The sequence below is a fragment of the Pedobacter nutrimenti genome, assembly GCF_032678445.1.
Lineage (GTDB): Bacteria > Bacteroidota > Bacteroidia > Sphingobacteriales > Sphingobacteriaceae > Pedobacter > Pedobacter nutrimenti_A.
This window is the reverse complement of the sequence record NZ_JAVTSQ010000016.1, coordinates 57,672-115,342: the sequence shown is the minus strand read 5'-3', so window position 1 is coordinate 115,342 and position 57,671 is coordinate 57,672. Positions and strand designations below refer to the sequence as shown.

Annotated in this window: 44 protein-coding genes and 2 tRNA genes; 25 read left to right on the top strand and 21 right to left on the bottom strand. The window is 40.7% G+C overall.

Annotated features, from left to right (window positions below; translation table 11 throughout):
* Positions 1 to 492: 492 nt before the first annotated feature.
* The 5 genes from R2S08_RS25190 to R2S08_RS25170 all read left to right on the top strand — a co-directional run bounded on the left by R2S08_RS25190 (position 493) and on the right by R2S08_RS25170 (position 7,902).
* The gene (locus tag R2S08_RS25190) at positions 493 to 1,791 is read left to right on the top strand and encodes a DASH family cryptochrome (RefSeq protein ID WP_316837708.1); all 1,299 of its coding nucleotides are present in this window, start codon (positions 493 to 495) and stop codon (positions 1,789 to 1,791) included.
* A gap of 104 nt (positions 1,792 to 1,895) precedes the next feature.
* Complete coding sequence (locus R2S08_RS25185) at positions 1,896 to 2,774, top strand: MerR family transcriptional regulator (RefSeq protein WP_133782321.1); 879 nt, start codon at positions 1,896 to 1,898, stop codon at positions 2,772 to 2,774.
* Between the two features lie 65 nt (positions 2,775 to 2,839).
* Positions 2,840 to 5,635, top strand: a complete 2,796-nt coding sequence (locus tag R2S08_RS25180; protein WP_316837732.1) for a 2-oxoglutarate dehydrogenase E1 component — start codon at positions 2,840 to 2,842, stop codon at positions 5,633 to 5,635.
* Positions 5,636 to 5,655: 20 nt separating this feature from the next.
* Positions 5,656 to 6,885, top strand: coding sequence for a 2-oxoglutarate dehydrogenase complex dihydrolipoyllysine-residue succinyltransferase (odhB, locus tag R2S08_RS25175; protein ID WP_316837707.1), 1,230 nt, complete (start codon positions 5,656 to 5,658; stop codon positions 6,883 to 6,885).
* A 126-nt stretch (positions 6,886 to 7,011) separates the two neighbouring features.
* Positions 7,012 to 7,902, top strand: coding sequence for a hypothetical protein (locus R2S08_RS25170; RefSeq protein ID WP_316837706.1), 891 nt, complete (start codon positions 7,012 to 7,014; stop codon positions 7,900 to 7,902).
* A gap of 63 nt (positions 7,903 to 7,965) precedes the next feature.
* Here R2S08_RS25170 and R2S08_RS25165 read toward each other — a convergent pair whose 3' ends face one another.
* From R2S08_RS25165 to R2S08_RS25155, 3 genes are read right to left on the bottom strand one after another with little or no spacing between them, the layout of a single operon-like run.
* Positions 7,966 to 8,694, bottom strand: a complete 729-nt coding sequence (locus R2S08_RS25165; RefSeq protein WP_316837705.1) for a head GIN domain-containing protein — start codon at positions 8,692 to 8,694, stop codon at positions 7,966 to 7,968.
* Between the two features lie 56 nt (positions 8,695 to 8,750).
* A complete protein-coding gene (locus R2S08_RS25160; protein WP_316837731.1) occupies positions 8,751 to 10,409 on the bottom strand; it encodes a M1 family metallopeptidase in 1,659 nt (552 codons plus the stop codon).
* 11 nt (positions 10,410 to 10,420) lie between these two features.
* A complete protein-coding gene (locus R2S08_RS25155) occupies positions 10,421 to 12,298 on the bottom strand; it encodes a CocE/NonD family hydrolase (protein WP_316837704.1) in 1,878 nt (625 codons plus the stop codon).
* A gap of 158 nt (positions 12,299 to 12,456) precedes the next feature.
* On the opposite strand from R2S08_RS25155, the gene R2S08_RS25150 reads away from it, so the two are divergent.
* Genes R2S08_RS25150 through lpdA form a run of 3 tightly spaced genes read left to right on the top strand, consistent with a single transcriptional unit; the run spans position 12,457 to position 16,048 of the window.
* Positions 12,457 to 12,888, top strand: coding sequence for a GtrA family protein (locus tag R2S08_RS25150; RefSeq protein ID WP_133782333.1), 432 nt, complete (start codon positions 12,457 to 12,459; stop codon positions 12,886 to 12,888).
* A 9-nt stretch (positions 12,889 to 12,897) separates the two neighbouring features.
* On the top strand, positions 12,898 to 14,568 hold the full coding sequence (locus R2S08_RS25145) for an ArnT family glycosyltransferase (RefSeq protein WP_316837703.1): 1,671 nt from the start codon (positions 12,898 to 12,900) through the stop codon (positions 14,566 to 14,568).
* Between the two features lie 46 nt (positions 14,569 to 14,614).
* The gene (lpdA, locus tag R2S08_RS25140; protein WP_316837702.1) at positions 14,615 to 16,048 is read left to right on the top strand and encodes a dihydrolipoyl dehydrogenase; all 1,434 of its coding nucleotides are present in this window, start codon (positions 14,615 to 14,617) and stop codon (positions 16,046 to 16,048) included.
* Between the two features lie 71 nt (positions 16,049 to 16,119).
* Here the strand turns inward: lpdA and R2S08_RS25135 are convergent, their stop codons facing one another.
* From R2S08_RS25135 to R2S08_RS25115, 5 genes are all read right to left on the bottom strand, one after another.
* Positions 16,120 to 19,305, bottom strand: coding sequence for an efflux RND transporter permease subunit (locus tag R2S08_RS25135; protein WP_316837701.1), 3,186 nt, complete (start codon positions 19,303 to 19,305; stop codon positions 16,120 to 16,122).
* Positions 19,306 to 19,312: 7 nt separating this feature from the next.
* Positions 19,313 to 20,374 carry an efflux RND transporter periplasmic adaptor subunit gene (locus R2S08_RS25130; RefSeq protein ID WP_133782341.1) on the bottom strand — a complete coding sequence of 354 codons (1,062 nt, stop codon included), beginning with the start codon at positions 20,372 to 20,374 and terminating at the stop codon, positions 19,313 to 19,315.
* Positions 20,371 to 21,714, bottom strand: coding sequence for a TolC family protein (locus R2S08_RS25125; RefSeq protein ID WP_133782343.1), 1,344 nt, complete (start codon positions 21,712 to 21,714; stop codon positions 20,371 to 20,373). The genes R2S08_RS25130 and R2S08_RS25125 overlap by 4 nt, the downstream gene beginning before the upstream one ends.
* Before the next feature lie 20 nt (positions 21,715 to 21,734).
* Positions 21,735 to 22,343 carry a TetR/AcrR family transcriptional regulator gene (locus R2S08_RS25120; protein ID WP_316837700.1) on the bottom strand — a complete coding sequence of 203 codons (609 nt, stop codon included), beginning with the start codon at positions 22,341 to 22,343 and terminating at the stop codon, positions 21,735 to 21,737.
* A 108-nt stretch (positions 22,344 to 22,451) separates the two neighbouring features.
* Complete coding sequence (locus R2S08_RS25115) at positions 22,452 to 23,060, bottom strand: TetR/AcrR family transcriptional regulator (protein ID WP_316837699.1); 609 nt, start codon at positions 23,058 to 23,060, stop codon at positions 22,452 to 22,454.
* A gap of 151 nt (positions 23,061 to 23,211) precedes the next feature.
* On the opposite strand from R2S08_RS25115, the gene murB reads away from it, so the two are divergent.
* The 3 genes from murB to R2S08_RS25100 all read left to right on the top strand — a co-directional run bounded on the left by murB (position 23,212) and on the right by R2S08_RS25100 (position 25,314).
* Positions 23,212 to 24,228, top strand: coding sequence for a UDP-N-acetylmuramate dehydrogenase (gene murB / locus R2S08_RS25110; protein ID WP_316837730.1), 1,017 nt, complete (start codon positions 23,212 to 23,214; stop codon positions 24,226 to 24,228).
* Positions 24,229 to 24,399: 171 nt separating this feature from the next.
* A complete protein-coding gene (locus tag R2S08_RS25105; RefSeq protein WP_133782351.1) occupies positions 24,400 to 24,930 on the top strand; it encodes an RNA polymerase sigma factor in 531 nt (176 codons plus the stop codon).
* A 147-nt stretch (positions 24,931 to 25,077) separates the two neighbouring features.
* The gene (locus tag R2S08_RS25100; RefSeq protein ID WP_316837698.1) at positions 25,078 to 25,314 is read left to right on the top strand and encodes a cytochrome b5 domain-containing protein; all 237 of its coding nucleotides are present in this window, start codon (positions 25,078 to 25,080) and stop codon (positions 25,312 to 25,314) included.
* Between the two features lie 52 nt (positions 25,315 to 25,366).
* On the opposite strand, the gene R2S08_RS25095 is transcribed toward R2S08_RS25100, so the two are convergent.
* Positions 25,367 to 26,281: a PfkB family carbohydrate kinase gene (locus tag R2S08_RS25095; protein WP_316837697.1), complete on the bottom strand. Its 915-nt coding sequence runs from the start codon at positions 26,279 to 26,281 to the stop codon at positions 25,367 to 25,369.
* A gap of 144 nt (positions 26,282 to 26,425) precedes the next feature.
* On the opposite strand from R2S08_RS25095, the gene R2S08_RS25090 reads away from it, so the two are divergent.
* Positions 26,426 to 26,499, top strand: a tRNA-Asn gene (locus R2S08_RS25090).
* A 52-nt stretch (positions 26,500 to 26,551) separates the two neighbouring features.
* A tRNA-Asn gene (locus tag R2S08_RS25085) sits at positions 26,552 to 26,628 on the top strand.
* A 312-nt stretch (positions 26,629 to 26,940) separates the two neighbouring features.
* On the opposite strand, the gene R2S08_RS25080 is transcribed toward R2S08_RS25085, so the two are convergent.
* Positions 26,941 to 28,101: an acyltransferase gene (locus R2S08_RS25080; RefSeq protein ID WP_316837696.1), complete on the bottom strand. Its 1,161-nt coding sequence runs from the start codon at positions 28,099 to 28,101 to the stop codon at positions 26,941 to 26,943.
* 347 nt (positions 28,102 to 28,448) lie between these two features.
* Between R2S08_RS25080 and R2S08_RS25075 the strand changes: the two genes are divergently transcribed.
* The 9 genes from R2S08_RS25075 (at position 28,449) to R2S08_RS25035 (ending at position 42,740) form a co-directional block, all read left to right on the top strand.
* A complete protein-coding gene (locus R2S08_RS25075; protein ID WP_316837695.1) occupies positions 28,449 to 30,923 on the top strand; it encodes a glutaminase family protein in 2,475 nt (824 codons plus the stop codon).
* On the top strand, positions 30,913 to 32,022 hold the full coding sequence (locus tag R2S08_RS25070) for an acyltransferase (RefSeq protein WP_316837694.1): 1,110 nt from the start codon (positions 30,913 to 30,915) through the stop codon (positions 32,020 to 32,022). The genes R2S08_RS25075 and R2S08_RS25070 overlap by 11 nt, the downstream gene beginning before the upstream one ends.
* 58 nt (positions 32,023 to 32,080) lie before the next feature.
* The gene (locus R2S08_RS25065) at positions 32,081 to 32,800 is read left to right on the top strand and encodes a DUF1028 domain-containing protein (protein ID WP_316837693.1); all 720 of its coding nucleotides are present in this window, start codon (positions 32,081 to 32,083) and stop codon (positions 32,798 to 32,800) included.
* 141 nt (positions 32,801 to 32,941) lie between these two features.
* Positions 32,942 to 33,715 carry a hypothetical protein gene (locus tag R2S08_RS25060; protein ID WP_316837692.1) on the top strand — a complete coding sequence of 258 codons (774 nt, stop codon included), beginning with the start codon at positions 32,942 to 32,944 and terminating at the stop codon, positions 33,713 to 33,715.
* A 540-nt stretch (positions 33,716 to 34,255) separates the two neighbouring features.
* Positions 34,256 to 38,617 (top strand): CusA/CzcA family heavy metal efflux RND transporter, encoded by a 4,362-nt coding sequence (locus R2S08_RS25055; RefSeq protein WP_316837691.1) that lies wholly within the window; start codon positions 34,256 to 34,258, stop codon positions 38,615 to 38,617.
* 1 nt (position 38,618) lies between these two features.
* On the top strand, positions 38,619 to 39,803 hold the full coding sequence (locus tag R2S08_RS25050) for an efflux RND transporter periplasmic adaptor subunit (RefSeq protein WP_316837690.1): 1,185 nt from the start codon (positions 38,619 to 38,621) through the stop codon (positions 39,801 to 39,803).
* Between the two features lie 12 nt (positions 39,804 to 39,815).
* A complete protein-coding gene (locus R2S08_RS25045) occupies positions 39,816 to 40,232 on the top strand; it encodes a Fur family transcriptional regulator (protein ID WP_316837689.1) in 417 nt (138 codons plus the stop codon).
* A gap of 46 nt (positions 40,233 to 40,278) precedes the next feature.
* A complete protein-coding gene (locus tag R2S08_RS25040; RefSeq protein ID WP_316837688.1) occupies positions 40,279 to 42,231 on the top strand; it encodes a heavy metal translocating P-type ATPase in 1,953 nt (650 codons plus the stop codon).
* A 122-nt stretch (positions 42,232 to 42,353) separates the two neighbouring features.
* Positions 42,354 to 42,740, top strand: a complete 387-nt coding sequence (locus R2S08_RS25035; RefSeq protein ID WP_316837687.1) for a response regulator transcription factor — start codon at positions 42,354 to 42,356, stop codon at positions 42,738 to 42,740.
* A gap of 17 nt (positions 42,741 to 42,757) precedes the next feature.
* Here the strand turns inward: R2S08_RS25035 and R2S08_RS25030 are convergent, their stop codons facing one another.
* The 3 genes from R2S08_RS25030 to recJ are packed head-to-tail and all read right to left on the bottom strand — an operon-like array spanning position 42,758 to position 46,764.
* The gene (locus tag R2S08_RS25030; RefSeq protein WP_316837686.1) at positions 42,758 to 44,266 is read right to left on the bottom strand and encodes a GH3 auxin-responsive promoter family protein; all 1,509 of its coding nucleotides are present in this window, start codon (positions 44,264 to 44,266) and stop codon (positions 42,758 to 42,760) included.
* A gap of 15 nt (positions 44,267 to 44,281) precedes the next feature.
* Positions 44,282 to 45,016: an LPS export ABC transporter ATP-binding protein gene (gene lptB / locus R2S08_RS25025; RefSeq protein ID WP_316837685.1), complete on the bottom strand. Its 735-nt coding sequence runs from the start codon at positions 45,014 to 45,016 to the stop codon at positions 44,282 to 44,284.
* Positions 45,017 to 45,060: 44 nt separating this feature from the next.
* Positions 45,061 to 46,764: a single-stranded-DNA-specific exonuclease RecJ gene (gene recJ, locus R2S08_RS25020; protein WP_316837684.1), complete on the bottom strand. Its 1,704-nt coding sequence runs from the start codon at positions 46,762 to 46,764 to the stop codon at positions 45,061 to 45,063.
* Between the two features lie 168 nt (positions 46,765 to 46,932).
* Between recJ and R2S08_RS25015 the strand changes: the two genes are divergently transcribed.
* The gene (locus R2S08_RS25015) at positions 46,933 to 47,697 is read left to right on the top strand and encodes an MBL fold metallo-hydrolase (protein ID WP_316837729.1); all 765 of its coding nucleotides are present in this window, start codon (positions 46,933 to 46,935) and stop codon (positions 47,695 to 47,697) included.
* An 8-nt stretch (positions 47,698 to 47,705) separates the two neighbouring features.
* Here R2S08_RS25015 and R2S08_RS25010 read toward each other — a convergent pair whose 3' ends face one another.
* The 4 genes from R2S08_RS25010 to R2S08_RS24995 all read right to left on the bottom strand — a co-directional run bounded on the left by R2S08_RS25010 (position 47,706) and on the right by R2S08_RS24995 (position 52,478).
* A complete protein-coding gene (locus R2S08_RS25010; RefSeq protein WP_133782384.1) occupies positions 47,706 to 48,104 on the bottom strand; it encodes a response regulator in 399 nt (132 codons plus the stop codon).
* Between the two features lie 109 nt (positions 48,105 to 48,213).
* Positions 48,214 to 51,093: an aminomethyl-transferring glycine dehydrogenase gene (gene gcvP / locus R2S08_RS25005; RefSeq protein WP_316837683.1), complete on the bottom strand. Its 2,880-nt coding sequence runs from the start codon at positions 51,091 to 51,093 to the stop codon at positions 48,214 to 48,216.
* A gap of 81 nt (positions 51,094 to 51,174) precedes the next feature.
* Positions 51,175 to 51,747 carry a hypothetical protein gene (locus R2S08_RS25000; protein WP_316837682.1) on the bottom strand — a complete coding sequence of 191 codons (573 nt, stop codon included), beginning with the start codon at positions 51,745 to 51,747 and terminating at the stop codon, positions 51,175 to 51,177.
* A gap of 11 nt (positions 51,748 to 51,758) precedes the next feature.
* Positions 51,759 to 52,478: a pyridoxine 5'-phosphate synthase gene (locus tag R2S08_RS24995; protein ID WP_316837681.1), complete on the bottom strand. Its 720-nt coding sequence runs from the start codon at positions 52,476 to 52,478 to the stop codon at positions 51,759 to 51,761.
* 25 nt (positions 52,479 to 52,503) lie between these two features.
* On the opposite strand from R2S08_RS24995, the gene R2S08_RS24990 reads away from it, so the two are divergent.
* Positions 52,504 to 53,496 carry a polysaccharide deacetylase gene (locus tag R2S08_RS24990; protein WP_316837680.1) on the top strand — a complete coding sequence of 331 codons (993 nt, stop codon included), beginning with the start codon at positions 52,504 to 52,506 and terminating at the stop codon, positions 53,494 to 53,496.
* A gap of 36 nt (positions 53,497 to 53,532) precedes the next feature.
* Here R2S08_RS24990 and ahcY read toward each other — a convergent pair whose 3' ends face one another.
* The 3 genes from ahcY to R2S08_RS24975 all read right to left on the bottom strand — a co-directional run bounded on the left by ahcY (position 53,533) and on the right by R2S08_RS24975 (position 56,031).
* Entirely contained in the window at positions 53,533 to 54,849 is a 1,317-nt protein-coding gene (gene ahcY / locus R2S08_RS24985) for an adenosylhomocysteinase (protein ID WP_133782394.1), read from the bottom strand.
* Between the two features lie 201 nt (positions 54,850 to 55,050).
* Entirely contained in the window at positions 55,051 to 55,461 is a 411-nt protein-coding gene (locus tag R2S08_RS24980; protein ID WP_108553630.1) for a BrxA/BrxB family bacilliredoxin, read from the bottom strand.
* A 147-nt stretch (positions 55,462 to 55,608) separates the two neighbouring features.
* The gene (locus R2S08_RS24975; protein WP_316837679.1) at positions 55,609 to 56,031 is read right to left on the bottom strand and encodes a helix-turn-helix transcriptional regulator; all 423 of its coding nucleotides are present in this window, start codon (positions 56,029 to 56,031) and stop codon (positions 55,609 to 55,611) included.
* 215 nt (positions 56,032 to 56,246) lie between these two features.
* Between R2S08_RS24975 and R2S08_RS24970 the strand changes: the two genes are divergently transcribed.
* Positions 56,247 to 56,822: a hypothetical protein gene (locus R2S08_RS24970; RefSeq protein WP_316837678.1), complete on the top strand. Its 576-nt coding sequence runs from the start codon at positions 56,247 to 56,249 to the stop codon at positions 56,820 to 56,822.
* A 262-nt stretch (positions 56,823 to 57,084) separates the two neighbouring features.
* Here R2S08_RS24970 and R2S08_RS24965 read toward each other — a convergent pair whose 3' ends face one another.
* Positions 57,085 to 57,624 carry an SRPBCC family protein gene (locus R2S08_RS24965; RefSeq protein ID WP_316837677.1) on the bottom strand — a complete coding sequence of 180 codons (540 nt, stop codon included), beginning with the start codon at positions 57,622 to 57,624 and terminating at the stop codon, positions 57,085 to 57,087.
* Positions 57,625 to 57,671: the final 47 nt, after the last annotated feature.

Genomic DNA, 57,671 nt, shown 5'->3' with positions numbered 1-57,671 from the left:
ACTCCTTGCCCCGCTGCGCTCCTGTGGCAAGGCGCCCTAAGGTCCTCTAAGAGTAATATCGATTTTTATATGGCGCTTAGGGAGGGGGCGAGTCTGGGCAGGGTGCAGATGAGTTTATTGAATAGTTTTACATTTTTATAAGGCACTTAATAAGGGAGGTGAGCCAGGCAGCGTTGATTAGTAGGGTTTGCTATGCACCATGCATGGATTGTCCCCCAGTAAGCGCCTAGAAAACCGAGCCTGCGAGCTCTTGAGAACAAATAAAAACATAAACACTTCGAAAAAAATCAATGTTACTCTGAGGAGACCTCAGCTTTCGAAGCATGCCGCAAAGCGGCGCGCAGAAAGCGTAGTCTCCGAAGAGTACATTTATTTTTTACGAAAAGCGTACATCCTTTTGTTTTGTTAGTGTAAATATTACGTAGGATGCTAGTTTTAAGAAGCAAAATCCTATATTTTTGTGAGTTATCTAACATATCTAGTTCTGTATTGATGAAATCCAAAAAAATATTAGTTTGGTTTAGGAATGATCTCCGGTTGCATGATAATGAAATGCTCGTAGAAGCCATTGCTAAGTCGGATAGTATTTTGCCTGTTTACTTTTTTGATCCGCGTTATTTTGAATCTACTCCGCAGGGTACATTTAAATCTGGTGCGCTGAGAACAAAATTTCTAATCGAAAGTGTAGAGGCCTTAAGGATATCTTTTCAAAATCTTGGTGGTAATATTTTAATTTTAAAGGGGAAACCAGAAGAGCTGTTGCCTGAACTGGTGGAGCAATATGATATCGCCGAGGTGTACCATCACCGGGAGGTCGGTCCTGAGGAAACGAAGATATCTGCTTATGCAGAAGACCGCTTATGGAAATTAAGAATTAACCTGAGACACTTTATAGGGCATACTTTATACAATAAAGAAGACCTGCCTTTTCCGATTAAGGATATCCCGGATGCTTTTACACAGTTTAAAAAGAAAACAGAACGTGATGCCATTGTAAAAGCATGTTTCCTGGCGCCTGAGGTGATTTCTTTTGAAGAAGCAGAAGACTGGGGACAAGTTCCCGCTCTGGAGGAACTACTGCAGGAGATGTCTATAGATGAAACAGAACTTTTCCCATCCATATGCGGCGGTGAACCGGAAGGGTTAAAGCATTTAAAACAATTGCTGGAAGAAGGATCTGAGGTATATCAGAAAGTGCCGGCGAAACTGAGTGCGGGTAAACAAGGGTTTTCCTCCAAGCTTTCTGCATGGCTGTCTTTCGGCTGTTTGTCTCCCCGTATGGTGTATTGGCTGGTGAAAGATGCAGAAGATAAATATGGTGCAAATCCTAACTTTAACCAGATTTTACTGGGCCTTTTATGGAGAGATTATTTCAGGTTTATGTTTAAAAAGCATGGGATGGATTTCTTTAATGATGCCGTACTGGAATTTGATCAGGCCCCGCTGACAGAAGAGGAAAGGGAAAGGTGGCTGCAGTGGATGAAAGGTCAAACAGGGAATCCGCTTATCGATAAATATATAGGAGAATTGAATCAGACAGGTTTCATTCCGCATTCAGCCCGTTTGCTGACCGCTACTTTTCTGATTCATGTCCTGAAGATCAATTGGGTAAGAGGTGCCACCTATTTTGAAGAGAGATTAATTGACTATTCTCCTGCAAGTAACTGGTGCAACTGGGCTATTGTGGCCGGAGGTGGTAAAGATCAGGGTTCTAAAAAAAATACTTTCGATCTGGACAAGCAATTTAAATTGCTGAATGTCCAAATTTCAGATCTTCCGGCAGCACTTTAAAATTTTTATCGGCTTTTAAATGCACTGAAGAACGATATTCCAATAAATGTTAAACAAAAATTGCATTTTAGATAAAGTTGTTTAACATTTGTTGTAAATATATTGTGAGAAAATTTTCAATAAGTGACATCGAGGGTCTGATTGGTATCAAGGCTCATACCATTCGTGCATGGGAAAGCAGGTATAATTTTGTGCCGCCGAAGAGAACTGCTACGAATATCCGGTATTATGATGAGGAGGATCTAAAGATGCTTCTAAACATTGTTGCGCTGAATGAAAATGGCTATAAGATCAGTAAGATTGCAAAAATGAGTAAAAAACAGATCGCAGATCTGGTTACACAACTCAAAAGAGACTGGAATAATGATGTGGTCCAGGTGCTTAATCTTTCTGACGCCACCCTTAAATATGATGAAGTCGCCTTTTCTAATATTCTCTCCGGATGCATCAAGGAAATGGGCCTGATCAAAACCATGGATGAAGTGTTGTTCCCCTTTATGAAAAGGGTAGGTATGCTCTGGCAGACTGGAACAATAGATCCTTCCCATGAACATTTTGCCTCTAACCTGATCCGCGATCAGATCATTGTTTGTATCGACAAAATAAAGAAGCCACATAAAGAGGAGCCAAAACGATTTTTGCTGTTTCTGCCTGAGGCTGAAATGCATGAAACGGGTTTGCTCTTTGCCAGATATCTGTTGAAAAAATGTGGACATGATACCCTGTATCTGGGTTCTGAAATTCCATATGCTGATGTTAAAAAAGTAGTAGAATCTTATCAGCCTGACTACGCTTTTATTGTAATGACTTCGCTTAATCTTGGAAAGGATCTTAATAAAATCATTGAAAAAGTAATGAATCATTTGAACGTCCCGCTGCTGGTTGGGGGAAGTTTAATCGCTGAATTTGACATTCTGGTAAAGGACCATCTTGTCCCGTTGAGGAATGTTTGTGATATGGTCGAATTTCTGGAAGAAATATAAAGAAGTTTGCCTGTTTTATAAGGTAAAATCCTAATTTTGCTACACTTATAGTAAATTCATAAATGATGGATAATTTATCTTATCTCAGCGGCGAAAATGCCGAATACATAGATTCCTTATATCAAGCTTATAAAGAAGATCCTGATGCTGTAGAGTTTGGATGGCAAAAATTTTTTGAAGGTTTTGACTTCGGAAGAGGTTCAGCAGGGGCCTCGGTAACAACAGAGACCCCGGAGCATTTCTTTAAAGAAGTTAACGTACTCAATCTCATTAATGGTTACAGAAACCGTGGCCACTTGTTTACCAAAACCAATCCTGTCCGGGAGAGACGCAAACATATACCCACTCTGGATCTGGAAAATTTTGGCTTAAGCAAGGATGACCTGGATACGGTTTTTAATTCAGGGATAGAAATTGGTATTGGTGCAGCTAAGTTGAGCGATATTGTTGCTTTTCTGGAGCAAACCTATTGCCGGTCAATTGGTGCGGAATATAAATTTGTCCGGACGCCTGAAGTATTAAGCTGGATTGAGAATAAAATGGAGAGTGCCCGTAACACGGCGAATTTCTCTATTGATGAGAAAAGAAGAATTTTAAAGAAATTAAACGAGGCCGTTAGTTTTGAGAACTTTTTAGGAACCAAATTCCTTGGTCAGAAGCGTTTCTCACTGGAAGGTGCTGAGGCTTTGATCCCTGCACTGGATTCTGTGATTGAAAAAGGGTCTGAGCTTGGTATTGAAGAGTTTGTAATTGGTATGGCACATCGTGGCCGTCTCAATGTTTTGGCCAATATCATGCAGAAAACCTATAAGGATATTTTTGCTGAATTTGAAGGTAAAGGATATAGCGCCGCTTCTCCGTTTGGAGGTGATGTGAAATATCATTTGGGTTATTCAACCGATGTAACGACGAATGATGGAAAGAGTGTACATTTAAGCCTTTGCCCTAACCCGTCACACCTGGAAACAGTGAATGGTGTGGTAGAAGGGATGACCCGTTCTAAAATCGATTTTAAATATGCTGGTGATAATGCCAGAATAGCACCTATATTAATTCATGGTGATGCTTCTGTGGCCGGTCAGGGGATTGTTTATGAAGTGATCCAAATGGCAGGTTTAGATGGTTATAAAACCGGAGGAACCATCCACCTGATAATCAACAACCAGATTGGTTTTACTACGAACTATAAAGATGGCCGTACCAGTACCTACTGTACTGATATTGCAAAAGTAACGCTTTCACCGGTTTTCCATGTAAATGGGGATGATGTAGAGGCGCTTGTGTATGCGATTAATCTGGCCATGGAATATCGTCAGAGATATAGAAACGATGTTTTTATTGATATTTTATGCTACCGCAGGTTTGGACACAATGAGTCAGATGAGCCTAAATTCACACAGCCACTGTTGTATAAAGCGATAGAGAAACATGCCAACCCGCGTGACATCTATATCAAACAACTGATCAGCGAAGGTAAAATGGAGGCGAGTCTGGCAAAGGAAATGGAAAAGGAATTCCGTGGAATTTTACAGGAGAGACTGAATGAGGCTAAAGAAATTACGTCTACTTATCAGGATGTGAAGTTTGGAGGTGCATGGGCAGATATGCGTATTGCTACCGAAAAGGATTTTGAAACTTCGCCGAATACTTCAGTGAAGAAATCTACTTTGCTGGAAATTGCGAAAAAAATAAGTACGCTGCCTTCTGATAAACGTTTCTTTAAGAAAATTGAGAAGCTGTTTGATGAACGGAGCAAAATGGCAAATACAACGCATGTATTTGATTGGGCAATGGGTGAACAACTGGCTTATGGTACGCTACTGGCAGAAGGTAAACGCGTTCGTTTAAGTGGTCAGGATGTGGAGCGTGGAACATTCTCTCACCGTCATGCAGTATTGACACTTGAAGATTCTGAAGAGGAGTATATCCCTTTAGCCAATGTTTCTGATCAGCAGGCACCATTTGATATCTATAACTCGCATTTGTCTGAATATGGTGTTTTGGGTTTTGAATATGGTTATGCCATGGCGAATCCAAATGCGTTAACCATTTGGGAAGCACAGTTTGGAGATTTCTTTAACGGTGCTCAAATTGTAGTGGATCAATATATTGCCAGTGCGGAAACAAAATGGCAGAGAGAAAATGGTTTGGTGATGCTGTTGCCTCATGGTTATGAAGGTCAGGGACCGGAGCACTCTTCTGCAAGGATTGAGCGTTTTATGGAGCTGTGTGCGGATTATAACATGCAGGTAACGAATTGTACAACGCCTGCGAACTTCTTCCATGCACTGCGCAGACAATTTAAAAGAGATTTCAGAAAACCTTTGGTGGTATTCACACCGAAAAGTTTGCTTCGTCATCCTTTATGCGTTTCCAAGCTGGAAGAGTTTACCAATGGTAAGTTCCATGAGGTAATTGACGATGTGAATGTGAAACCGGCAGAGGTAACACGTGTATTGTTCTGCAGTGGTAAAATTTATTACGAGCTGCTGGAGAAACAACAGACGGATAAAATCAAAAATGTAGCGATTGTACGTCTGGAACAATTGTATCCATTGCCTTTAGCGCAAATGGAGGCTGTTTATAACGGATATAAAAATGCAAACGAAGCCATTTGGGTTCAGGAAGAGCCTGAAAACATGGGTGCATGGCCTTATCTGCTTCGCAAAATGAGAAGGACGATCTTTAGTGAAATTGAAGTGATTTCCAGAAAAGAAAGCAGCAGTACGGCATCTGGTTTTGCAAGACAGCATGCAGATCAGCAGGCTTACATTTTGGCTAAAGCTTTTGAGGTTCCGGTAACGGAGACAGAAAAGAAGATTGCTAAAAAATCTGTGAATAAAGTGTTTAATGTAGATTAGATAATTATAATACATCAGTTATGAGTATAGAAATAAAAGTTCCGCCGGTAGGTGAATCAATTACTGAAGTTGTTTTATCCCGTTGGGTAAAGAATGATGGTGAAGCAGTTGAAATGGATGAAGTTATTGCTGAACTGGAATCAGATAAAGCAACTTTTGAATTAACTGCAGAACAAGCGGGAACTTTAAGAACTGTGGCCAGTGAAGGTGATACCTTACCAATTGGTGCAGTTGTTTGCAAAATTGAAGATGGAGGGGCTGCGGCACCTAAAGCAAAAGAAGAAGCACCGGCTGCTGAAAAAGTCGTGATCGAAGAAAAGGCGGTTTCTCCTGTTGCTGAAAAAAATGGAGAAAGTTATGCTACAGGTACGCCTTCTCCTGCTGCGGGTAAGATTTTAGCAGAGAAAGGCGTTGACCCGGCTTCAGTTAAAGGTTCCGGAGTAGATGGACGCATTACAAAAGAAGATGCATTAGGCGCTCAAAAACCGGCATCTAAACCTGCTGCTCCAGCAGTAAGTGCTGCACCTGTTGTTGCTGCCGTTGCGGGATCAAGAAATGAGCGCAGACAGAAAATGACTCCGCTTCGTAAAACTGTAGCTAAACGTTTGGTTGCTGTAAAAAATGAGACGGCGATGTTGACCACCTTTAATGAGGTAAACATGAAGCCGATCATGGATTTGCGCAGTAAGTACAAAGACCAGTTTAAAGAAAAATTTGGTGTAGGACTTGGTTTCATGAGTTTCTTTACCAAAGCGGTTTGTGAAGCTGTAAAAGATTTCCCTGCTGTAAATGCAAGGATTGAAGGTGAAGAGCTTGTGTATAACGATTTTGTTGATGTTTCTATTGCGGTTTCTGCACCTAAAGGTTTGGTTGTTCCTATTATCCGTAATGCGGAAAGTATGAGCCTTGCCCAGATTGAGAAAACTGTGATTGAGCTGGCGACTAAAGCCCGTGACAGTAAGTTGTCTATTGAAGAAATGACAGGTGGAACTTTTACAATCACTAATGGTGGTGTATTCGGATCGATGATGTCTACTCCAATTATCAATTCTCCTCAGTCTGCTATTTTAGGAATGCACAATATTATTGAGCGGCCTATTGCTGAAAAAGGTGAGGTGGTTGTACGTCCGATGATGTACCTGGCTTTATCTTACGATCATAGGATCATTGATGGCCGCGAGTCGGTAGGGTTTTTAGTAAGGGTTAAACAATTGTTAGAAGATCCTGCACGTTTGCTGCTGGGTGTTTAATAAAACATGATACCAAAAAAGACCCGTCAATCTGACGGGTCTTTTTTAGTTCTGAGATAAACCATTTATAAGTCATAATATTACATTGCTCATACAGAGTTGTTTGTAATTCAATTATTTTTGTCCGTGAAAAAACAATACTTACTCTTTTTTTTGTTAATTTTTTCTAAAAAATTAAGTGCGCAGCAAGTTTCTGACGCAAATGCTGATGGTCCGAAAATCGGTAAAAGCATTTTCTCAAATGAAGTTAAAAGGAATTTCTCCAGAAAGGGCGATTTCTTTGTAATCTGGGGATACAACCATTCCTGGTATGACAAGAGTGATATCAATTTTAAGGGGCCCGGATACGATTTCACATTGAAAAATGTGGTTGCCCATGATAGACAAACGCCCTTAACCTGGGACTATCTTAAACCGAGTCTGATCAGTATTCCACAATTCAATTTTCACTTTGGTTATTTTATTAAGGATAATTATAGCATTTCCCTGGGTTGGGACCATATGAAATATGTAATGGATATTCCGCAGTCGGTTCAAATTGAAGGTCATATTGATCCAACAATTTCGAATCCTGGAATTCCTACAGGTCATTATGCAGGAAAGTATAACGGAGAGGTAATTAATGTGGGACCTGATATGCTAAGATTTGAGCATACAGACGGATTGAATTATGCCAGTGTTGAAGTAGAAAGACACGATGATATTTGGGTTCCCCGTTCTCAGCAGACCTCTCTAACGATGGAGACGGGACTTGGTGTAGGTGCTGTAATTCCTAGAAGTGAGGTTTACCTGTTTAATGTCGGAGAAAACAACTATTGGAACCTTGCTGGTTACGGTGTTTCTGCTAAGCTGGGATTTAAATTCTTTCTGACCAAAGGATTGTTTCTGCAAAACAGTACCAAGGTGGGATGGATCAATTTAACGAAGATCCATACAACAGGAAGAAATGAGTACGACAGTGCGAGTCAAAAGATAAAATATGTAGAAAATTACCTTGTTCTCGGATATCAGTTCTAATCCTGATCAGGCATAAAAAAATCCCCTTCTTTGCAAAGAAGGGGATTTTTTTATGCCTGTATTTTAGTCTTTTCTAACACCACCAGATCCAACCACTGTTTTTTCTACAGAAGCATTTCCACTATAGTGTACGGTGCCCGAACCAGAGATTACAGCGTTGATGTTTTTATTGGCTGTAACATAAACTGTTCCCGATCCACTGATCCTGGCTGAAACTTTTTCGGCAGAAAGTTCTTTTCCTTTGACAGAACCTGAGCCTCCAATGGTCACATTGAATTCGTCGGTTTTGCCTTCAATCTGTATGTTGCCTGATCCTCCGATGACGGAAGTCAGTTTTTTCAGAGAGACTTTAGCTGTGATAGAGCCTGAGCCACCTATCGTGGTACTCAGTTCCGTTGTGTTTAGCGGACTTTCCATTTCAATGCTTCCCGAGCCACCCATAGCTAAAGAGTTGATTCGTTTTGCTGTGATGTAGGCGATGATTTTTGTGTTACCAAATTTTTTGCCCCAGTCATTCCATTTGTTGTCGGGCTTTACACTGAGAACCCCGTCCTTTACTTCGACTTTAAGTTTAGATATGGCCTCCTGGTCACCTTCAAAGCGGATACTTTCTTCAGAACCGATTTTGATGATGGCTTTAATAGAACCACCGATAGCCACACCGTTGAAGTTGCGGACTTGTTGGTCCTGTCTAACTGCATGGAAAGGTTTGTTATGATGGCTTTCAGTGGCATCTGCAAGGGTAGATACAGAAAGCAATGCAAGTAAAATAAGTTTAGCTGATGTGTTCATATGCAAGGTTTTTTAATAAGACCATATTTTCTTCAGAATGTTGCATCAATTTTAAATTATTTGAAAAATTTAATGGTAATATAAAAGTTTGGATCAGCTTTAAAGGTCTCGTCCTTTATGGAGGGGTCAATTTCTGCTGTTTTCCAGGTGCTGGTTGGATAGATATAGCTATAATTATCTGGTATTAGACTAACTTTTACAGGCATATCAAAGTCTTTTACCTCAGCTTTCCATCTGTAGGATAATTGCTTTCCATTAATTTTATATTCCAATTCAGGAATGGATGGATGTCTGAGGTACTGGTCGAAGACTTTTTGTAGTTTAAGCCCGCTTTGTTCAGTTATATAGTTTTCTACCTCTGCTGTAGTTACGGTTTTATGATAAAATGTTTTGTTGAGGCCCCGGAGGATGTTCCTGAATTTTTCATCATTCCCAATCAGCTGGCGGATCATATGGATCATGTTGGCGCCTTTATAGTACATGTCACCTGATCCTTCCTTATTGACTCCATAGCTGCCAATAATGGGAATATCATTGGCAATATTGTGCCGTATTCCGATGACATAATCTTCGCCGGCGGCTTTCCCGTTTTTACATTCTGTGAACAGCGTTTCCGAATAATTTGTAAAGCTTTCATGGATCCACATATCGGCAATATCTTTGGAGGTTATGTTGTTGCCAAACCATTCGTGTCCGCTTTCATGAACGGTAATAAAATCGAATTTTAATCCCCAGCCTGTACCGGAAAGATCTTTGCCGAGGTAGCCCATTTTAAACTGATTTCCATAGGCTACAGCGCTCTGGTGCTCCATGCCAAGATGCGGAGCTTCTACCAGTTTATAACCATCGCTATAAAAAGGGTATGGCCCAAACCAGTGTTCAAAACATTGAAGCATAGGCTTAACATCCTGGTCCCAATGGGGTTTTGCTTGTACACTGTCCTGACTTAAGGCCCAGTAATCCAAAGTTAATTTTCCGTTTTCTCCCTGGTATTCATCTGTCCAGTGGGCATAATCTCCGATATAGAAAGTCACGTTGTAGTTATTGATGGGGTTGCTGATGAACCAGTTGAATTTGGTGGTTCCATCGGCTTGTTTCTGGATGCTTCTTAAGCGGCCGTTGGAGACTTCTTTTAATCCTTTTGGAACCCGGATGCTCACTAGCATACTGTCTACTTCATCGCTTTGATGGTCCTTGTTGGGCCACCAACAGCTTGCACCAAGCCCCTGGCAGGCTACTGATACCCATGGAGTACCGGATTTGTCTTTAGAGAATATGAATCCACCATCCCATGGGGCATTTTTAGCTATAATTGGATGGCCTGAATAAAATACGGTAAAACGATCTTTACTCCCTTTCCGGATGGTTTTGGGGAAAGTGACGAATACGGCATTGAACTCCCGCGTAAAAGGGAGTTCCTGGTTCTGATAGACGACTTTTTCTACTTTCAGATTGGCAAACAGGTCAAATTGCAGGCGTTTGAAATCCTGCGTAGCAGTGAAAACAAACTCGTTGCTTCCTGAGATACTTTTCTGATCGATGTCTATGCTCACATCCAGATGATAGTAAGTAAGGTCATAGCATGTTCTGAGCGGGGTTAATGTTCCCCTTAGGGTATCTGCGCGGCTAAAAGCTGCTTTTTGATGGAGAGGTTGTGCTTTTAAGCTCAGCCCCAGGAATAAAAGTATAAACAGACTTAACGAAGCATTTCTCATTTTCACAGCTGTTATGGTTTTAAAACAGTTACATTAAGACCTGATGCATGGTCCGCATCGTGGTAAATACGGTGTGTTGCTTTTTGAAAATCCTTGTCATCTGCGGTATAGATGTCTAAAAATTTCTGTGGGTTACGGTCAGCGATTGGAAACCAGGAATTTTGCACTTGTATCATAATGCGATGTCCTTTTTTAAAGGTATGGGCCACATCGACAAGGCTGTATTTTACTTCGGTAACTTTACCGGGCTGGAAGGCTTCTGGTTTTTCAAAACTGTTGCGGAATTTGCCACGCATAATTTCACCTCTCACCAGCATCTGGTAGCCACCCATAATCAGTCCTTTTGGATTTGGGCTTGGGTTTTGTGCGTCTTCAGGGTATACATCAACTAATTTTACAACATAATCTGCATCAGTTCCTGTAGTGGATACCTGCAAATCTGCAGTTAAAGGGCCAGCTAAGGTGATGTCTTCCTGAAGTACATCAGTCTGATACACTTTTACGTCTGGTCTGCGTGCTGCAAATCTTTGATCGTCGATCATATATTCCCTGGTTCTGTGTTCCTGTATGCCGGCCTGGTAGGGCACAGGGTTATTTGGATCGCTCTCGTATTCGTCAAAATTGTTGGATGCGCCTGGCTTTGTGAAACTTAATTGTCCATTCGCCTGAAAATAAAGTGTTTTGTTTTCAACATCTTTCGGAGGCCAGGTGTTGAATTTTTTCCATTCATTGCTTCCGGTTACAAAAATGGTTGCTTCAGCCAGTTGAGCTGGGGCAGTATCTTTCAGATATTGCATGAAGAAAGGAAATTCTACGTTTTGCTGGTACCAGATGCTTGTGGGTTGTCCAAAAGGAATGTCTCCGAAGCTTTGGCCGGAACTTCTTACCCAGCCGCCATGGAACCATGGGCCCATAACCAGATTGTTTTTCGCAGAAGGGTTTTGCTTTTCAATGGCCTGGTAAGTATGGATCGCGCCAAATGCATCTTCAGCGTCAAAAAAGCCTCCTACGACTAGAACAGCAGGTTTGACGTTGGTGAGATGAGGCAGGATATTTCTTTCTTTCCAGAAGTTGTCGTAGGTGCCATGGGCCATCAGGTCGTTCCAAAATTTAATGGTATCACCAAAATATTTTTCTTTTACGTTTTTAAGCGCACCTATGCTCAGGTAGAAACGATAGTTGTCTTTAATGGGGAATTCAAATCCTTTTGGGCCTTTATCTGGTGTAATTGGTTTTGGACGGGGTACACCAAAGCCTGAATAGAAGCTGAAAGCATCGGCGAGAAATAAAACGCCATTATGGTGAAAGTCATCTCCACGGAACCAGTCTGTAACCGGGGCCTGAGGGGATACGGCTTTCAAGGCAGGGTGTGCGTTTGGAAGGGATGTGGTCGAATAAAAGCCTGGATAGGAGATTCCGTAAATTCCAGCCTTTCCATTGTTGTTTGGGATATTCTTGAGCAGCCAGTCGATGGTATCGTAGGTGTCGGAACTTTCATCGATATCTTTTTTACTTTTTTTATTGGCAATCTGGGGCCGGATATCGACATATTCACCTTCACTCATCCATTTTCCGCGGACGTCCTGGTAAACAAATATAAATCCTTCTTTAAGAAAGAGGGAGGTTGGGCCCAGTGAGGTTTTGTATTTGTCTTCACCATAAGGTGAAACTGTATAAGGTGTCCTGTTGATTAAAAATGGAAACTTTCTTCCTTTTTCTTTTGGGATGTAAATTGCTGTAAATAGTTTTACCCCGTCACGCATTGGAATGAGACGTTCTATTTTGGTGTAGTTTTCGCGCACATAAGCAGAGTCTGTTTGTTGTGCGAAGAGTGTGGTGGCTGTAAAAATAAGGAACACAGCGAAGTAGAGGAATTTTAATCTGGCCATGATAAGAATTAGGATTAAGGATATAAACCTACAAAAAATAGGTTTTAAAGCATAGGAGCCTGTGTAAAAATGTTGCTGAGCAGTAAAGGTGGTGAATTTTGGTTCCTGTACTTAAAAAATGATTGTACCTTTAGGCAATAATAGGCAAACGGGAACATATGTCGGAACAAAAATTCAGTTTCTCTTACATTTTATCTTTAATACCCCCTCGTTTTTTATCCTTTATTAAATTCGGAATAACGGGAGCGTGTGGGCTGGTGATTGACTTCTCTTTAACCTGGTTCTTTAAGGATGTGGTGCATATCAATAAGTTTCTGGCCAATGCAATTGGATTTACGACGGCGGTCATCTGCAATTATTTTATCAACAGGCTTTGGACCTTCAAAAATAAGGATGAAATAGGAAAACAAATGGCTGCTTTTATTACAGTATCGCTCATCGGTCTGATGTTCAATTCCTGCTTTATTTACCTGTTTAATCATGTGTTCATGATTAACTTTTACATCAGTAAGATGATGGCGATCCTACTGGTTTTTTTCTGGAATTTCAGTGCAAATTATTTCTTTGTATTTAGAAGTTCAAAACAATAATTATTGGATATGATAGAATCATCTTTAACGGATCAAAGAATTAAATGGTTGTATGCATTTATTGCTATTGCTGTTGTAGTGAACTTGAGTGGGTTATTTGTGACCATTATGGGGCCGGATGGGGCATTGTACGCTTCCATTGCCAAGACGATGGCAGTAAATAATAACTTTTCAGATCTGTTTGCTGAAGGGCGTGATTGGTTGGATAAACCTCATTTTCCGTTTTGGGCGGCTGCATTATCATTTAAACTGTTTGGTTTTACGACCTGGGCCTATAAACTTCCGGGCGTTTTGATCATGCTGATGGGGGTATGGTATACCTATAAGTTTGCAAAGGATCTTTATAATAAAGAGACAGGACTTTGGGCTGCATTGATTTTATTGACAGCACAGCATACTGTGATCTCTAATATGGATGTGCGTGCAGAGCCGTATCTGACGGGTTTCATTATGGCTTCTGTTTACTATTTTTATAAAGGGCTGCGTCAAGGATGGTTACTCCCAGTCACATTAGGAGCATTATTTGCCGCTTGTGCGGTGATGACCAAGGGGATTTTTGCTTTGATACCGGTAGGGGGAGCCATAGTGGGCCATCTGCTGCTGACCAGACAATGGACGCTGCTTTTTAACTGGCGCTGGCTGCTTGCCGGAGTATTGGTTCTGATTTTCATATCACCCGAATTGTGGTGCTTGTACAGGCAGTTTGACCTGCATCCGGAAAAATTGGTTTTCGGAAAACATGGCGTCTCAGGACTCCGGTTTTTCTTCTGGGACAGTCAGTTTGGGCGTTTCTTTAATAATGGTCCTATAAAGAAATCGGCGGGAGACCCTACTTTTTTCCTGCATACCACCTTATGGGCCTATTTGCCCTGGTCTTTTCTGTTTTATATTGCCGTTGTTCAATACATCAGAAGAGGAGCGAAAAAAGTACGTGAAACGGAGTGGTTTAACCTTTGTGGGGCGGGACTTACTTTCCTGATCTTTTCGGCTTCCAAATTTCAACTTCCTTTTTATATCACCATTATTTTCCCTTTTTTCTCCATCATCACGGCAGTGTATATATTGAAGCTCGAACCGGGAAAGGTATATAAACGGATAAAAGTGATGCAGCAGGCTATTCTTGTGCTCATGATGGTCACTATAGCAGTCCTGCAATTTTATTTTCATCCTGAGAATCTTTCCGTTTTCTTTGCCTTAGGTATGCTGTTTGCCATTGCCGTGCTTTGTATAGTGACTTTCAATAAAAAGGAGGTCTATCATAAGATTTGGTTTCAGGCAGCGGCAGTAGCCTTTTTTGTTCAGTTCTATTTCAATCTGGCATTTTACCCGCAACTGCTGAAATATCAGCCGGATAGTGAGGCTGCGTTTTGGATCAATACAAATAACAATGGCCATTTGCCGGTTGTCCGGGTGTTGAACGGGCTGGCTTATTCGATTGATTTTTATACCCATCAGGAGATCTTTCATTATCGCGTAGGAGAAGACAATAAGCTGCCTCCAAAGCCTTATTTGCTGTACGCAGATACAGAAATGCTGTCTGCATTGGAGAGTGCTGGCATTAAAGGGCAGGTGTTGAAAAGTTTTAAGGGCTACCATATTACCAAACTGAAAGGAAAATTTTTAAATTACCATACCAGGGATGAGGTACTTGGAGAGAGTCAGCTGTTGCTCATAAAATAGAGAATAAGTTTGCTCTGGTGTGGGATTTGTGATCGAATGATTACCTTTGCTTCATAAAAAAACTTTAGATTATATGCAATACGATGTAGTTGTTATTGGTTCTGGTCCTGGTGGTTATGTTGGGGCCATCAGATGTGCCCAGCTTGGCTTAAAAACCGCAGTTATAGAAAAGTATAAGACTTTTGGTGGAACTTGTCTTAATGTGGGCTGTATTCCTTCAAAAGCATTGCTGGATTCTTCGGAGCACTTTCATAATGCGGCACATACCTTTGGTACCCACGGAATTGACCTGAAAGATCTGAAGGTAAACATGCCACAGATGATTGCCCGTAAGAATGATGTTGTTGCACAAAATACAGCAGGTATAACTTACTTGTTCAAAAAAAATAAAATTGATGCTTTTGAAGGTGTGGGTTCTTTTGTGGATAAAAACACCATTAAAATAACTAAGGCTGATGGTTCTTCGGAGAATATTACAGCTAAAAATGTGATCATCGCTTCCGGTTCTAAACCAACTGCTTTACCGTTTATTAAGATAGATAAAAAGAGAATCATTACTTCAACTGAAGCGCTGAACCTTACCGAAGTTCCAAAAACAATGGTCGTGATTGGTGGCGGTGTGATTGGCTTGGAGCTGGGTTCTGTATATGCACGTTTGGGTACAAAAGTTTCTGTAGTGGAATTTATGCCTTCTATTATTGGCACCATGGATGCCGGGCTTGGAAAAGAACTGCAGCGAGTGCTTAAAAAATCGTTGGGTATGGAGTTTTATACCAATCATAAAGTGACTGGTGCAACCGCTAAAGGAAAAACCGTTACGGTAACTGCAGATAATGCTAAAGGGGAGCAGGTTAAACTGGAAGCAGATTATTGTATTGTTGCTGTAGGCCGTGTGGCTTATACTGCTGGTCTAGGTTTGGAAAATATTGGAATTCAAACGGAAGAACGTGGAAATAAGATTCCGGTAAATGAGCATTTGGAAACTAGTGTGCCTGGTGTGTATGCGATTGGTGATGTGATCAAGGGGGCAATGCTTGCTCATAAAGCTGAAGATGAAGGGGTGTATGTGGCTGAGCGCTTAGCCGGACAGAAACCACACATTAATTATAACCTGATCCCTGGTGTGGTTTATACCTGGCCGGAAGTAGCTTCGGTAGGTTATACCGAGGAGCAACTTAAGGAAAAAGGCATTCAGTATAAAGCGGGTTCTTTCCCTTTCAAAGCGAGCGGACGTGCCAAAGCAAGCATGGATACAGATGGTTTTGTTAAAGTGCTGGCTGATGCGAAAACTGATGAGATCTTAGGCGTTCATATGATCGGGCCACGTGCTGCTGATATGATTGCCGAGGCAGTTGTTGCGATGGAATTCCGCGCGTCTGCAGAAGATATTGCGAGGATTTGCCATGCACACCCTACCTATACAGAAGCGCTTAAAGAAGCGGCTATGGCGGCTACTGATAACAGAGCAATCCATATTTAGTTCTGACACTTACTTATACATAAAAAATCCCCCGCAAATTCAATTACGGGGGATTTTTTATGACCTGGATTTTAATGTTCCAGGTCGTATTCTTTTACATCTTTATGGGTGTAAGGTTCAATCATGAGTTCTTCCATGGTCTTGCCTTTCTTGTTCATCCCCAAACGCTCCAGCAGGTTGTCAAATACCTGGTACATTACTGGTACTACAATGAGTGTCAGGAATAATGAACTGGTTAGACCACCAATGATTACCCAGGCCAAACCATTTTTCCATTCGGCACCGGCACCACTGGCCAGGGCAATTGGAAGCATACCGATTACCATCGCAATGGTGGTCATCAGGATTGGTCTTAAACGGGCATGGTTGGCCAGGATCAGGGCTTCATGGGTAGATTTTCCTTCTGCTTTCATTTGGTTGGTGAAATCGACCAGGATGATCGCATTCTTGGCAACCAAACCAATCAGCATGATCAGACCGAGGATGGTGAAAATACCCAAGGACTGATTGGCCAATGCCAGTGCCAGCAGGGCTCCGATAACCGAAAGCGGTATAGAGAACATAACCACCAGCGGATAGATAAAACTGTCATATAAGGCAACCATGATGAGGTATACCAGGATGATGGAGGCCAGCAAGGCAATACCTAAGGTACCGAAACCTTCGCTTTGATTTTCCTGATCACCACCCCATTTGTAACTTACACCCAGTGGTTTTTTAAGTTTTCCGTTTTTCTCCAGTTCATCCAGTTTATTTTGAAAATCAGTAACAATAGTTCCTGTTGGTCTTCCGATAGACTGTGCCTGTACGGTAACAGAAGTACTCTTGTCTCTTCGTTCCAGCTGACTTGGACCCGATCCTTCCCTAATATCTGCAAATTGAGAAAGTTTAATCTGTTCTCCTGCGCTGTTGATAAAGATCAGGTTCCTTACATCATCTATATTTTTACGGTTGAAAGTCTGGTAACGAATATTAATATCATACTCATATTCTCCCTGACGGAACTTGCCGTCTGTGTTTCCACTAAATGCGGTTTGCATGGTAGAACCTACCGTTTGCAGAGTTAATCCCAAAGCGGCCATTTTATCACGGTCTACCTGAACATTGATCTCCGGACTTCCTTTCTCTACGGATAGTTTCAATTCGGCAGATCCTTTGATTCCTGCAAGGACCTCTTTAGCGCCTTCTGCATATTTCATGGCACTTTCCAGATCCGGACCCATGACCACAAGCTGGATTGGTGCATTTTCGGCAATACCAAGAATACTGATCGGAACAGTTTTTACTTTCGCGCCAACCAGGTAATGAGACAGCTCCCGGCTGATTTTGGTCGCATATATATTGGATGGATCTTTACGTTTTGAGCGGTCTACCAGCATCACATCAATCTCTGATTTATACGCAGTTGCCTGAGCGCTTCCAAAGTCTCCGCTGGCCTGGCCTACGGTGGTGATGGTTTGCACAATTTCAGGCTTTTTCGATAGAAATTCTTCTGCTTTTTGAGTAATCCGGTTGGTTGCTTCAATAGAGGCATCTTTTGGAAGTTCTATCTGAACAAGGAATTCCCCTTTATCACTTTTAGGGAAAAACTCTGTTCCAATAAAACCACCTATTGTTAAACCGCAGGAGCTGAAGAGCAATACAAATACACCAATGATGGTGATGGCTTTATGCTTTAAAGTCCAGGTCAGGATGCCGGTTATCCAGTGTGTGAACGTATTTAGTTGTTTTTCGAACCATAAAATGAAGCGGCCGAAAATATTTTTTCCCTCTATTTTTTCGAGTTTACCGAATCTAGATGAGAGCAAAGGTACAATTGTAAAGGACGCAACAAGAGACAACAAGGTCGCAATAATAACCACCACGCAGAATTGGCGCAGGATATTAGATACCAAGCCAGTACTTACGGTGATCGGGAAGAATACCACGACAATTACAAAGGTGATGGAAACTACGGTGAAACCAATCTCTTTGGTTGCATCGAAAGCCGCGCGGACTTTGTTTTTACCCATCTCCATATGCCTGTAGATATTCTCCAGTACCACGATCGCATCATCCACCAGGATACCAACCACAAGGGAAAGTCCCAGTAAGGACATCAGGTTGAGGGTATAGCCAAATAAACTGATCCCAATAAAGGTTGCAATTAAGGAAACAGGAATAGATACCATAACGATCAGTGCGTTTCTGATGCTATGCAGGAAGAAAAGCATTACAAATGCCACAAGAATAATCGCAAGTATTAAATCGTGAATAACGGCATCGGCAGACTCCAGTGTGAAAATAGAACTGTCGTTTACAATTTTAATGTTGAGTTTATTATTGGCATAGTCCTTTTGTAAGGTCTGGATCACTTTGTGCATTTGCTTACTTACCTCTACCGCATTGGCGTCGGTTTGTTTGATGATCTGCACTGCGATTGCACCTTTTCTGTCGATACGGGCAATCTTTTTAACGTCTTTTTGTGAATCCTGGACATCACCAACATCTTTCAACCTGATTTGTGCACCGGCTTTGCTGGTGGCAACAACCAGATTTCTAAGCTCATCAACATTTTTGTATTTACCAGATAAACGGATCAGTATTTCCTGTTTAGTAGTTTTTACGCTTCCCGTAGGGAAATCCAGATTTGAAGTCAGGATGGCCTGTTGTATTTGAGGTACGGATAAACCATATCCCTGAATTTTATCAGCGTCCAGTCCTACTTGAATTTCACGTTCCTGACCACCAACCAGATTGACCTGCGCAACGCCGTTTACCCTGGAAAGGATAGGAGCAATACGTTTGTCCATCAGATCGTAGAAAGTAGCATCATCCATACTGGCTGATGCCGACATGGTAATTACGGGCAAGTCGTCAAGAGAGAACTTGTTTAAAGAGGGTGGTTTTACATCTGTGGGTAAATTTGCCAGGATGGCATTTACTTTACGTTGTGCATCATTTAAAGACAAATCGATATTTGCTTTATCTGTAAGCGTAATGGTAACCGTGGAAAGGCCTTCAAAAGAGACTGCATTTAGCTTTTTAATGTTCTCTAAAGAAGAAACCGCATCCTCAATTTTTTTGGTCACCGTATTTTCCACCTCATTTGGAGAGGCACCAGGATATATGGTAGAGATAGAGATCGTGTTGTTCGAAAACTTAGGCAATAACTCATATCCCAAAGAAAAGTAGCTCAGCAAGCCCATCAGCGTTAATGCGGTAAAGACCACAATAACGAGGGTAGGACGCTTTATTGAAATTTCAGTAATCTTCATCTTATAGTTATTTTACAGTGGTCACTGGAGTGCCGTCTGACAGATTGATCTGTCCGCTGGTGATGGCAATTTCTCCTTCTTTTAATCCGTCAAGTATTTCAACATTGTCACCCAGGATTCTTCCGGCAATGACTTTGCGCAATTTGGCTTTTCCGTCCTCCAGAACAAAAATCTGGTTACTGCTTACACTGCCAACAAAAGCAGTTCTTGGGATGGTGATGGTGGGCGCTTGTTTAGGGAACTGAAAGATTGCGGTTCCGTACATTCCGGCTTTGATGGTGTTGGTTTTGTTATTTTCTACCAGGATTTCTACCGGGAAGTTCAATGAATTGTCTGCTTTGGCAGCAATAAAGGTGATCTTTCCAGTGTACGTATCTGTAGGGAAAACATTGGATTTGATTTTCACCAGGTTTCCAAGTTTCAGATTAGCAACCTGGCTTTCATTTGCGTTTACTTTTAATTTAAGCTTAGACACATCAACCAACTCAAACAATTGAGTGCCTTGTGCATTTACAAAAGCACCTACTTCAATATATTTTTTGTTTACAACACCATTGATCGGAGATTTGATATTGGCGTCGCTCACCTTTCTTTGTGAGGCCTGTAATCTTAATCTTGCATTTTCTACAGCAAGTTTTGCCTGGTCCAGCTGCTGCTGTGTAACACCGCCGGTTTTAAATGAGCTGCTGTAGCGTGCTTCGTCTTTTAAAGCATTCTGCAACGTTGCTTCTGCGGTTTCTTTATCGGTATTCAGAATTTCTGCATCAATCCGGGCCAATACCTGGCCTTTGGTAACATGGTCACCTTCCTGAACATTGATCCTGGTTACCCGGCCTGCATTTTCATTCAACAGGTTCAATTCTGCAAAAGGAACGAAAGTACCGTTTGCGGTAAAGTCCAGGTTCACCGTGTCTTTTTTTACAGTGGCCACACGAACACTGACGGCACCACTACCCTGAGCAATAAAAGTGGTTACTGCTTCATTTTTTTGCTTATTGTTTTTCAATACGTAGGCTATTGCCCCAATAGCAATTATAAGTACAATAGCTACAATAATTCCTCTTTTCATTTTAATAGTGATTTTATATTTCCGTTTGATTTTATTAATTGTATTTCGGCAATCTTATAATTTAGTAATGCCTGGTTATAGCTGTTCTGAGCTTCAGTTAACGCAGTTTCTGTATCCAGCAGGTCGGTTAAGGTCGCTAAGCCGTTGTTGTAATTGTTTTGGGTGCTTTTATAGATTTCATTCGCCAGTTCAGTGTTTTGTTTTTGGGAATTAATCGTAGTAATGCTGTTTCTGAGTTGAATTTTTGCATTCTCATAGGCCATATTCAAAGAGTTTACGGATTCCCGCCTGTCTTCTTTTGCCTTTCTGATATCCACATCGGCCTGGCGGATTTTCGAACGGGTTAAGAAACCATTAAAAATGGGTACTTTCAACGTCAGACCTACAGCTGAAGCACCGTAGCCGATGGCCGCGCTGCCGGAGCTTAAGAAATCAAAGCCACCGCTCTGGCTAGAATAGGTGTAGTTCCCGGTTAGGGCCAAACTTGGATAGTATTCTGAAACATAAGCCTTGCGTTGCAGTGCCAGTAGTTTGTCCTGGGTGTTCAAAAGCTTAACTTCTGTTCTGTTATCTAAAGCAAGAGAGTCTGTAAACTGAGGCAGTTGCGTCACTTCTGTAAGTTCGGTTTTGGGTAAAATAATATCCGTATTGACCGGCATGCCCATGGCAAACTTGAGCTGGATTTCTAATTGTGTAATCTGATTTAAGGTTTGTTCACGCTGTGTTACCAAATTGGTGAGCTTTACTTTGATCCGATCTACATCAATTTTTTTTGCTAAACCATTTTCATATTGATTAGATATAGCCTTTTCTGTAACCTTTACATTTTTGATGTTGTTGTCCAGTACATTCAGCTGTTGTCTGTTGACCAATACCTGATAATAGTTATTGGCAACCAATTCAATGATTTGCTCTTCTGTTAACTGAGAAGTCAGGTTGTAATATTCTTCGCTGGATTTGGCTGCTTGCAGGCCTGTAAATACCGTTTGGTTAAACAATTGCTGTGAAAGTTGAACCCCGGCAGATGAATTCCAGTTCTGGCCCAGTTTGATGGCCTGTGTAGTGCCTCCAAAATTGGCAACCAGCTGACCTATGATCGGATTGTAAGTTAAGCCAGCATTACCTGTAATTTGTGGTAAGGCCTGTGCTCTCACTTCTTGTGTTTTGTACCTTCCGCCATCAATGTCAAGTTTTGCTTTACGCACCTTCACACTGTTTTGTATCGCATAGTTCAACGCATCTTTTAACGTCAGCGTCTGCTGTGCATTTGCAGCATCCGCTATAAGTAAGCCCAAAAGCAACAGCGGGATTAATTTTAGTTGTTTAATAATATGATTCATTCTTATAACGGTTGTGTGTTTTATTTCCTTAGTCCTTTAATAAATATCTTCGACAGGCTGAGCTGTTTTTCCAAAATGATCTTAAAATCTTTTTTGCTAGGTATGAGTTCTTTGTAGCCATGCATTACGCATAACGAGGTAATGCCCGCGAGGCTTTCCAGATAGAGTTCTGTGATTTTGTTAAGATCGGAAACCTCAATATCACCTTGTGCCACCGCAGCCTGAAAGATATGCGCATGGATTTCTACATCTCTCTCTTTCATTTTTGTAACGTGATTCTTTAATTCATCTGAATTGAATGAAGCATCGTTACTGCCCGAAGAGAGGTGTAGCATATAATACTTTTGGAAAAAGCGGTGTTTGACTTCAATAAAATTGGCCAGGGTTGCCTCCAGCGAATTAATTGCAGGTTTTTCCTTGTGTATAGCCTCGAAATAGTCATCAAAGATTTTGTTGATTACTCCAAGGATCAAGCTGCTTTTGTCTGGAAAATAATAATACAAGGAAGGCTTTGATACAGACAGATCGTCTGCGATTTCATTCATTGTGGTTTTATTGATTCCGAAATGGGTAAAGCGTTTAATTGCTCCTTCTATAATTAACTCTCGTTTTTTGTCTGTCTCTAACATTCTACTCTTTTACTTTCTGACTTTTTTATTAATAAGGTCAAAAATACAGCCGAATAATGGTATATTAAAACTTAAGTTAAAAAATTAAGAGAAATGACTTTTTTGTGACTAAATATTTCGTTTTAATCCAGATAGAAAGATGTCTGCGAATCTTTTTTCTTTTACGAAGATTTGTTTGAATTGTTCTTTACTTGGGAAGATCTTTCGGTCTTTGTTTAAGATATTGAAATGTATTCCGGCGAGAGCTTCAACAAAAATTTCCGTAATGTAAGTTGCGTCATCAATAATAAATTCTCCGGCGACACTTCCGCGGTTCAGGAGAGAAGTAATGATTTTTAGTTCAAAATCCTTTGCTTTGTTGAATTTTTCAAACAAATCTGCCGGTAGTTCCGGGCCAATCATCTTGGAAAATTCCATTAAATTGTAATACTTCTGGATATAACCTTGTCTTTTCTGCAGGAGCATCATAATCCCCTCAGTGCTTGTGGCCGTTTTTTCTACAGATTTCAGCAGATCTTTACTGATGGAATGCATTAAGTGTTCAATGACACTGACGTAAAGGCTCAGCTTGTCTGGAAAATAATAATAAAGCAAGGCTTTTGAAAACGAGATGTCCTTTGCAATTTCTGTCATTGTGGTTTTTGCCAATCCATAATGAGCAAATCTTTTCAACGCTGCATTTATAATTAAAATTCTTTTCTTATCCTGATTTTCCATGTTGAACTGAACCCTGCCTTGCCTGAATGCTGATATAAACCTTATAAAATATTTGGGACGTTAAATTATGCATTTTTTTTAAATATTAACTTTAACATATTTATTACACATGTTAACGATTACATTTGCAGTGTTTAAAAAAAATCTAAGCATGTCTTTTATTCAGGAAAACGTTTCTTTAAAGCCCTTTAATACTTTTGCTATAGCTGCGATTGCAAGATATTTCGTTGAAATTTTTAGTGAGGATGAACTTGTTCAACTCTTGTCCTTAAATATTGTTAAAGAAAATGATCTGCTTGTTTTGGGTGGAGGGAGCAATATTTTATTAACTAAGGACTTCTCAGGACTTGTGATTAAGATCAGCATTCCGGGAATCAGCAGCAAAAAGGAAAAAGAAGGTTTTCTGGTCACTGCGGGTGCAGGGGTGGTTTGGAATGACCTGGTTCAATATTGTGTAAGCAATGGTTTGGCCGGAGTGGAGAACCTGAGTTTAATTCCGGGTACGGTTGGTGCCTCTCCGATTCAGAATATAGGTGCTTATGGGGTAGAATTAAAAGATGTTTTTTACAGTTGCACTGCATTTGAGATTGCAACAGGGGCTAAGAGGGTTTTTAGTTATGAGGAGTGTGAATTTGGATATCGCGATAGTATCTTTAAGAATGAACTGAAGGGTAAATACATCATTTCGTCCGTTCGTTTCCATCTTTCTGGCTCGGCAGACCTTAAAACAACCTATGGTGCCATTCAGACTGAACTCTCTTCCAGGAATATTTCACATCCAACGATAAGTGATATTTCTGCTGTGGTCTCTGATATCAGGGTAAGTAAATTACCCGATCCCTCAACAATTGGTAATGCAGGAAGTTTTTTTAAGAACCCGGTGATATCGACCAGACAATATGAAGAGGTTAAACAATCTTATCCGGATATAGTGAGCTATCCATTTGGAGAAGGGCGGGTTAAGCTGGCTGCCGGGTGGATGATTGAGCAATGTGGGTTTAAGGGGAAGGTAGTAGGGGAGACAGGGACATGGAAAAATCAGGCTCTTGTACTGGTAAATCATGGTCATGCTACAGGACAAGAAGTGTATAGTTTTTCGGAACAGATCATCAATGAAGTGTGCCAAAAGTTTGGCGTAAAATTGGAAAGAGAAGTAAATATTCTGTGACATTGCGTTGTTTGCGCTTTAGAGGCGGATAAAAAGTTATTATAATAGCAAGTTCTATTTTTGGTACATATGTTGTGTAAAGTTTATATAGGCAAGATTAAACAAATTCGATAGTGTTAATTCTGATATCTTGTTTGTTTGCTTTTTTAAACACTTAAAAATTAAAACATTATGACAAAAAATGAATTCAATCTACAGTTGCACGACCATTCAGTTTCTTTACAGTCATTCGCTTTAAATTTTACTAAAGATATTGAAGATGCAAACGACTTGGTACAAGATACAATGCTGAAAGCAGTGACGTACTATAGTAAGTTTAAAGAGGGTACGAACCTGAAAGGTTGGTTATTTACCATAATGAAAAATACATTCATTAACAACTACAGACGTTTGGTCAAAACGAATGCACTCATCACCAAATCAGAAGATATTTCCTCTGCTAACCTTCATTATAGTGCAACTAAAAATACCATCGACAGCAAATTTGTAATTGGAGATATCAATAAAGCTCTATCTACCCTGCAGCCTGAATATTATGTGCCCTTCATTAAATATTTTGAAGGATATAAATACCATGAGATTGCGGATATGCTGGAAATTCCTATCGGAACAGTTAAAACGAGGATACATGTTGCAAGACAAATTCTTAAAAAATATTTAAAAACATATTCTAAAGATATTTTAGGCGCTGATATTGTTTAAGTATTAGCGGTGAAATCTGAGAAGAGGTGTTCCATAAAACTGGAGCACCTTTTTTTGTTTAATTTTATTCCGAAGCTCATTGTCTGTCCTAAAACTTTACTTTTGTACGGATGAGATCATTTATTGTTGCAAGGATTTATAGTTATCATGGAGTTACCGGTTTATACTAAACAGCAACTGGCTTTACGGAACGGGCAGGATAAACCTCAGATCTGGGTTGCCTTTAAGGGGGTAATTTATGATGTGAGTGAAAGCCGTTTATGGCGAAATGGCAAGCATTATGAACATTGGGCAGGTCAGGATTTAACGGAAGAATTGCCGGACGCTCCACATACGGATGCGGTTTTTGAGAAATTTAGTCCAGTCGGCCGTTTGAATGTCTAGAAACCCCGGTTAGGGTATTTCTAGACATAGATGTTTAAATCTTCGAAAAAACTTAAATGGTAAAAGAACTTAGATTAACAAATTCTTTGATTCTTCCTGTAATTTCTTCTTCTTTCAAGTTTAGGATTCTTTCTGTTCCGAATTTTTCTACACAAAAGGAAGCCAGGGCTGAACCATAAATGATTGCGTTCTTCATGTTATTGAAGTTAATTGTACCTACTTTTGCCATATAGCCGATAAAGCCACCGGCAAAGGTATCTCCGGCTCCTGTTGGATCAAAAACTTCTGCAAGTGGAAGGGCAGGGGCAGAAAAGATCTGATCTTCATGGAACAACAAGGCACCGTGCTCTCCCTTTTTAATGATCAGGTATTTCGGACCCATGGTTAAGATTTTTCTGGCTGCTTTAACCAATGAATATTCTCCTGATAACTGACGGGCTTCAGCATCATTAATAGTGAGTACATCGACCAGTTTAATTGTTTCCAGCAAATCGTCCATTGCAATGTCCATCCAGAAGTTCATAGTATCCATTACAATAAGCTTAGGTCTGTTTTTTAGACGTTTGATCACTGTTTGTTGTACCTGAGGGGTTAAGTTGCCCAACATCAGGTATTCACAGTCCTGGTAGCTTTCAGGTATTACAGGATCAAAGTCAGCAAGTACATTGAGTTCTGTAACCAGTGTATCTCTGCTGTTCATATCATTGTGGTATCTTCCAGACCAGAAAAATGACTTGCCGCCCTCTTTCACCTGTAAACCTTCGGTATCTATTCCGTGGCTATTAAAGCGCTCAATGTCTTCTTTATGGAAATCATCACCTACTACAGCAACTATTTTAACTTTATTATAAAAGTAAGAAGCGGCCAATCCGGCATAAGTTGCGGCTCCGCCTACTATTTTGTCTGTTTTTCCAAAGGGGGTCTCAATGGCATCGAATGCTACAGTTCCTATGATTATCAGGCTCATATATGAAATCTTTATTTTTTTTTAATTTTTTTCACTGCAAATATTGCATAAATAAATTAAAACCCCTAATATTGCATTCCCAAAACGAACAAGGCTTTATGTTCTTTAATAGTTCAAAAAAGGCGTTTTGGGAATAAGCCAGCATCCCGAGTAGCTCAGCTGGTTAGAGCATCTGACTGTTAATCAGAGGGTCACTGGTTCGAGCCCAGTCTCGGGAGCAATACCAAAAGCCTTTCAGTTCGTCTGAAAGGCTTTTTAAATAGCCAGCACTCCTTCTTAGCTCAGCTGGTTAGAGCATCTGACTGTTAATCAGAGGGTCGCTGGTTCGAGCCCAGCAGAGGGAGCCAAAAAGATCTCATGTCCGAGATCACTTAAAAGCCTGTTTCTGCAAGGAAACAGGCTTTTTTGCTTCTATGCGGAAGTTCTCCGAGTTAAAACTAGATGTTTGTCATGCAGTCGTGTTTGTGAGTTTAGCAGCTTTTTCTGCTCAACTTAACTCAAAACCGTTACAGAAACCGTTACAAAAAATCTTCGTTGTGTAGGCCTTCCGGTTATCATTAACCTTTAATAAGACTACAAAAAATGGCAACAGTCGAAACCAAAATTTTCGTCCATCACAAGAAAAACGACGGAACATGGAATGTTAAAATCAGGTTGTATCATCGGGATGATGTACCAATGTTGGCGGTAGGTTTTAGTTTCCCTTTTATGATTATACTTCGTAATTTCATAAATGGTTTCTCTATTATCAAGTGTAGTAGATATGCTGCCAGTATGCAGGTTATTATACAAATTATGAGCATTATATTACTTTCTATTTTAAATTGATCTAATAATTTGTGTGTTACGTGAATTATACCTTTATGTGTCAAATAGATTGCAAACGAAAGGTTTGCAATAAACGTGGTAGTTTTTGAATTCCACCTGTACAAAAAGCTTGTCGGACTTATAGAACCTAAAACTATAAATCCAAAGCCAAGTGCGATTAATGGAAAACCAAAGATTGAAGCGATAAAGGTTTGTTGGTCTTCACATAAAAAATGGGCACCTATCAAAATACATAAACTTAGCAGAATAAACTGGTTTCCATATTGTGAAATTTTAGTATAAAATTTTGGCAAGAAAACATAAATGCCCGCAAGTGAAACGCCAACTAAAAGTCCGTCTAGACGACTATACGTCGGGTAATAAATGTATTTGTGCCAATACATCCAACTGTAATCATCTTCAATTTTAGGTAGATACAGATAGTTATAACAATAAAGTCTAATTACAAAACCAAATAAAAACAGCACTATTAATAGCCAATATGATTTAACAAATAGTTTGGATCTTTGTAAGAAAATTAAAACTATAGGAAAAAACAAATAAAAATGTTCCTCTACACATAGAGACCAAGCGTGAGAAAAGGTTCCAAAATTCTTTACATCAAGCCCAAGATTTTGAGTAAAAGTCAAAACTTTCCAGAGTGGTGGTAGTGCTTCTCTTTCTCTGAAAAATGGAAAGCAAAAATAAAGTCCAACTGTTACCAAAAACGCAGGAACAATCCTAAAGAATCGTTTAATAAAAAAGATTTTAAATGAAATGGGTTGTTCTTGTTTGATTTGATAGAAGATTTGAGAAGAGATTAAAAATCCACTCAACACAAAAAACAAGTCAACGCCTGTCCAACCGAACGAAGCTACATCTGGCAACCATTTCGGTTGTCCACGGGTAACTATAAAATAATGATAAAAGAAAACTACTATAATCGCTAATGCTCTTAAGTGGTCAAGTCCGTATAATTTCCTATGAATGTCTAAGCCTGATTTTGTTGTCATTTTATTCTTTTGTCTGTCGGATGTTCAGTAAGTAAGCGGTTTGGGAAATACCGCCACTTGATATAGGTATCATAACGTCATAGCTATATACCTGTATTCAGGGTAAGCAGGTCTGAGAAGCGTAGTGGTTTCCTTACATCAAAACTAACAAATAAACATTATGAAAATGATTCTAAATTGTTTGAGCAATCTGATCTTCTGGTTAGGTGATGCACTCACGCAGGCTTCTTACCCTTTATGCGAAAATGAGACGATATGCGTGGACTTTGATACAATATGAAGATATCCCGGCAGCACTTTTACTTTACTTTTACGATCTGAATAAAATATCAAATATATACTTATCCATGAACCAATCTAACCGACTTAAGTCCTTGGTCTTACTGGCTTGCGCATGTCTGTCCGGGACTGTGTACGCACAGGAAAGAACGGCACCTGCTTATCCGCTGATCACCCACAACCCTAACTTTAGCATCTGGTCAAATACCGATCAATTGAACAATTCTACCACAACGCATTGGACAGGTGCAGCGCACTCACTACTGGGACTGATTAATGTGGATGGGAAGATTTATCGTTTCCTTGGAGAAGAGAAGACCAGCTACAAAACCGTATTGAGTGCCTCTGATGAAGCATCTTATCCTGTTGTTTACACGGAAGACAAACCAGAGGGTGACTGGACTTTGCTAAAATACAGTACTATCGGCTGGAAATCTGGTCAGGCGCCGGTTGGCGATGAGGAGAAGAATGTGAAAACATTATGGAAATCGGATGATATTTGGGTAAGACGGACGTTCAACCTTAGTACGATCGCCGGCATTAATGAACTTTTTTTAAAACTCAACCACGACGACAACGTTGAGGTTTTTCTGAACGGTACCAAGGTTTACCAGAAGAAAGGTTGGACAAGTAATTTCCAATATTTGCCAATCCATAAAAAGGCACTTAAAGCGGGTCAGAATGTGATCGCTATTCATCTGTCCAATACAGCGGGTAGCCGTTTTTTGGATTTTGGTCTTGTAGACAAGCTGAAAGACAATGCCGGCCAAATATTGCTGGCTGAACAAAAAAATGTCGAAGTGAATGCAACGCAAACTGTATATAATTTTGCCGCCGGAAAAGTGAATGTTCAACTTACCTTCACTTCACCATTGCTGTTAAATGACCTGAGTTTGTTGTCTCGCCCCGTTTCCTACATTACGTATAAAGTGAATGCAAATGATGGAAAAAAGCACGCCGTAAAAGTTTTCCTGGGCGCATCATCTGACATTGCTGTCTATCAACCTTCACAGGCCGTTAGCGCACAAAAATATGAGACGGAGAAACTGTCTGTTTTAAAAACAGGTACCGTTGAGCAGCCTGTTCTTCAAAAAGGGGCCGACGATATGCGTATCGACTGGGGGTATTTTTATGTAGCTGCGCCAAAAACTGCGGGAGTGGTTCAGTTTACGACCAAAGGCAGCGAAGCGGCGAATGCATTCAGAAAGGGATCTGTTTCATCAACCGCATCTAAGGGCCATTCGCTTTCCTTAAATACGATCATTCCTTTTGGAACTGTTGGTGAAACCGCTGTTGAGCGTTTTGTTGAGTTAGGTTATGACGAGGGGTTTTCCATACAGTATTTTCATACTGATTTGAGGCCCTGGTGGAATAACTCAGGCAAAGCAACAATCGAAGGAGAACTCACAAAGGCCTTTAATGAATACCAGTCCGTTATGCAAAAATGCAGGACCTTCGATAAAGAGGTTTACGCGGATGCCTTACGTTCTGGAGGAGCAGCATATGCACACTTGTGTGCTTTGGCTTATCGCCAAAGTATTGCAGCGCATACATTGGTTAAAAGCCCTGCAGGCGAAACCCTGTGGTTGTCTAAGGAAAACAATAGTGGCGGTTTCATCAATACGGTAGATGTGACTTATCCCTCAGCGCCGCTTTACCTGCTTTATAATCCGGAATTGATGCAAGGCATGCTGACTGGTATTTTCCACTTTACTGAAACAGGTAAATATCCGCATCCATGGGCTGCGCATGACCTGGGTACTTATCCGAAGGCGAACGGGCAGACTTACGGTGAGCCAATGCCGGTGGAGGAATCCGGCAATATGATCATCCTTTGTGCTGCGATTGCTAAAGTGGAGGGTAATGCCGGCTATGCAAAAAAACACTGGCAGACGCTGACCACTTGGGTTGATTATCTTGCCAAAGAAGGTTTGGATCCGAAAACTCAATTATGTACCGATGATTTTGCCGGACATCTGGCCCGAAATGCCAACTTATCCGTAAAAGCTATCGTTGCGATAGCTTGCTATGCACAAATGGCCGAGACATTGGGTGAAGCTGAAACCGCTAAAAAATATAGGGCTATAGCTGAAGGCATGGTGCCTGAGTGGATAAAAATGGCTGACGCCGGCGATCATTATGCACTCACTTTTGATAATAAAGATACCTGGAGCCAGAAATATAACCTGGTTTGGGACAAGGTGCTGGGCTTACATTTGTTTCCTCAGAAAGTGTATGATACCGAAACCCGTTATTATCTTACTAAAATAAATAAGTTTGGTATTCCGCTAGACAGCCGTAAATTCTACACCAAGAATGACTGGATCGTTTGGACGGCAACTTTTGCTCCTCAAAGGGATCAGTTTGAGGCATTGATCAGACCGCTTTATGTACACGCCCTGGAGACTCCATCGCGCGTGCCTCTGAATGATTTTTACGATTCAAAAACGGGCATCAGGGAAAATTTCAAAGCGAGAAGCGTAGTAGGGGGTTTTTATATGAAAATACTGGCTGATCAATTGAAATCAAATAATGGACAATAATGCACTGATCACTAAGCCGCATTATCCGATACTGGATGGTTTACGCGGTGTTGCGGCCATCATCGTCGTTACTTTTCACCTCACTGAACCGTTAGGGACTGGTCATCTGGATATTATTGTTAATCACGGATACCTGGCTGTCGATTTCTTTTTCCTACTATCAGGTTTTGTGATTGGCTATGCTTATGATGACCGCTGGGATAAAAAAATAACCATTGGCAGTTTCTTTAAACGCCGTATAGAGCGTCTTCAGCCCCTGGTGATCCTGGGCATGACATTGGGTGCTATAGGATTCTACTTCACAGATTCGACGCTTTGGCCGCTCATCCATACTGTACCAATTTGGAAAATGCTGCTGGTTTTGCTGATCGGTTATACTATTCTTCCTGTGCCGATGTCTATGGATATACGTGGCTGGCAGGAAATGCATCCGCTTAACAGCGTAGGATGGTCTTTATTCTTTGAATACATCGCCAATATTCTTTATGCGGTTTGGATAAGGAAGTTTTCAAAAACTGCATTGTCTGTATTGGTATTGGTTGCAGCTGTAGCACTTGCACATCTGGCGATCACCAATGGGGATGTCAGTGGCGGCTGGACATTGAACGTGGAGCAGGTTCGTGTGGGCTTTACCCGCACGATGTACCCGTTTTTTGCCGGGCTGTTGCTTTCGCGTATTGCTAAACCCACCCGCATCAGACATGCATTTTTATGGTGCAGCGTTTTAGTAGCGATGGTATTGTATATGCCGCGTATTGGCGGTGCTGATCATCTTTGGATGAATGGAATATACGAGACTGTTTGCATCATTGTCGTTTTTCCGCTTATCGTTTACCTTGGTGCCAGTGGTGAGGTTCATAGCCAAACGGAGCGAAGGATATGTACCTTTCTCGGCGACATATCCTATCCGCTATACCTGGTGCATTATCCGCTGGTTTATTTCTATGTGGCATGGATCAGCAATCATAAAGGTGTAACCATTGCGCAGGCCTGGCCTTATGCCGTAGCGATTTTGATCGGTGCAATTTTCCTGGCCTATGTCAGTTTGAAATGGTACGATGAGCCTGTTAGAAAATGGTTGCGAAAAAAACTTGGCTGAAAATTATATTAAATCTGGCTTAATTTAATTTGGTGAAAAAACAGGTATCTTTATTTCTATGGGAAAATTAAAACCGCTTTTTCTTACCTTAAGTGTCCTGGTCATTTTAACTGTTCATGCGAAGGCAACATGGTCCATAATTGTAATCGATCCAAAGACAAAAGAAATTGGTATTGCGGGTGCCTCGTGTACCTTTAGTGTCTATGGAATTGGTGGAATTATTCCTGGAAAAGGCGCGATTGTAGTGCAGGCAATGAGTAATAAATTAGCCAGAAACAAAGGGCTTCAAATGATCCTTGCGGATGCATCGCCGAAAGAAATTCTCGAAGCCATAAAGAATCCAGAATTCGATCCCGAGCAACAGCAATATGGAATAGTTTGTGTCAAAAATATAGATGCACCGGAAACGTATACCGGCTTGGAGACAACATCTGATAAAGGAACTGTAACTTCAGACGGTATATCGGTTCAAGGTAATACTTTAAGCAATAAAGAGATGCTTCATAAAATCCTTCAAGTTGCAATCAAAGCTCAAAAGGCATCTCTGCCCATCCAGGAAGTATTGATGCTCGCTTTAGAGGCTGGCGCAGAATATGGAGGTGATAAACGCTGCGGTGATCGTAAGGCAGCAAGTGCGTTTCTAACTGTAGCGAAGCCAGGGGATGATGTACAACATCCTTCTATTAATCTTATCGTGAATCAGAAAGATGAAACTACAAATGCAGTGAAAGCTTTAAGGATAGAGTTTGATCGTTGGAGAAATAGAAGAAAGGAGTAGTTAAACTTATATAACAAGAGTTGATTTTAATCAAAATTTTTATTGTTTGAGACAATAAAAACTATATTTATATCAATTATTTTGGTCCTCATTAAAGAAATGAGCGATGAACCTATTTACTTACAAAGTCTATTATCCAATATGAAAAGATATATCTTATTATTTCTTGTATTTACAGCCATTTCGGGATATGCTCAAAATTCCATCAATAACTACAAATATGTGGTTGTGCCAGAAAAATTTAACTTTCTTAAACAGAAGGATCAGTATAAGTTAAATACACTGGCAAAAATGTTTATGGAAGAAAAAGGTTTTACTGCTTATTTTGATAATGCTGATTTGCCAGCTGAGATTGCAGGAAATCGTTGCAATGCACTAAATCTGGATGTACAGGAAAAGAATGGAATGTTTACGACAAACCTTACCGTATTATTAAAGGATTGTAAAGGTAATGTAGTCTTTAAAAGTAAAGAAGGAAAAAGCAGGGAAAAGGAATATAATACGTCTTATAATATGGCTTTGAGAGATGCTTTTACTTCTCTAAATGATGTTCAGTATGCTTATAATGGAAATATTCAGCAGGCAGTTGCAACCACCCAGCCAGCTACCGTAGCTGTGGCAGTACCAGCAGCAGTAGTTGCAACCCCTGTTAAAGAAGTTTCTGTTTCTGCTGCTATACCAGTGGTCAAACAAGCGGAAGGCACGTTGTATGCACAGTCGACAAGTACAGGGTATCAGTTGATCGATACTACTCCTAAAAAGGTACTTACCTTATTTAAAACTTCGCAGCAGGATTACTTTATTGCTGACAATGGAATCTCTAATGGCGTTGCATTTAAAAAGAATGAAGAGTGGTTCTTTGAATATTATAAAGACGCCAAGTTGATTTCCGAAAAATTGCTGATCAAATTTTAAGCGGGTTACCTGTCAGTTTTGAATGATGGGATCATTTACTGTTATTCTTGCAAAATTAGCGAGAATAATTAACTTTGGAGCTTTCCGGTCAAAAAGGGAATTAAAGTTGAAATGAGAATATTGTGTCTTTTTTTTAGTCTGATGGTCCTGATGCAAAGCGGTTTGCCTTGCAGGGATGATATCGTGTCTTCAAAACCGGCATCTGCTTCTTATCAAAAAAAGGACAGTCAAACACCATCACAGCAAAAGGATGACTGTTCTCCTTTTTGTGTCTGTATCTGTTGCTCTACACCATCAATGCAACAGACTCAGCCCATAATTGCTGTATCTTTTTCCAGTATTTGTTCTGATTATCCACTGGAAGATGTGGCGGGATTTATTGATATCAGTCTGCCCGTCTGGCAACCGCCAAAACTTTCTTAAATCTTTTTTAATTAAAAGCCTTATTGCTTGTTTAACCAAGCACATTCAAAATTTTACAGGATAAAAATTCAGGTCAGTATTGCTGGTCCTGAAGGCTAACATTAATTTAAATTTAAGATGTTTAATAAGATCATTTTATTTTCCATAAAAAATAAACTGGCTATTGGTGTGATGATGATTGCCCTAATTATTTGGGGAGGTTACTCATTGGCGAGGTTACCGATTGATGCGGTACCGGACATTACCAATAATCAGGTCCAGATTATTTCTCAGGCGCCAGATCTTGGTGCACAGGAGGTCGAACAGTTTATAACCGCACCTATAGAACTGGCTATGGCCAATATACCACATGTTGTGGAGAAGAGGTCTATATCCAGATCGGGCATTTCAGTAATTACAATCGTTTTTGAAGATGATGCAGATATTTACTGGGCCAGGCAGCAGGTCAGTGCACAGCTTAAAGAAGCTGAAAGCTTAATCCCAGAAAATCTTGCAAAACCCTCTTTAGCACCTGTTACAACAGGATTGGGGGAAATATATCAGTATGTACTTCATCCGAAAAAAGGATACGAGGCTAAGTACAGCGCCACAGATCTACGTACCATGCAGGATTGGATCGTACGTACCCAGCTTGCCGGAACAAAGGGCGTTGCTGAAGTTAGCGGATGGGGTGGTTATGTAAAACAATATGAAGTTGCATTAGATAATGAAAGACTAAATGCAAACAATGTGACCATTGCCCAAATCTTTAATGCCCTGAAAGAGAACAATGAAAATACGGGAGGGGCTTACATTGAACAGCACAGTAATGCTTATGCCATACGTGGCATTGGCCAGGTAAAATCGCTGGCAGATATAGAAAAGATCGTAGTCAAAAATGAAAAGGGAATACCTGTTCTAATCCGTGATGTAGCCACTGTACAAATTGGGAGCGCCACCAGGTATGGAGCCGTAACCAGAAATGGTACAGGAGAAGTGGTTGCCGGTGTTACACTCATGCTGAAAGGGGAAAACTTTAATGAAGTGATAGAGAATGTGAAGGAACGGGTTGCCCAGATTCAGAAATCCTTACCGGAAGGTGTAGTCATTGAACCTTTTATAGACAGGACCGAACTGGTGGGAAGAGCAATAGGTACTGTACAAAAAAATCTTATTGAGGGCGCATTGATTGTCATCTTTGTATTGTTGCTATTGCTTGGTAACTGGCGGGCCGGATTGATTGTCGCTTCGGTAATTCCCTTTGCAATGCTTTTTGCTTTTGCAATGATGCGGCTTTTCGGAGTTTCAGGTAACCTGATGAGTCTGGGGGCGGTAGATTTTGGTTTGATTGTGGATGGAGCTGTGATTATCGTAGAAGCCATTCTATACAGGCTTACGGAAAGTAAGCTCTTTAAAGATGTACCCAGGCTAAACCAGCAGCAAATGGACGAACAGGTATATCAGGCTGCCTCTAAGATCCGGGCAAGTGCTACTTTTGGCGAGATCATCATCCTGATTGTGTACTTGCCCTTACTGACTTTGGTTGGGATAGAAGGAAAAATGTTTAAACCTATGGCCCAAACGGTGGCCTTTGCTATTATTGGGGCTTTTATTCTTTCGCTAACCTATGTTCCGATGGTCAGTGCTTTATTCTTAAGTAAAGAAACGCTGCATAAAGAAACGATATCTGATAAAATCATGAACCGGCTGAAAGCCTGGTATGCACCCGCACTGGAACGTGTTTTGAAATTTAAGAAGCTTACCGTTGGTCTTTCCCTGGGGCTTTTTGCCTTTAGTATAGTGCTGTTTTCGAATATGGGGGGAGAATTTTTACCTCAACTGGAAGAAGGAGATCTAACTGTAGAAATTTCTATGATGCAGGGAACCTCTCTTTCTCAGGTGATTGAGACTTTTGGAAAGGCCGAGAAGATATTGAAGGAACAATTTCCAGAGGTAAAGCAAGCCGTAACCAGAATTGGAAGTGCGGAAATTCCGACAGATCCGATGCCAATAGAAAGAGGAGATATGATGGTGGCCATGATTCCAAAAAAGGAATGGAAAACGGCAAAGACCAAGGAAGAGATGACAGAAAAGATGGAAGAGGCCTTGTCAGTTCTTCCTGGAGTAAATATAGAGATTACCCAACCGATGCAAATGCGTTTTAATGAACTCATGACAGGAGTGAGGCAAGACGTAGCTATAAAAGTGTATGGGGAGGACCTGGACGTCCTCAGTAAGCATGCCAAAGAAATTGCGCGCCTGATCACACCCGTAAAAGGTGTCGGGGATTTGTTTATTGAACAGATATCTGGCTTGCCACAGATTGTTGTGGCCTATGACAGGGACAGAATAGCACAATATGGATTGAGTATAGGAGATGTGAATACGATTTTGCGGACTGCCTTTGCAGGAAACGTTGCGGGCGTTGTTTTTGAAGGAGAAAAGAGGTTTGATTTGGTGATCCGGCTTAAAAGAGAGCTCCGGAATAATATATCTAATATTGAAAACTTGTATATTCCCTTGCCTTCAGGAAATAAAGTTCCGTTAAATCAGCTGGCCAGTATCTCTTTTGTAAATGCACCGGCACAGATTTCCAGAGAGGAGGGTAAAAGAAGGATCTATGTTGGTTTTAATGCAAAGGGAAGAGATGTAGAAAGTACCGTTGCGGAAATCAAAAAGATACTTGATGCTAAACTGAAACTTACTTCCGGATATTATTTGAGTTATGGAGGCCAGTTTCAAAATCTCAAAGAGGCAAAAGGAAGACTTTCTATTGCAGTTCCCTTGGTCATGGTGTTGATCCTGATCTTGTTGTATGTCACTTTCAAATCTGTGACGCAAACCTTTTTGATTTTTAGTGCTGTTCCATTGTCTGCAATCGGGGGAATATTTGCCTTGCTGATCAGGGGAATGCCATTTAGTATTTCTGCAGGAGTTGGGTTTATTGCGCTATTCGGAGTGGCTGTACTGAATGGAATAGTGATGATTTCTTATTTCAATCAGTTGAAGGAAGAAGGGATAGCAGACGTTTACCAGAGGGTTATAGAAGGAACGAAAGTAAGGTTAAGACCTGTTCTGATGACAGCCGCGGTAGCTTCTCTTGGTTTTTTACCAATGGCCTTGTCTGGTGGCGCAGGTGCTGAAGTACAAAAACCTCTTGCTACCGTTGTGATTGGTGGACTGTTATCCGCAACTTTTTTAACCTTGTTTGTTCTGCCTTGTTTATACATGCTGTTTACCAAGCCTTTGAAAAAGTTACCTGTAAAAGTGGTATCAATAGGTGTTTTTGTTGTTTTACTATGGAGTCCGGGTGCTGGGAACAGTGCGAAGGCACAGTCGCAGCCCTTGACGCTGGATCATGCGATTTCCCTTGCATTAAAAAACAATCTGCAGATTAAAACCGCGGATCTGGCCGTTAAACAATCATTGGCTTTTGGTAAATCTGCAGTTGATCTTGGAAAAACTTCTTTTTCACTTTCCCAGGACCCTACTGCGGGCGGAGGTAATGACAATTCATTAACAGTCAGTCAAACCTTTGCCTGGCCGGGATTCTATAAGAACCAAAAAGCGCTGTACAATGCACAGACCACCTTGTTATCTAAAACAGGTGCTTATACTCAACTAGAGGTTATCAAAGCGGTCAAAATGGCTTTTTATAACTGTCTTTTCGGGCGGGAATATCTTAAAATCCTCAACTTTCAGGACAGCATCTATAAGAATTTTATCGCAAAGGCCAGCCTGCGTTATAAAGTTGGAGAGACATCTAACCTGGAGGTGATTTCTGCAAAGAACAAATATCAAGAACTGCAGATGCTTCAGCGTGCAGCTGAAGGAGCGTTGAAAAATCAGGAATTGAATCTGGCTCAGTTACTTTGTATGGAAGGACCGATCTTATTTTCAGAGCAGGGATTGCCTGTGCTGAACCTGAAAATTGATGAAGAGAAGACCAGCCCACTCTTGCAGGTCTATCAGCAGCAGATTAAAATTGCCCAGGCCAAAATTAAGACAGAACGGTCAAAAGCCTGGCCTGATCTGACCTTGGGCTATGCACAGCAAGTACTGGTCAAACCCTTTAATCCTGCAAATATTGACCGGTCTTATTTTCCGGGTACCAGAATAGCAGGAATCCAGCTTGGACTCTCTGTTCCCATATTTACAGGAGCTGGAAGGGCACGGGTCAATAGTGAAAAGATAGGCGTGCAGATGGCACAAACCGACTATGTAAGGGTTCAGGACCAGCTGAAAACGGCTTATGAGCAAGAATTGCAAGCCTATAAAAATAATAGACAGATGGTGGATTACTATGTTAAAGATGGACTCAGGTTGTCCGGTGAACAAATGCGGATTGCTCAGGTTTCTTTTGATCTGGGAGAAATTGGTTATATGGAGTTCATTCAGAATATGTCTTTGGCTGTACAAAGTAAACTGAACTATCTGCAATCCGTTCAGCAACTGAATGAATCGGTTATTCAATTACAATTTTTAAAAGGGAATGATTAGGATGAATATATTAAATATAAAGAATCTGTTACGAACAGGAATTCTGGCGATCTGTATCCTGGTGTCTTGTACAACAGGTAATAATTCTGCTAAAGAAAACGAAAGTCCATCGGATAAAGAAGAGAAACATGAAGATCTGCTGGAGCTGAACACCAAACAATTGCAAGCGGTGGGCATCACCATAGGGCCAATAGAACAGAAAAACCTGACCGCAGTAGTTAAATCCAGTGGTCAATTGGCTGTTCCGCCTCAGAATGAGGCTCAGGTCAATGTACTTTATGGTGGAATTATCCGGAAAATTAATGTCATGGAGGGGCAGCAGGTAAATAAAGGAACACTACTGGCCGTACTGGAAAATCAGGATATGATTAAACTGCAGCAAGAATACCTTGCAGTAAAGGGGGGCTTTAGCTTTGTAGATGCGGAAAATCATCGGCAGCAACTCTTAAAAGCTGCGGGGGCTGGAACAGGCAAATCACAGGAACTGGCAGAAGCTAATTATAATGCAGAACTGGCTAAAATTAAAGCAATAGAAAAACAGCTGGCACAAATGGGCATTTCTGCTAAAAATGTTTCCCGGGGGAATTTGGTTTCCAATATTCCGGTAAAAGCACCTATAAGCGGTACGATTGGACGTATAGCAGCGATGACAGGCTCTTTTGCGCAACCGGGAACTTCACTGATGGATATTGTAGATAATTCAAAGATACATGCAGATCTTGTTGTTTTTGAGAAAGACCTGTCCAGGATTAAAATAGGACAGCAAGTTAATTTTCAATTGACCAATCAGAAGGATCAGCATATAGAGGGGCAAATCTATGGGATCAATAAGTCTTTTGAAAATGACAGTAAAGGGGTAGTTGTACATGCTGTGATTAAAAAGCCGGAAAGCAATTTAATTCCCGGAATGTATGTGACCGGCTTAATCAGTGTAGGTTCGGAGTTGGTTCCAGCTGTCCCAGTGGAAGCAATTGTTCAGTTTGAAGGGAAAAAATACATTTACCTGGCAGAAGCTGGAAAAAATGACACTATTCATTTCAAAAAATTTGAAGTTACCACAGGTATTGCGGAACTTGGCTATGTACAAATTATCCCGCTGGAGCAACTTGCAGAGGATGCAAAGATTGTAACCAAAGGAGCATTTTATCTGCAGTCAAAAGCGACAGGTGGATCGGATGAACATTAATCCCTGTGAGTGATGAACGGACAACTGGAAAATACACTTAAAGCAAAACAGATCAATCCAACTGCAATGCGATTATTGGTTCTGAATTTCCTGCAGACCCAATCTCATGCCGTTAGTCTGACCGATCTGGAAAAAGGGCTTGCACCTGCAGATAGGGTCACTTTATACAGGACCTTGAAAACCTTTGAAGAAAATGGGCTGGTACACAGTGTTGAGGACGGAACGGGGATTACCAAGTATGCACTTTGTAAAGAGCATTGTCATCCCGGTGAACATAATGATGTACATGTACATTTCTTCTGCAAGAAATGCGGAGAAACTTTTTGTTTGCCCAAAACACAGATACCAGAAGTGATCCTTCCTGTTAATTTTCATTCAGAGGAGATTAATATTGTAGCTAAGGGTGTCTGTGATCAATGTTCCGGTTAAACTTTGCAATGGCATTGCATTGCAACAGGGCTTATCTTTGTCTAAGATGAAAGCAGAAAATATAAATGATAGACATACGCATTGCTGTGGTCACGATGACCACAGCAATGACCATGGACATGATCATGGTGGTGGAGAGCAGGGTACATGGACAGGGCATTGGCCTTTGCTCCTTGCTCTGGTTATCCTGGCCGTGATGCTGATACTGGATTACGGTTTTAAAGTGAATCCTGGGAATATAACCAATCTGGTCATCTTTGGAGCGGCTTATTTGCTGGCGGGTTACAATGTGCTTGAACTTGCTTTCAGGAAAGTACTCCGTTTTGACTTTTTCAATGAATTTTTCCTGATGAGCGTAGCCACTCTTGGTGCTTTTGCCATTGGATCTTATAGTGAAGGTGTAGCCGTTATGGTATTTTATTCCATAGGCGAATGGTTTCAGGATGCAGCGGTGGATAAAGCTAAACGAAATATTAAAGCTTTGCTGGACATCAGACCAGATACGGTAACCGTATTAAGAGAAGGAATTGCACTTACTATTAAACCTGATGAAGTAAAGATAGAGGAGATTATCCAGGTTAAACCCGGCGAAAAGGTCGCACTGGATGGCGTGTTGATCTCTGATAAGGGAACCTATAATACAGCTGCGATGACAGGAGAGAGCAAGCCGGACACAAAACAAAAAGGAGAGCAAGTACTTGCAGGGATGATTAACCTGAATACAGTTACCGAAATTAAAGTAAAATCTCTTTTCAAAGACAGCAAGCTGAGTAAAATCCTGGAAATGGTACAGGATGCGACAGCCAGAAAATCGCAGACCCAACTGTTTATTTCCAGATTCGCAAAGGTCTATACACCTATTGTTTTTCTTCTGGCCTTACTGGTTGTGGTGTTGCCCTATTTTGTTGTTTCAAATTATGTGTTCCAGGACTGGTTTTATAGAGGTTTGGTTTTTTTGGTGATCAGTTGTCCTTGCGCACTGGTGGTTTCTATACCGCTGGGTTATTTTGGAGGAATTGGTTTGGCCTCCAAAAATGGTATTTTATTCAAGGGATCTAATTTTCTCGACGTAATGACAAAAATAGATACCGTTGTTATGGATAAGACAGGGACCTTGACCAAGGGAGTATTTAATGTCCAGAAAGTAGTGACCAGCAATTTTGAAGAGAAGGAACTGGTTAAACTGACCGCTGCATTGGAAAGTAAATCTACGCACCCGATCGCCATCGCCATTACCCAATATTCAGGCCATGCAATTAATGGAACGAGAATAGAATCTGTTGAAGAAGTTGCAGGGCATGGCTTAAAGGGAAATATTGAAGGAAGAGAGGTTATCGCTGGAAATACAGCTCTGTTTAAAAAATTAGGTATACCATACGATGCTGCGGTTGAAAATGAACAGGATACGATGGTTATGGTTTCCGTTGAAAATAAGTATGCAGGTTATTTTACGATTGCAGATGAGATTAAAGAAGACGCTCAACAGGCCATTAGCGAATTACATCAGCTGAATATAGAAACTGTAATGCTGAGCGGTGACAAGCAGAGTGTAGTGGATAAGGTGGCTAAGCTGCTGGGTATTGATAAGGCTTTTGGTGCTTTGCTGCCTGAAAATAAGGTCGAGAAAGTAGAAGAACTCAAAAACCAGAACCGGCGTATTGCATTTGTAGGTGACGGGGTGAACGATGCACCTGTGATTGCGCTCGCTGACGCGGGAATTGCTATGGGAGGTTTAGGGAGTGACGCCACAATTGAAACAGCAGATATCGTGATTCAGAATGATCAGCCCAGGAAAATTGTAACTGCCATTAAGATTGGTAAGCTCACCAGAAATGTGGTATGGCAGAATATTGCATTGGCTATGGGAGTTAAAATTGTGGTTTTAATTCTTGGCGCCGGTGGGGTGGCTACTTTATGGGAGGCAGTGATTGCAGATGTAGGCGTTGCACTTCTTGCAATATTAAATGCAGTGCGGATTCAGCAGATGAAAGTTATATAATCCTTAAGATAAGATGATCAAATCTGCAAAATCATCTGTTTCTTGTCATGTTGTTTTTTTTTACTCATTATGGAATGCTATTTGCTCGTTTAAATTAAAGCTTAACTCTTGCGCTGTTTCTTATGACAAAGACAATATTCGTACTCGAAGATGATCATGATATTAGTGCCGTTTTTGATATTCTTCTAAAAAATGAAGGTTATATAATCGAATCTTCATCATCATTCAGTGAGCTAAAGGGGCTTTTGAAAAGGCAACTCCCAGACTTGTTTATTCTGGATGTCATGCTGCCTGATGCAAATGGAATAGATATATGTAAAGACCTTAAACAAAAGGAAATTACAAAAGATATTCCTGTAATTATGATGTCTGCAAATGCACGCAGTAAGCAAATGAGTATTCAGGCCGGGGCAGATGATTATATTGCCAAGCCCTTTGATATCAAGGAAGTTGCTGAAAAGATAGGCCAGATACTGGCTGGAGGTTATAAAAAAGCCGGTGCTCATTGAGTACCGGCTTTAATGTTTTAAATATATTTAAGAATTTCCTCTACATATTTCCTGTCGTTGGCCAAACGGGGAACTTTGTGCTGACCGCCCAGTTTTCCTTTAGATTTCAGCCATTCGTAAAAAGTACCTTTTGGTGCATTATGTACTTTAGGACGGCAAAGAGCCATGTCGTTAAAGCGCTTGGCATCATAGTCTGAATTAATTTCTCTTAAGGTCTGGTCCAGGATATCAACAAATTTTTCGAAATCATCGGGCTGTTGATCAAATTCTATGATCCATTCGTGCCCACCCGCTTTTGTTCCTTTAAAATAGATAGGACACGCAGTATAATCCGTAAACACGGCACCGGTCATTTTACTGGCCTTGCTTATGGCTTGTTCTGCATTATCAATAATCACCTCTTCACCAAATGCATTGATAAAATGCTTGGTCCTTCCGGTAATTTTAATGCGGAAGGGATGCAATGAAGTAAATTGCACCGTGTCGCCAATCATATATCGCCATAAACCTCCGTTTGTAGAGATAATGATGGCGTAATTTTTATGTAATTCTACTTCATCAAGAGATAAGGTTGCAGGATGCTCCTGCTCCAGATGTTCCAGAGGAAGAAATTCGTAATAGATGCCATAATCCAGCATCAGCAGAAGTTCTTCTGAATTGACCTGGTCCTGGATACCAAAGAATCCTTCTGAGGCATTATAGGTTTCCAGATAATACATTTCATCGCATGGAATCAACTCTCTGAACTGTTCTTTATAGGGCTTGAAGTTTACTGCCCCGTGAAAATAGAGTTCGAGATTTGGCCAGACCTCCAGCAGGTTTTTCTTACCCGTCATTTCCAGAACCTTTTTGGCAAGTACAATGGTCCATGTGGGGACACCAGAAATATTGGTCACATTTTCACGGATGGTGGCTTCTGCCATTTTCTCCATTTTTTGCTCATAATCATCCATTAACGCAATGGAAATGGCCGGTGTCCGGTAATATTCTGCCCACATCGGTAAATTCTTGATCAATACCGCAGAGAGATCACCATAAAAAGAGTCTTCATTGAGCTGGTTGATCTGATGACTTCCACCTAAAACAAGTCCTTTTCCTGTTAAGATCTGATTGCCAGGTCTGTTGTTGCAGAAAATAGACAACATGTCCTTTCCACCTTTAAAATGGCATTCCTGAAGAGACTCTTCTGATACAGGTATAAATTTACTCCTGTCACTTGTCGTACCGGAAGACTTTGCAAACCATTTAATCTCTGAAGGCCACAGGATGTTCTGTTCACCTTTCAGCATTCTTTCAATATAAGGTTTTAAGGTATCGTAGTTTTGTAAGGGAACTCTTTCCTTAAACTGTTCCTGGGTTTCTATAGTTCTATAATCGTATTTTTTTCCCCATTCGGTGTTCTCGGCACTGGAAATTAAGGTATGAAACCATTCGTCCTGTACGTCGAGGGGATATTTTATAAAGAGTTCAATTTGATGGACTCTTTTCTTCATATACCAGGTAAAAATTGAATTTACAATTGCCATGTTCCTCTATATGAATTATAAATTTTTGCTGCGCAGTACAAAATTCGACCCCAAATATACTTTTCTTACCATTTCATTTGCAGCAAGTACCTCAGGTGTTCCGGATTCCAGAATCTTTCCTTCAAAAAGAAGGTAAGCCCGGTCCGTAATAGAAAGCGTTTCCTGTACGTTATGATCCGTAATCAGGATACCAATATTCTTATTTTTAAGCTTGGCTACGATGGTCTGGATTTCTTCAACTGCAATGGGATCCACACCGGCAAAAGGCTCATCCAATAAAATAAAATTAGGGCTTGCGGCCAGAGCCCGGGCAATCTCTGTTCTTCTTCTTTCACCTCCGGATAGAAGGTCACCTCTGTTTTTACGAACTTTGTGCAAGCTGAACTCATTGATCAGTTCTTCCAGTTTTTCGTGCCTTTCTTCCTTTTTCATTTTCGTCATCTCCAGAATGGACATGATATTGTCTTCTACGGTCAGCTTCCTGAATACAGAAGCTTCCTGAGCAAGATAACCAATCCCTTTTTGAGCCCTTTTATACATCGGATCACTGGTGATGTCCTGGTCATCCAGGAAAATGGTCCCTTCATTTGGTTTGATCAATCCAACAATCATATAAAATGAGGTTGTTTTTCCAGCTCCGTTTGGCCCTAATAAGCCGACGATCTCTCCCTGACTTACATTAAAGGAAACGTCATTAACAACCGTACGCTGTTTATATTTTTTGATTAAATTTTCTGCTCTTAATATCATTTAAGTATATTAATGTTTTTTAATAGCTCTTAAGAGGGCTAATATCACTGTTCAAATTTGATGGCTTTGAGGTTTAATTGCAAACGTTTTTGTTCTTTCCATACATTTTCCTCTATGGTATAGCAAATAGAAAAAGGCCGGTTAGGCTGTATCTCATTTTGCAACTCTGCAAGTCCGAAGCCAATACTGTCAAAAGTAACTGAATTTTGTTGTTTTACATTTAGCTTAAGGTGTTTTGCTCCAACAATATATGGATTTCCCGCGCAAAACACATTATGGGTTACAAAAACAGGGGTGGGATTGTCGGGGCCAAAAGGAGCCATTTGGGCAATAATGCGTTGGAATTTTCCGTCAATTTGTGAAAAGTTGATCTCTGTATCAATGATCAGTTCCGGACAAAGCAGATCTTCTGTTATGCTTTCAGCCACCACGCGTTCAAACCGATCTGAAAAATGATCTATATTTTCAGGTTTCATTGTCAGACCTGCCGCAAATTTATGTCCGCCAAACTGCACCAACAGGTCTGCACAGCCGGAAAGAGCTTCGTACAGATCAAACCCTGCTACAGAACGCGCAGAACCTGTGAGCAGACCATTTGATGCTGTCAATACAACTGTTGGCCGATAGTATTTTTCTGTTAGTCTGGACGCGACAATACCAATTACACCTTTATTCCAGTTCTGGTTATAGACCACGGTGGTTTTCCGGTTGATCTGTATCTCGCAGTCTTCAATAATGGCCAGTGCTTCGGCAGTTGTATTCTGGTCAGAAGTTTTGCGCTCGGAATTTTGCAGGTTGATAAACAGGCTTTGCTCGCGGGCAAGGTCGTCTTCGTTGCACAATAACATTTTAACGGCTTCATTTGCATGGTCCATTCTGCCGGCGGCGTTGATTCTTGGAGCAATTGAAAAGACAATGTCTGTTAGTGTGAAATCTTTATCCCGTCCGGTACTTTGCATCAATGCTTTTAGACCGAGGCAGGGCCTGGTGTTGAGTTTAATCAGGCCGTGGTGAGCAAGAATCCGGTTTTCTCCGGTTACAGGTACAATATCTGCGGCAATGCTGACCATAACCAGATCCATATATTGCTCATAGCTATCTTTAGGAAGGTCATGCGTTAGGGCATAGGCCTGCGCCAGTTTAAACCCAATTCCGCATCCGGCAAGTTCTTTAAATGGGTAAGTACAGTCCGAACGTTTAGGATCAAGCACAGCAACTGCTTCGGGCAATTCTTCACCAGGTAAATGGTGGTCGCATATAATAAAATCTATCCCTAATTTCTTTGCATAACTTACTTTATCATTTGATTTGATCCCACAATCCAAGGCAATGATCAGGCTGAAATTATTGGCACTTGCATAGTCTATTCCTGCAGTAGAGACACCATAGCCTTCTTTGTGTCTATCGGGTATATAATACGTGATCCGATCTGTAAATTGACTGAAAAAGCTGTAAGCCAGGGCCACAGATGTTGTACCATCCACATCATAATCACCATAGATCATGATGCTTTCGTCTGAAGCCAGGGCATGATCAACACGTGCAATTGCTTTTTCCATGTCTTTTATTAAAAAAGGATCATGAAGGTCGTCTAGCTGCGGCCTGAAATAGTTCCTGGCTTCATCAAAAGAACTGATTCCTCTTTGTACCAGGATCCGGGCTAAACTATTATCTATATTTAATTGCTGTGCAAGCGATTCGGTTGTTTCTTGATCATTCTGTGCAGCTTGCACCCATCTCTTTTCCATTAAGCCTTTATTGTTCTTTATTGATCATTAAGCTGTTGTTCTTTCATTAGAGCGTTTAAATGGATGTGCCTTATGGTTTTGTTAGTGGTAAATTCATACAGGTTCCCTATCTTTGTATCGATTCGTAAAGATATCATTAATTTCTTCGTCTTACTAATACCTATGCCCTTGCAAGTTTTCACTTTATACGAAGGTTCTTACTCCGTAGATGCCAGTAAAAAATTTATTCCCTTTAACCCGGAAATCCAAAACCCTAAAGACCGGCCTGCATCCCTGTTTATCCATGTTCAGCCGTTTTTAGTGAAAATGAATGATTTATTACTGTTGTTCGATACCGGCCTGGGATATAGCAACGAATCGGGAGCGCTGATCTTACACGAAAATATTCGGAAGGCGGGTTTTGATCCTGAAGACGTAGACTATGTATTGATGTCCCATCTGCATTTTGATCATTCTGGCGGGATGATTCACGAATACAACGGAAAAACAGAGCTTAGTTTTCCAAACGCGACGTATGTCATTCAAAGAGGGGAATGGGAAAGTGCATTTACCAATACTTCATCTTCTTATAAAACAGAGATCTTTGACTTTTTACAGAGAAATGCACAATTGCATTTTGTAGAAGGTAGTGGTCAGTTCGCAGAAGGAATCAGTTATGAACTGACTGGTGCACACACCCCTTTTCACCAGACTTTTCTTTTGAATGATGGTACCGATCGAGTTTTCTTCGGTGGAGACGTCTTACCTGAACCGGAAGAGTTGTTAAGAAGGTTTATTGCTAAATATGATTTTGACGGACGGAAAGCAATGGAACTTAGAGAAGAGTATGGAAAAAAAGCGGCCTTGGAAAATTGGAATTGCCTGTTTTACCATGCAAAGACTAAGGCTACCGGACATGTAACCTATCAAGATGGCGTTTTTAATATTATTTAGAGCTGAGGTTATTCATTAATTGCTTTTAGGAGCTCTATTAAGCGATCTATAGACAAGGGTTTTGAAATAAAACCCTTCACAATCTTATAGGTTTTGGCTTTTTCTATGTCGTTTTCATATACGGATGAGGAAAGCATGTAGAGATCAGATCGTTTACTGACATCCATTCTTTCATAAGCCTCGATAAATTCCCACCCGTTCAAAACGGGCATATTAATATCAATCAGCATGAGCTGAGGAAAGGGTTCATCATCTTTAAGGACTTGTACGAGATAGTCAATGGCCAGTTGGCCATTTGATTTGGATACCATATTCACGGCAAATCCAGTCTTCTCTACAATTTTTTTTATGATGAAAATATTGATGTCATCATCGTCAATAACAAGTAAATTAATTTTAGAATCCATCTTGATTTAGTAAAGAGAGCCATAGTATAAAGATATAAAATAGATTGAATTGTTAAAAAATAAAAAAAGGCCATTTAAACTTAAATGGCCTTTTTTTATTTTGATGCATTTAGACTAGCGTTTCTTCCATATAGCTTTCAATCGGAGGACAAGCGCAGACCAGGGAACGATCTCCAAAAGAGTCGTTTACTCTTCCAACGGATGGCCAGAACTTATATTCAGCGACATATGGCAGCGGGAATGCTGCAGTTTTTCTGCTGTAACTGTGCGACCATTCATCGCCTGTAACAACAGCTGCTGTGTGTGGTGCATTCTTTAATGCATTATCAATTTTATCACTGTTGCCGTTTTCAATAGCCGTAATCTCTGCTCTGATGGCAATCAAGGCATCGCAGAATCTATCTAATTCGTGTTTAGGCTCACTCTCTGTAGGTTCCACCATTAAGGTTCCTGCAACCGGGAAAGATACCGTTGGTGCATGGAAGCCATAATCCATTAATCGTTTAGCAATATCTACGACCTCAATACCAAAGTTTTTGAAAGATCTGCAGTCCAGGATCATCTCATGCGCACAACGACCATTACTACCTGTATATAAAACTGGATAGTGTTGCTCCAGGCGTGCTTTCATGTAGTTCGCATTCAGAATTGCATATTGTGTAGCATTCTTTAATCCTTCACCACCCATCATAGCAATATAGGCATGTGAGATCACCAGGATAGATGCAGAACCCCATGGAGCAGCAGAAACAGCATGGATAGATTTACCTTTGTCAATATCTACAACAGCGTGACCAGGTAAGTAAGGAACCAGGTGTTTGGCTACGCCAATTGGTCCCATGCCTGGGCCACCACCACCGTGAGGGATACAGAAAGTTTTATGCAGATTCAGGTGGCAAACATCAGCACCTATAGTACCAGGGCTGGTCAGTCCAACTTGAGCATTCATATTGGCGCCATCCATATAAACCTGACCACCATTCTCATGTATAATGTTACAGATATCGATGATACTTTCCTCAAAAACACCATGTGTAGAAGGGTAAGTAACCATCAGGCAGGAAAGATTATCTTTATTTTCTTCTGCTTTGGCTTTCAGATCTTCTACATCAATGTTTCCATTCTCCAGAGATTTCACAATAATGATCTTCATGCCTGCCATTGCAGCAGAAGCAGGATTGGTTCCATGTGCAGAAGCAGGAATTAAGGCGATATTTCTCTGGTGATCTCCACGGTCCTGATGATAAGCTCTGATCACCATTAAACCGGCATATTCGCCTTGTGCACCGGCATTTGGCTGCAAGCTCATTGCTGCAAAACCAGTGATTTCACTTAACCATTTATCAAGTTCATTGAAAACAGTATAATATCCAGCCACCTGATCAGCAGGCGCAAAAGGATGAATTTGTCCAAACTCAGGCCAGGTTACCGGGATCATTTCAGTGGTTGCATTCAGTTTCATTGTACATGAGCCCAAAGCAATCATAGAATGGCAAAGAGAAAGATCTTTGGTTTCCAAAGATTTAATATAACGAAGCATCTCGTGTTCAGAGTGATGCTTGTTGAAAACAGGGTGGGTCAGATAAGATGAACTGCGTTGTAATGCTGAAGGAATGACAGTTTCAACATTACCCTCTGTCAATTCAGCCTGATCAGCAGGAATTCCTTTTACCTTAGAAAAGATTTTGTTCAATAACTGGATATCTTCAGCAGAAGTTGTTTCATCTAAAGCAATGGTTACAATACCACCTTTATAATTTAAATTGATCTCATTGTCTATGCATTCCCTGTGAATAGAATCCGCCAGGTCTCCGAGATCAAGCTGAATGGTATCAAAGTAAGCACTGTTCATCTGCTTATAACCAATCTTCTCTAAAGATTTAGCCAAAGTAACGGCTAAACCATGGGTGCGTTCAGCAATTAGTTTTAATCCTTTAGGACCATGGTAAACGGCATAAAAACCAGCCATAATAGCCAGTAAAGCTTGTGCAGTACATATATTGGAGGTCGCTTTATCCCTGCGGATGTGTTGTTCTCTTGTTTGCAGTGCCATACGCAATGCATAATTATTATTGCTGTCTATAGTTACACCAATAATACGACCTGGGATAGATCTTTTGTATTCATCTTTTGTAGCAAAGAAAGCAGCGTGAGGTCCACCGAAGCCCATTGGTACACCGAAGCGTTGGGTTGTTCCAACCACAACATCAGCACCCCATTCACCTGGAGGCGTTAACAGCGTTAAACTTAGCAGGTCGGCAACAACTGTAACCTTTACATTTTTTTCATGAGCTGTTTTAGCAAAACCAGTATAGTCAAACACTTGTCCGTTTCCGGCAGGATATTGAACAATGGCACCAAAGAACTCTTCATTTAAATCAATTTCCTCATGGTTTCCGACCACCAGTTCTATACCAAAAGGATTGGCACGGGTAACCAGGATATCGATGGTTTGTGGGAAAAGTAATTCAGATACGAAGAACTTTTTAGCTTGCTGGTTTTTACGAAGGCTGTATTGCATGAACATCGCCTCAGCAGCAGCTGTTCCTTCATCCAGTAAAGAAGCATTTGCAATTTCCATTCCGGTCAGGTCAATCACCATGGTCTGGAAATTCAGTAAAGCCTGAAGGCGGCCTTGAGCAATTTCTGCCTGGTAAGGGGTATATTGCGTATACCATCCTGGATTTTCCATTACATTACGTAAGATAACCCCGGGTGTGGTTGTGTTATAATAACCCTGTCCGATATAGGATTTAAAAACTTTGTTTAAAGAAGCTGTTTGTTTTAGACTGCTCAGATAATCCTTTTCAGATTTTGCCTTTGGTAAATTCAAAGGTTGTTTTAACCTGATTTTCTGAGGAACAGTTTGTTCTATTAATTCGTCAATAGAATCCAATCCAAGCGTATGAAGCATCGCTTTGGTATCTTCTGTATTGGGTGCAATGTGACGATCTTTAAAGTCTTCTTTGTAATGAATATCTAAGCTCATGAATCTTTGAATAAAAAGTTGCGCAAAGGTAATAAAAATACCCTTAGCCCTGGTTGCCCAAAACGATTATAAATGTATATTTTACGATTCGCCAACCAAGATCCAGCCTTCTTCTTTTCTAAACTTTAATTTATAGGTTTTGGTCACGAAGTTCGCAGGGGAACCTTTAGCGCTTAAAAAGACAGCAAAATCGTTGGTTTTCTTTTTAAGGGTAACAGTTACTCTGGCAATTCTCGCATCCCCTTTAATCAGTTTTACTGGTTTTTCGTCATCCAAAATATAGTCCAGAGCTCGTATTGTTGCTTTGTTCGCGTCCTGTTTGAGCACATATGGTTTGGATTTGTCTGTTAATGAGACGATATAAACGTATAAGCTGTCTTTAGATAAAAATCTTTTCTTCTGCTGATCAAGTTTTAGTACAATCAAACCTTTTTCTTCCAGCCCTTTATACCGGCCGAGTGCTACTGCATCCTTCCTGCCTCTGAATTTTACCTCACCTATGTCTAGTTTTATACCCTCATATTCCGGATTGGTCTGAAGGTAATTCGAGATGACTCCTGCGGCGGTGCCCTCATCTATACTTCCACCTTTTTTACAACCAGAGATCAGGAACAGGAATGCCGAAGCAAAGAAAAATGCAGATAGCGTTTTCATAGGAATTTAGTTTAATCTTTTAATTGTCTCAAGTACATTTGGACGGTATTCTCCAAACCCAGGTATAAAGCATCACTGATCAGGGCATGGCCAATACTCACTTCGAGCAAAGCCGGAACCTGCTGTGAAAAATATTTTAGATTGTGCAGATCCAGATCATGGCCGGCATTGATGCCCAAACCGAGTGCCACTGCTTTTTCTGCTGCTGTCACATAAGGTGCAACTGCTTTAGCCTTATCTTTAGGATACTCCCTGGCATAAGCTTCAGTATACAATTCTATCCGGTCAGTACCCGTTTCGGCTGCAGCTTCCACCATGTCTAGAACAGGGTCAACAAATATAGAGACACGGATGTCTTCTTTTTTAAAGAGGCCGACCATTTCCTGCAAATAGGCCTGATGTTTTATGGTATCCCATCCATGATTGGAGGTAATCTGACCTTCGGCATCAGGTACCAGGGTAACTTGTGCGGGTTTATTCGCCAGCACCAGATCAATAAATTTTTGTTCCCTGCAGTTTCCTTCAATATTAAACTCTGTTGCAATCACAGCTTTCAGGTCAAAAACATCCTGATAGCGAATATGTCTTTCATCTGGTCTGGGATGCACCGTGATACCTTCCGCCCCAAAACGTTCACAATCCAGGGCTACTTTAATCAGATCCGGGTTATTACCACCGCGACTGTTGCGAAGGGTAGCTATTTTATTGATATTTACAGATAGTTTTGCCATATACAAAGATAAACTTAATCATTAAATGAAGAGATATCCATTTTTCTTAACCACTTTTTTAGGCTGTGTTTTTTGTATGCTCTTTGTAATTTCTTGCCTCGGGCAGCAAGGCATCAAAGATTACAAGCGATTTTATGGGTTGCTTCGCGACCAGAATAAAGATTTGCTGGTACTAAGGAAATTTGAGCAGGGGGGAAGAACACAATACCTGGTTACCGATCCTCAGGAGCTGGAGACCAGGATTCTGTCTGCCGCTACTGAAGCTGTAAAACCTCTAACCTGGGCTCAGACCATGGATATTTTTAAGGAAACTCCGTACATAAAAGCAATGGAAGCTGCACAGATGAAGGAAACTCCTTTACAGGATGCCGGAATAATTCATGGCTTTCCTAAAGAAAAAGGAATTACTTTAACCATTGATCTTTGCCCGTCACATAAACCTCTGGACCGGATTATATTTACTTCTCTCCTGAAGGAGTTTCAGAAAACTGAAAAACCGGTACCCCTGGCCCTTTCGATTACGGGAAGGTGGATGCTGACCCACAATGATGATCTTGACTGGCTGAAAAACCTCGTGAAATCAGGAGATATTTCCATCACCTGGGTAAATCATTCCTACAATCATCGGGTTAGCGCAACCGCACCTTTAAAAGTTAATTTTTTACTGGAGCCGGGTACCGATATGAACTTTGAGGTCATGGGGACTGAACTGGCGATGCTGCAGCATGGCATCGTGCCTTCTGTATTTTTTCGTTTTCCAGGACTGGTTTCTGATCCTAAGTTGATCAGCAAGGTGCTGTCCTATGGATTAATTCCAGTAGGAAGTGATGCCTGGCTGGCTAAAGGTCAAACGGCCAACTCCGGAAGCATCGTTCTGATCCATGGAAACGGAAATGAACCAGTTGGCGTTAACGATTTTATTAAACTCCTGCAAAGCGAACAGAAGTCAGTAAAGGACAAACAATGGATGATGTATGATCTCCGGGAAAGTGTGGAGGATGAATTTGGAGGAAAATAAAAAAGGAGCTGCATCTGCAGCTCCTTTTTTATATACTTAGTATCTGTAAGTATCCGGTTTGAAAGGACCTTCAACAGGAACACCGATATAATCTGCCTGATGCTGATCTAAAACATCAAGCTCTACACCAATTTTAGCCAGGTGTAAACGAGCTACTTTTTCATCCAGGTGTTTAGGAAGAACGTAAACTTTGTTTTCATACTGATCTGTATTGGTCCAAAGTTCCAGCTGAGCTAAAGTCTGGTTGGTGAAAGAGTTGGACATCACGAAACTTGGGTGCCCTGTAGCGCATCCTAAATTCACTAAACGGCCTTCGGCAAGTAAAATAATATCTTTACCATCAATAGTATATTTATCTACCTGAGGTTTGATCTCTACTTTAGTATCACCATAGTTTTTATTTAACCAGGCTACATCAATTTCATTGTCAAAGTGACCGATGTTACAAACGATGGTTTTGTCTTTCATAACTTTGAAGTGCTCTGCACGAACGATGTCACAGTTACCTGTAGTGGTTACAACGATATCTGCTTCTTTAACCGCGGTCGCAAATTTCTTTACTTCATAACCTTCCATTGCAGCCTGAAGGGCACAGATCGGATCAATTTCTGAAACAATAACACGAACACCCTGAGAGCTCAAAGACTCTGCAGAACCTTTACCCACATCACCGTAACCCGCAACAACAGCTACTTTACCAGCCATCATAACATCTGTAGCTCTGCGGATCGCATCTACAAGAGATTCACGACAACCGTATTTATTGTCAAATTTAGATTTGGTAACAGAGTCATTTACGTTAATTGCAGGTAAATGCAATGTTCCGTTTTTCATGCGCTCATATAAACGGTGAACACCAGTAGTGGTTTCTTCAGAAAGACCCTTGATCGCTGCAATCAGCTCAGGATATTTATCAAATACCATATTGGTTAAGTCACCACCGTCGTCTAAAATCATATTTAACGGCTGGCGCTCTGGTCCGAAATGCAAAGTTTGTTCAATACACCAGTCAAAATCTACTTCGTTTAAACCTTTCCATGCGTAAACCTGGATGCCGGCAGCGGCAATTGCAGCAGCAGCATGGTCCTGGGTAGAGAAAATATTGCAGGAAGACCAGGTCACTTCAGCACCTAGTTCTACCAGAGTTTCAATTAGAACTGCAGTTTGGATTGTCATGTGAAGGCAACCTGCTATGCGGGCACCTTTTAAAGGTTTAGATGGGCCAAATTCTGCACGCAATGACATTAAACCTGGCATTTCTGCCTCTGCAAGTTCAATTTCTTTGCGGCCCCATTCTGCCAGTGAAATGTCCTTAACTTTGTAAGGAACGTAAGTTGTCTCTACTGATGACATATGATATTTATTAATTTACTAATACTATTATTTAATAGTTCATTTGATTGTCCTGCACTTTGGTGTGAACATTCTGGAACCTTGCTGCAAATTTACTACTATTTACAAACATTTATGTTTATTTAAGGTAACAAAAAACAGCGCCCTGCTAAAAAGAAAGGCTAACCAATTTGGCTAGCCTTTACTTTGTTACTATGCGTTTTAGCAGTATTGCTCGAACGCGCCGATCAGGCTGTCTGCAATCATTTGTGCAGGACGACCTTCAATTTGATGACGTTCGATCATATGCACCAGTTTGCCATCTTTGAATAATGCCATTGATGGTGAAGACGGCGGAAAAGGCATCATGTATCCTCTTGCTCTGTCTACGGCTTCTTTTTCCATTCCTGCGAATACGGTAACCAGTTTATCCGGGTGTTTTTCATTTGCGGCTGCAATTCTTGCTGCAGGGCGCGCATTGGCAGCTGCACAACCACATACTGAGTTTACAACGACAAATACAGTTCCTTCAGTTTTGATGGCGCTGTCAACTTCTTCTGCGTTTTTTAACTCTTCAAAACCAACTTTGGTCAGTTCTGCACGCATCGGTTCAACTAAATATTCAGGATACATATCTTTATATTTTTTGGTTATTTTAAATCTTAACTGGTACAAAGGTACGGCACTGCTTTATAGCATCAAAGTTCTGAGCTTAAAGCGCCTTAGTTTTTACCTTCAAATTACTTTGATACAAGACACTAGCTATTGGATATTTTTCCTTTATCCGGGCTTTTTTTTCAGCATTTCAATTTTTTCATGCTCGCTTTTCAATAACATTTCACAGAGGTTTTTAATACTCTTAAGCATTTCCATATAATTATATCGTGAATGGAATGCCTGGGGGGCCTCCTCAGAAATGAATTCTTTCCTTCGGTTTTTATCTTTGAAAGTGTGCATATAGACAAGTGCCTCTTCTTCATCAAAATCTTTGATGGCATCTTCCGGTATATTTAATGCTGCTGCGACCAGGGTAAGTGTATCCGGATCTAGTTTTTCTTTTGCTTCCAGCAGGGAAATTCTTTTTTGACTCCATTCTGTTCCAAGTTGAATGGCCAGAGCTTCCTGTTTCCATCCAATGACTAAACGCAGTCGTTTCAAATTTTTTCCATGATGATTTTCTGTGTGTTTTGGGATTAGGTTCATATTCAAGTCTGTAAAGTTTAATAAGTACAGAAAGATATCCGAACCTTGAAGATAATCAATTCTAAAATATCCTCAAATCGTTCTGAGATAGAACTTTTCGGAATAGGATAGAATAATTTAATTCGGGTACTTTGAAATAGTTAACGCGCAGTATCGTGCTTCCCTGGCAATAACCTTACTGTGCATAGTGGTATTCGAAACATAATCAATATCTTATGCATACTAAAAAAGAAGTTAGGCAAAGCTTAACGTACCATTTAACTGCTGAAGAAATCAGCAACCCTTACTTATTGATTGCACAATTCTTTGACATCAGCGATCTCTCGGACCATCTTGAGTTTTTGGACAAATGGAAAGAGCATGTACTTACAGATCAGGTTTACACCGCGGAAAACTGCCCGGCAAACCTATTGCATGAACACCGGCACATCCTTAAGCTCCTGGAGGCTGCCTGGCTGCTTCGAAAAGCAGGAAAGGTTAGTCCGTTGATCTTTCCAGAGGTTAAGGAGTTGTTGCTGGAAAGGCAGAAAGGAGAGCTGTCTGGCTGTTTCTGCCAGCTGAATGAGGAAGAACTCCTAAATCCTTACCTCATTTTCCGCTCACTTTTTCAAAGCACCGGCCTGGAAGCTTACCGCGAAGAATTAAGAGATTGGCTAGAGGAGAGCTTTAGCAAGGAAGGACCGTCCTTTAATTACCAGGACCTGGCTGTTACCTACAAATTTTTGCAGAAGCTTTTTCAGGCAGCATGGTTGATTTACAACAGAGAGTTGCAAATGAATTTATCCCAATAGAATAAGTTAACTGATAAAATCAATTGAAGAGATCCGGTTTTTTAAAACAGGAATTCGTTACTTATGTTCTATAATCTACAAAGATTTTGTAGGGATTTGATAGGGGGTTGACAGGGGGTTGATAGGGACATTACCTTTATCAACCCCCTGTCATATGTTTATTAACCATTATTCTATCTCAAGACAATTATAGCTCTCTTATACCGGAATCTAATACCAGTGGTCGCGTTATAGCACATAAAAACCCAGAATAAAAATCTTCCTATTGTTCCAATATCCCTTTCAGATTGTTTAAGCCAATCTGAAGATCGCCCCCAATCATTTTATCCATGTTCATGCAAAGTGACATTAAATTCATTGGGTAATTCATTTTTCCATTAAATACCCAGGTTACTTTAGTCGCATTTGTACTTGCATCTTCTGTGGTCATATAGGCAGAACACGTAGACTCAAAGGGTTTAATGAACCGGATTTCTGTATCCAGCCTTTTCCCATCCTGCAGGCCTTTGATCTCCTGTTCACCTTTTCCAACATCTTTTTGATTACTGTCCCAGGCAGACACAAAGCCTACAGTTCCGTCTGTTCCCCGAAACTCCGTTTTCATTGCGGGATCCATTTTTGCCCACTTACTAAAGTTGTTTTGGTTTTTCAGGTACTTGATGTAGTCGTAGACTTGTTGCCGTGGTTTGTTAATTACGATATCCCGTTCTACGGTATACTCTTTTTTTACAAAGATGGCAACAACAAGTGCCAGAACCACCAGGCCCAGCACTGTGAATAGAATTCCTTTTAAGATCTTCATTGGATTTTGATTTGGTTATAGCAATATAATAAAGATTTCAGACAGTG

What these genes read in the sequence shown, in the direction of transcription:
- R2S08_RS25190 (WP_316837708.1), top strand. Translation starts at nt 493, where the DNA reads ATGAAATCCAAAAAAATATTAGTTTGGTTTAGGAATGATCTCCGGTTG.
- R2S08_RS25180 (WP_316837732.1), top strand. Translation starts at nt 2,840, where the DNA reads ATGGATAATTTATCTTATCTCAGCGGCGAAAATGCCGAATACATAGAT.
- odhB (WP_316837707.1), top strand. Translation starts at nt 5,656, where the DNA reads ATGAGTATAGAAATAAAAGTTCCGCCGGTAGGTGAATCAATTACTGAA.
- R2S08_RS25165 (WP_316837705.1), bottom strand. Translation starts at nt 8,694, where the DNA reads ATGAACACATCAGCTAAACTTATTTTACTTGCATTGCTTTCTGTATCT.
- R2S08_RS25160 (WP_316837731.1), bottom strand. Translation starts at nt 10,409, where the DNA reads ATGAGAAATGCTTCGTTAAGTCTGTTTATACTTTTATTCCTGGGGCTG.
- R2S08_RS25155 (WP_316837704.1), bottom strand. Translation starts at nt 12,298, where the DNA reads ATGGCCAGATTAAAATTCCTCTACTTCGCTGTGTTCCTTATTTTTACA.
- R2S08_RS25150 (WP_133782333.1), top strand. Translation starts at nt 12,457, where the DNA reads ATGTCGGAACAAAAATTCAGTTTCTCTTACATTTTATCTTTAATACCC.
- R2S08_RS25145 (WP_316837703.1), top strand. Translation starts at nt 12,898, where the DNA reads ATGATAGAATCATCTTTAACGGATCAAAGAATTAAATGGTTGTATGCA.
- R2S08_RS25135 (WP_316837701.1), bottom strand. Translation starts at nt 19,305, where the DNA reads ATGAAGATTACTGAAATTTCAATAAAGCGTCCTACCCTCGTTATTGTG.
- R2S08_RS25130 (WP_133782341.1), bottom strand. Translation starts at nt 20,374, where the DNA reads ATGAAAAGAGGAATTATTGTAGCTATTGTACTTATAATTGCTATTGGG.
- R2S08_RS25125 (WP_133782343.1), bottom strand. Translation starts at nt 21,714, where the DNA reads ATGAATCATATTATTAAACAACTAAAATTAATCCCGCTGTTGCTTTTG.
- R2S08_RS25120 (WP_316837700.1), bottom strand. Translation starts at nt 22,343, where the DNA reads ATGTTAGAGACAGACAAAAAACGAGAGTTAATTATAGAAGGAGCAATT.
- R2S08_RS25115 (WP_316837699.1), bottom strand. Translation starts at nt 23,060, where the DNA reads ATGGAAAATCAGGATAAGAAAAGAATTTTAATTATAAATGCAGCGTTG.
- murB (WP_316837730.1), top strand. Translation starts at nt 23,212, where the DNA reads ATGTCTTTTATTCAGGAAAACGTTTCTTTAAAGCCCTTTAATACTTTT.
- R2S08_RS25105 (WP_133782351.1), top strand. Translation starts at nt 24,400, where the DNA reads ATGACAAAAAATGAATTCAATCTACAGTTGCACGACCATTCAGTTTCT.
- R2S08_RS25100 (WP_316837698.1), top strand. Translation starts at nt 25,078, where the DNA reads ATGGAGTTACCGGTTTATACTAAACAGCAACTGGCTTTACGGAACGGG.
- R2S08_RS25095 (WP_316837697.1), bottom strand. Translation starts at nt 26,281, where the DNA reads ATGAGCCTGATAATCATAGGAACTGTAGCATTCGATGCCATTGAGACC.
- R2S08_RS25080 (WP_316837696.1), bottom strand. Translation starts at nt 28,101, where the DNA reads ATGACAACAAAATCAGGCTTAGACATTCATAGGAAATTATACGGACTT.
- R2S08_RS25075 (WP_316837695.1), top strand. Translation starts at nt 28,449, where the DNA reads ATGAACCAATCTAACCGACTTAAGTCCTTGGTCTTACTGGCTTGCGCA.
- R2S08_RS25070 (WP_316837694.1), top strand. Translation starts at nt 30,913, where the DNA reads ATGGACAATAATGCACTGATCACTAAGCCGCATTATCCGATACTGGAT.
- R2S08_RS25065 (WP_316837693.1), top strand. Translation starts at nt 32,081, where the DNA reads ATGGGAAAATTAAAACCGCTTTTTCTTACCTTAAGTGTCCTGGTCATT.
- R2S08_RS25060 (WP_316837692.1), top strand. Translation starts at nt 32,942, where the DNA reads ATGAAAAGATATATCTTATTATTTCTTGTATTTACAGCCATTTCGGGA.
- R2S08_RS25055 (WP_316837691.1), top strand. Translation starts at nt 34,256, where the DNA reads ATGTTTAATAAGATCATTTTATTTTCCATAAAAAATAAACTGGCTATT.
- R2S08_RS25050 (WP_316837690.1), top strand. Translation starts at nt 38,619, where the DNA reads ATGAATATATTAAATATAAAGAATCTGTTACGAACAGGAATTCTGGCG.
- R2S08_RS25045 (WP_316837689.1), top strand. Translation starts at nt 39,816, where the DNA reads ATGAACGGACAACTGGAAAATACACTTAAAGCAAAACAGATCAATCCA.
- R2S08_RS25040 (WP_316837688.1), top strand. Translation starts at nt 40,279, where the DNA reads ATGAAAGCAGAAAATATAAATGATAGACATACGCATTGCTGTGGTCAC.
- R2S08_RS25035 (WP_316837687.1), top strand. Translation starts at nt 42,354, where the DNA reads ATGACAAAGACAATATTCGTACTCGAAGATGATCATGATATTAGTGCC.
- R2S08_RS25030 (WP_316837686.1), bottom strand. Translation starts at nt 44,266, where the DNA reads ATGGCAATTGTAAATTCAATTTTTACCTGGTATATGAAGAAAAGAGTC.
- lptB (WP_316837685.1), bottom strand. Translation starts at nt 45,016, where the DNA reads ATGATATTAAGAGCAGAAAATTTAATCAAAAAATATAAACAGCGTACG.
- recJ (WP_316837684.1), bottom strand. Translation starts at nt 46,764, where the DNA reads ATGGAAAAGAGATGGGTGCAAGCTGCACAGAATGATCAAGAAACAACC.
- R2S08_RS25010 (WP_133782384.1), bottom strand. Translation starts at nt 48,104, where the DNA reads ATGGATTCTAAAATTAATTTACTTGTTATTGACGATGATGACATCAAT.
- gcvP (WP_316837683.1), bottom strand. Translation starts at nt 51,093, where the DNA reads ATGAGCTTAGATATTCATTACAAAGAAGACTTTAAAGATCGTCACATT.
- R2S08_RS25000 (WP_316837682.1), bottom strand. Translation starts at nt 51,747, where the DNA reads ATGAAAACGCTATCTGCATTTTTCTTTGCTTCGGCATTCCTGTTCCTG.
- R2S08_RS24995 (WP_316837681.1), bottom strand. Translation starts at nt 52,478, where the DNA reads ATGGCAAAACTATCTGTAAATATCAATAAAATAGCTACCCTTCGCAAC.
- R2S08_RS24990 (WP_316837680.1), top strand. Translation starts at nt 52,504, where the DNA reads ATGAAGAGATATCCATTTTTCTTAACCACTTTTTTAGGCTGTGTTTTT.
- ahcY (WP_133782394.1), bottom strand. Translation starts at nt 54,849, where the DNA reads ATGTCATCAGTAGAGACAACTTACGTTCCTTACAAAGTTAAGGACATT.
- R2S08_RS24980 (WP_108553630.1), bottom strand. Translation starts at nt 55,461, where the DNA reads ATGTATCCTGAATATTTAGTTGAACCGATGCGTGCAGAACTGACCAAA.
- R2S08_RS24975 (WP_316837679.1), bottom strand. Translation starts at nt 56,031, where the DNA reads ATGAACCTAATCCCAAAACACACAGAAAATCATCATGGAAAAAATTTG.
- R2S08_RS24970 (WP_316837678.1), top strand. Translation starts at nt 56,247, where the DNA reads ATGCATACTAAAAAAGAAGTTAGGCAAAGCTTAACGTACCATTTAACT.
- R2S08_RS24965 (WP_316837677.1), bottom strand. Translation starts at nt 57,624, where the DNA reads ATGAAGATCTTAAAAGGAATTCTATTCACAGTGCTGGGCCTGGTGGTT.